Source organism: Dyadobacter psychrotolerans, assembly GCF_004349265.1.
In the GTDB taxonomy this organism is placed as follows: Bacteria; Bacteroidota; Bacteroidia; order Cytophagales; family Spirosomataceae; genus Dyadobacter; species Dyadobacter psychrotolerans.
Map to the genome: position 1 here is coordinate 1 of NZ_SMFL01000010.1, position 57671 is coordinate 57671.

Annotated in this window: 59 protein-coding genes and 1 pseudogene (1 of these 60 running past the window's edge); 25 read left to right on the forward strand and 35 right to left on the reverse strand. The window is 41.3% G+C overall.

Features of this window, described 5'->3' with window-relative positions:
- Both E0F88_RS33770 and mazG read right to left on the reverse strand, forming a co-directional pair.
- Nucleotides 1-515 (reverse strand): hypothetical protein (locus tag E0F88_RS33770; protein ID WP_374756323.1); only part of this gene is annotated, 515 nt, incomplete at its 3' end.
- A 131-nt stretch (nt 516-646) separates the two neighbouring features.
- Nucleotides 647-1480, reverse strand: coding sequence for a nucleoside triphosphate pyrophosphohydrolase (gene mazG, locus E0F88_RS22940; protein WP_131960627.1), 834 nt, complete (start codon nt 1478-1480; stop codon nt 647-649).
- A 142-nt stretch (nt 1481-1622) separates the two neighbouring features.
- Here mazG and E0F88_RS22945 point away from each other — a divergent pair, with 142 nt between their 5' ends.
- A complete protein-coding gene (locus tag E0F88_RS22945) occupies nt 1623-3470 on the forward strand; it encodes an ABC transporter ATP-binding protein (protein ID WP_131960628.1) in 1848 nt (615 codons plus the stop codon).
- On the opposite strand, the gene E0F88_RS22950 is transcribed toward E0F88_RS22945, so the two are convergent.
- Nucleotides 3471-3941: a PaaI family thioesterase gene (locus E0F88_RS22950; protein WP_229213880.1), complete on the reverse strand. Its 471-nt coding sequence runs from the start codon at nt 3939-3941 to the stop codon at nt 3471-3473.
- Nucleotides 3942-4113: 172 nt separating this feature from the next.
- Between E0F88_RS22950 and E0F88_RS22955 the strand changes: the two genes are divergently transcribed.
- Both E0F88_RS22955 and E0F88_RS22960 read left to right on the forward strand, forming a co-directional pair.
- Nucleotides 4114-4911 (forward strand): phosphosulfolactate synthase, encoded by a 798-nt coding sequence (locus tag E0F88_RS22955; RefSeq protein WP_131960629.1) that lies wholly within the window; start codon nt 4114-4116, stop codon nt 4909-4911.
- A gap of 40 nt (nt 4912-4951) precedes the next feature.
- Entirely contained in the window at nt 4952-5608 is a 657-nt protein-coding gene (locus tag E0F88_RS22960) for a DedA family protein (RefSeq protein ID WP_131960630.1), read from the forward strand.
- A 163-nt stretch (nt 5609-5771) separates the two neighbouring features.
- On the opposite strand, the gene guaB is transcribed toward E0F88_RS22960, so the two are convergent.
- From guaB to mutY, 5 genes are all read right to left on the reverse strand, one after another.
- Entirely contained in the window at nt 5772-7247 is a 1476-nt protein-coding gene (gene guaB, locus E0F88_RS22965) for an IMP dehydrogenase (RefSeq protein ID WP_131960631.1), read from the reverse strand.
- Nucleotides 7248-7380: 133 nt separating this feature from the next.
- Complete coding sequence (locus E0F88_RS22970) at nt 7381-8766, reverse strand: transporter associated domain-containing protein (RefSeq protein WP_131960632.1); 1386 nt, start codon at nt 8764-8766, stop codon at nt 7381-7383.
- Nucleotides 8767-8936: 170 nt separating this feature from the next.
- Nucleotides 8937-9341: a hypothetical protein gene (locus tag E0F88_RS22975; RefSeq protein WP_131960633.1), complete on the reverse strand. Its 405-nt coding sequence runs from the start codon at nt 9339-9341 to the stop codon at nt 8937-8939.
- A 317-nt stretch (nt 9342-9658) separates the two neighbouring features.
- Nucleotides 9659-10141, reverse strand: coding sequence for a single-stranded DNA-binding protein (locus E0F88_RS22980; protein ID WP_131960634.1), 483 nt, complete (start codon nt 10139-10141; stop codon nt 9659-9661).
- A gap of 157 nt (nt 10142-10298) precedes the next feature.
- Nucleotides 10299-11378 carry an A/G-specific adenine glycosylase gene (mutY, locus tag E0F88_RS22985; RefSeq protein ID WP_131960635.1) on the reverse strand — a complete coding sequence of 360 codons (1080 nt, stop codon included), beginning with the start codon at nt 11376-11378 and terminating at the stop codon, nt 10299-10301.
- Between the two features lie 159 nt (nt 11379-11537).
- On the opposite strand from mutY, the gene E0F88_RS22990 reads away from it, so the two are divergent.
- The 3 genes from E0F88_RS22990 to E0F88_RS23000 all read left to right on the forward strand — a co-directional run bounded on the left by E0F88_RS22990 (nt 11538) and on the right by E0F88_RS23000 (nt 14541).
- The gene (locus E0F88_RS22990) at nt 11538-11843 is read left to right on the forward strand and encodes an HU family DNA-binding protein (protein WP_131960636.1); all 306 of its coding nucleotides are present in this window, start codon (nt 11538-11540) and stop codon (nt 11841-11843) included.
- A gap of 29 nt (nt 11844-11872) precedes the next feature.
- Nucleotides 11873-12712, forward strand: a complete 840-nt coding sequence (locus tag E0F88_RS22995; protein WP_131960637.1) for a tetratricopeptide repeat protein — start codon at nt 11873-11875, stop codon at nt 12710-12712.
- Between the two features lie 266 nt (nt 12713-12978).
- Nucleotides 12979-14541: an Rne/Rng family ribonuclease gene (locus E0F88_RS23000; RefSeq protein WP_181956107.1), complete on the forward strand. Its 1563-nt coding sequence runs from the start codon at nt 12979-12981 to the stop codon at nt 14539-14541.
- A gap of 33 nt (nt 14542-14574) precedes the next feature.
- Here E0F88_RS23000 and E0F88_RS23005 read toward each other — a convergent pair whose 3' ends face one another.
- The 5 genes from E0F88_RS23005 to aat all read right to left on the reverse strand — a co-directional run bounded on the left by E0F88_RS23005 (nt 14575) and on the right by aat (nt 19661).
- On the reverse strand, nt 14575-15402 hold the full coding sequence (locus tag E0F88_RS23005) for an enoyl-CoA hydratase-related protein (RefSeq protein WP_131960638.1): 828 nt from the start codon (nt 15400-15402) through the stop codon (nt 14575-14577).
- Nucleotides 15403-15454: 52 nt separating this feature from the next.
- Entirely contained in the window at nt 15455-16543 is a 1089-nt protein-coding gene (locus tag E0F88_RS23010; protein ID WP_131960639.1) for a M20 family metallo-hydrolase, read from the reverse strand.
- Between the two features lie 103 nt (nt 16544-16646).
- The gene (locus tag E0F88_RS23015) at nt 16647-17897 is read right to left on the reverse strand and encodes a glutamate-5-semialdehyde dehydrogenase (protein ID WP_131960640.1); all 1251 of its coding nucleotides are present in this window, start codon (nt 17895-17897) and stop codon (nt 16647-16649) included.
- Nucleotides 17897-18928, reverse strand: a complete 1032-nt coding sequence (gene proB / locus E0F88_RS23020) for a glutamate 5-kinase (protein ID WP_131960641.1) — start codon at nt 18926-18928, stop codon at nt 17897-17899. Before proB ends, E0F88_RS23015 begins: the two co-directional genes overlap by 1 nt.
- Nucleotides 18929-19049: 121 nt before the next feature.
- Nucleotides 19050-19661, reverse strand: a complete 612-nt coding sequence (gene aat / locus E0F88_RS23025) for a leucyl/phenylalanyl-tRNA--protein transferase (protein ID WP_131960642.1) — start codon at nt 19659-19661, stop codon at nt 19050-19052.
- A 414-nt stretch (nt 19662-20075) separates the two neighbouring features.
- On the opposite strand from aat, the gene E0F88_RS23030 reads away from it, so the two are divergent.
- The 11 genes and pseudogenes from E0F88_RS23030 (at nt 20076) to hemH (ending at nt 28340) form a co-directional block, all read left to right on the forward strand.
- Nucleotides 20076-20789 (forward strand): GNAT family N-acetyltransferase, encoded by a 714-nt coding sequence (locus tag E0F88_RS23030; RefSeq protein WP_131960643.1) that lies wholly within the window; start codon nt 20076-20078, stop codon nt 20787-20789.
- Between the two features lie 132 nt (nt 20790-20921).
- Nucleotides 20922-22121: an argininosuccinate synthase gene (gene argG, locus E0F88_RS23035; RefSeq protein ID WP_131960644.1), complete on the forward strand. Its 1200-nt coding sequence runs from the start codon at nt 20922-20924 to the stop codon at nt 22119-22121.
- Nucleotides 22122-22234: 113 nt separating this feature from the next.
- Nucleotides 22235-22462 carry a DUF2281 domain-containing protein gene (locus E0F88_RS23040; protein ID WP_131960645.1) on the forward strand — a complete coding sequence of 76 codons (228 nt, stop codon included), beginning with the start codon at nt 22235-22237 and terminating at the stop codon, nt 22460-22462.
- Complete coding sequence (locus E0F88_RS23045) at nt 22455-22865, forward strand: type II toxin-antitoxin system VapC family toxin (protein ID WP_131960646.1); 411 nt, start codon at nt 22455-22457, stop codon at nt 22863-22865. Before E0F88_RS23040 ends, E0F88_RS23045 begins: the two co-directional genes overlap by 8 nt.
- Nucleotides 22866-22872: 7 nt before the next feature.
- The gene (argC, locus tag E0F88_RS23050) at nt 22873-23859 is read left to right on the forward strand and encodes an N-acetyl-gamma-glutamyl-phosphate reductase (protein ID WP_131960647.1); all 987 of its coding nucleotides are present in this window, start codon (nt 22873-22875) and stop codon (nt 23857-23859) included.
- Nucleotides 23860-23906: 47 nt separating this feature from the next.
- The gene (locus tag E0F88_RS23055) at nt 23907-24134 is read left to right on the forward strand and encodes a hypothetical protein (protein WP_131960648.1); all 228 of its coding nucleotides are present in this window, start codon (nt 23907-23909) and stop codon (nt 24132-24134) included.
- Nucleotides 24113-24499, forward strand: a complete 387-nt coding sequence (locus E0F88_RS23060) for a type II toxin-antitoxin system VapC family toxin (protein WP_131960649.1) — start codon at nt 24113-24115, stop codon at nt 24497-24499. Before E0F88_RS23055 ends, E0F88_RS23060 begins: the two co-directional genes overlap by 22 nt.
- Before the next feature lie 15 nt (nt 24500-24514).
- Complete coding sequence (locus E0F88_RS23065; RefSeq protein ID WP_131960650.1) at nt 24515-25648, forward strand: aspartate aminotransferase family protein; 1134 nt, start codon at nt 24515-24517, stop codon at nt 25646-25648.
- Between the two features lie 108 nt (nt 25649-25756).
- A pseudogene (locus E0F88_RS34820) lies at nt 25757-26019 on the forward strand (GxxExxY protein).
- 230 nt (nt 26020-26249) lie between these two features.
- Nucleotides 26250-27197, forward strand: coding sequence for an N-acetylornithine carbamoyltransferase (locus tag E0F88_RS23075; RefSeq protein WP_131960651.1), 948 nt, complete (start codon nt 26250-26252; stop codon nt 27195-27197).
- An 81-nt stretch (nt 27198-27278) separates the two neighbouring features.
- Nucleotides 27279-28340, forward strand: coding sequence for a ferrochelatase (hemH, locus tag E0F88_RS23080; RefSeq protein WP_131960652.1), 1062 nt, complete (start codon nt 27279-27281; stop codon nt 28338-28340).
- A 77-nt stretch (nt 28341-28417) separates the two neighbouring features.
- Here the strand turns inward: hemH and E0F88_RS23085 are convergent, their stop codons facing one another.
- The 4 genes from E0F88_RS23085 to E0F88_RS23100 form a co-directional block, all read right to left on the reverse strand.
- Nucleotides 28418-29566 (reverse strand): cysteine desulfurase family protein, encoded by a 1149-nt coding sequence (locus E0F88_RS23085; RefSeq protein WP_131960653.1) that lies wholly within the window; start codon nt 29564-29566, stop codon nt 28418-28420.
- A gap of 3 nt (nt 29567-29569) precedes the next feature.
- The gene (gene glmM, locus E0F88_RS23090; protein WP_131960855.1) at nt 29570-30973 is read right to left on the reverse strand and encodes a phosphoglucosamine mutase; all 1404 of its coding nucleotides are present in this window, start codon (nt 30971-30973) and stop codon (nt 29570-29572) included.
- Between the two features lie 107 nt (nt 30974-31080).
- Complete coding sequence (locus E0F88_RS23095; RefSeq protein WP_131960654.1) at nt 31081-31923, reverse strand: transglutaminase family protein; 843 nt, start codon at nt 31921-31923, stop codon at nt 31081-31083.
- 130 nt (nt 31924-32053) lie between these two features.
- Nucleotides 32054-33073: an alpha-E domain-containing protein gene (locus E0F88_RS23100; RefSeq protein ID WP_131960655.1), complete on the reverse strand. Its 1020-nt coding sequence runs from the start codon at nt 33071-33073 to the stop codon at nt 32054-32056.
- A 225-nt stretch (nt 33074-33298) separates the two neighbouring features.
- Here E0F88_RS23100 and E0F88_RS23105 point away from each other — a divergent pair, with 225 nt between their 5' ends.
- Nucleotides 33299-34855, forward strand: a complete 1557-nt coding sequence (locus tag E0F88_RS23105) for a helicase HerA-like domain-containing protein (protein ID WP_131960656.1) — start codon at nt 33299-33301, stop codon at nt 34853-34855.
- Nucleotides 34856-34952: 97 nt separating this feature from the next.
- On the opposite strand, the gene E0F88_RS23110 is transcribed toward E0F88_RS23105, so the two are convergent.
- The 10 genes from E0F88_RS23110 to E0F88_RS23155 all read right to left on the reverse strand — a co-directional run bounded on the left by E0F88_RS23110 (nt 34953) and on the right by E0F88_RS23155 (nt 44996).
- Nucleotides 34953-35372 carry a DUF2141 domain-containing protein gene (locus E0F88_RS23110; RefSeq protein WP_131960657.1) on the reverse strand — a complete coding sequence of 140 codons (420 nt, stop codon included), beginning with the start codon at nt 35370-35372 and terminating at the stop codon, nt 34953-34955.
- A gap of 13 nt (nt 35373-35385) precedes the next feature.
- The gene (locus E0F88_RS23115; protein WP_131960658.1) at nt 35386-35943 is read right to left on the reverse strand and encodes an acyl-CoA thioesterase; all 558 of its coding nucleotides are present in this window, start codon (nt 35941-35943) and stop codon (nt 35386-35388) included.
- A 35-nt stretch (nt 35944-35978) separates the two neighbouring features.
- On the reverse strand, nt 35979-37061 hold the full coding sequence (locus E0F88_RS23120) for a Gfo/Idh/MocA family protein (protein ID WP_131960659.1): 1083 nt from the start codon (nt 37059-37061) through the stop codon (nt 35979-35981).
- 137 nt (nt 37062-37198) lie between these two features.
- Nucleotides 37199-38545 carry a neutral/alkaline non-lysosomal ceramidase N-terminal domain-containing protein gene (locus tag E0F88_RS23125; RefSeq protein ID WP_131960660.1) on the reverse strand — a complete coding sequence of 449 codons (1347 nt, stop codon included), beginning with the start codon at nt 38543-38545 and terminating at the stop codon, nt 37199-37201.
- Nucleotides 38546-38629: 84 nt separating this feature from the next.
- A complete protein-coding gene (locus E0F88_RS23130) occupies nt 38630-39970 on the reverse strand; it encodes a DUF58 domain-containing protein (RefSeq protein WP_131960661.1) in 1341 nt (446 codons plus the stop codon).
- Nucleotides 39971-40010: 40 nt separating this feature from the next.
- Entirely contained in the window at nt 40011-40982 is a 972-nt protein-coding gene (locus E0F88_RS23135; RefSeq protein ID WP_131960662.1) for an AAA family ATPase, read from the reverse strand.
- A 144-nt stretch (nt 40983-41126) separates the two neighbouring features.
- Nucleotides 41127-42317: a DUF4350 domain-containing protein gene (locus E0F88_RS23140; protein WP_131960663.1), complete on the reverse strand. Its 1191-nt coding sequence runs from the start codon at nt 42315-42317 to the stop codon at nt 41127-41129.
- A 28-nt stretch (nt 42318-42345) separates the two neighbouring features.
- Complete coding sequence (locus tag E0F88_RS23145) at nt 42346-43032, reverse strand: DUF4129 domain-containing protein (protein ID WP_131960664.1); 687 nt, start codon at nt 43030-43032, stop codon at nt 42346-42348.
- An 86-nt stretch (nt 43033-43118) separates the two neighbouring features.
- Nucleotides 43119-44000 carry a DUF7847 domain-containing protein gene (locus E0F88_RS23150; protein WP_131960665.1) on the reverse strand — a complete coding sequence of 294 codons (882 nt, stop codon included), beginning with the start codon at nt 43998-44000 and terminating at the stop codon, nt 43119-43121.
- A 21-nt stretch (nt 44001-44021) separates the two neighbouring features.
- Nucleotides 44022-44996, reverse strand: a complete 975-nt coding sequence (locus E0F88_RS23155) for a stage II sporulation protein M (RefSeq protein WP_131960666.1) — start codon at nt 44994-44996, stop codon at nt 44022-44024.
- A gap of 93 nt (nt 44997-45089) precedes the next feature.
- Here E0F88_RS23155 and E0F88_RS23160 point away from each other — a divergent pair, with 93 nt between their 5' ends.
- Nucleotides 45090-45803: an RDD family protein gene (locus tag E0F88_RS23160; RefSeq protein WP_131960667.1), complete on the forward strand. Its 714-nt coding sequence runs from the start codon at nt 45090-45092 to the stop codon at nt 45801-45803.
- A gap of 76 nt (nt 45804-45879) precedes the next feature.
- Here the strand turns inward: E0F88_RS23160 and E0F88_RS23165 are convergent, their stop codons facing one another.
- From E0F88_RS23165 to E0F88_RS23175, 3 genes are all read right to left on the reverse strand, one after another.
- The gene (locus E0F88_RS23165; protein ID WP_131960668.1) at nt 45880-46305 is read right to left on the reverse strand and encodes an HNH endonuclease; all 426 of its coding nucleotides are present in this window, start codon (nt 46303-46305) and stop codon (nt 45880-45882) included.
- Nucleotides 46292-46522, reverse strand: a complete 231-nt coding sequence (locus E0F88_RS23170) for a hypothetical protein (RefSeq protein ID WP_165940133.1) — start codon at nt 46520-46522, stop codon at nt 46292-46294. Before E0F88_RS23170 ends, E0F88_RS23165 begins: the two co-directional genes overlap by 14 nt.
- 102 nt (nt 46523-46624) lie before the next feature.
- On the reverse strand, nt 46625-49693 hold the full coding sequence (locus E0F88_RS23175; protein ID WP_131960670.1) for an efflux RND transporter permease subunit: 3069 nt from the start codon (nt 49691-49693) through the stop codon (nt 46625-46627).
- A 35-nt stretch (nt 49694-49728) separates the two neighbouring features.
- Between E0F88_RS23175 and E0F88_RS23180 the strand changes: the two genes are divergently transcribed.
- Nucleotides 49729-49920, forward strand: coding sequence for a hypothetical protein (locus E0F88_RS23180; RefSeq protein WP_131960671.1), 192 nt, complete (start codon nt 49729-49731; stop codon nt 49918-49920).
- 4 nt (nt 49921-49924) lie between these two features.
- Nucleotides 49925-50263 carry a type II toxin-antitoxin system PemK/MazF family toxin gene (locus E0F88_RS23185; protein ID WP_131960672.1) on the forward strand — a complete coding sequence of 113 codons (339 nt, stop codon included), beginning with the start codon at nt 49925-49927 and terminating at the stop codon, nt 50261-50263.
- 1 nt (nt 50264) lies between these two features.
- Here the strand turns inward: E0F88_RS23185 and E0F88_RS23190 are convergent, their stop codons facing one another.
- The 4 genes from E0F88_RS23190 to E0F88_RS23205 all read right to left on the reverse strand — a co-directional run bounded on the left by E0F88_RS23190 (nt 50265) and on the right by E0F88_RS23205 (nt 53847).
- Nucleotides 50265-51317: an efflux RND transporter periplasmic adaptor subunit gene (locus E0F88_RS23190; protein WP_131960673.1), complete on the reverse strand. Its 1053-nt coding sequence runs from the start codon at nt 51315-51317 to the stop codon at nt 50265-50267.
- A gap of 135 nt (nt 51318-51452) precedes the next feature.
- Nucleotides 51453-52820 (reverse strand): TolC family protein, encoded by a 1368-nt coding sequence (locus tag E0F88_RS23195; RefSeq protein WP_131960674.1) that lies wholly within the window; start codon nt 52818-52820, stop codon nt 51453-51455.
- 42 nt (nt 52821-52862) lie between these two features.
- The gene (locus tag E0F88_RS23200; protein WP_131960675.1) at nt 52863-53213 is read right to left on the reverse strand and encodes a DUF4260 domain-containing protein; all 351 of its coding nucleotides are present in this window, start codon (nt 53211-53213) and stop codon (nt 52863-52865) included.
- Between the two features lie 10 nt (nt 53214-53223).
- Nucleotides 53224-53847: a TetR/AcrR family transcriptional regulator gene (locus tag E0F88_RS23205; protein ID WP_131960676.1), complete on the reverse strand. Its 624-nt coding sequence runs from the start codon at nt 53845-53847 to the stop codon at nt 53224-53226.
- A 174-nt stretch (nt 53848-54021) separates the two neighbouring features.
- On the opposite strand from E0F88_RS23205, the gene E0F88_RS23210 reads away from it, so the two are divergent.
- The 3 genes from E0F88_RS23210 to E0F88_RS23220 are packed head-to-tail and all read left to right on the forward strand — an operon-like array spanning nt 54022 to nt 55985.
- Nucleotides 54022-54945 (forward strand): alpha/beta hydrolase, encoded by a 924-nt coding sequence (locus tag E0F88_RS23210; RefSeq protein WP_131960677.1) that lies wholly within the window; start codon nt 54022-54024, stop codon nt 54943-54945.
- Nucleotides 54935-55408: an RNA polymerase sigma factor gene (locus tag E0F88_RS23215; protein WP_131960678.1), complete on the forward strand. Its 474-nt coding sequence runs from the start codon at nt 54935-54937 to the stop codon at nt 55406-55408. Before E0F88_RS23210 ends, E0F88_RS23215 begins: the two co-directional genes overlap by 11 nt.
- A complete protein-coding gene (locus E0F88_RS23220; RefSeq protein WP_131960679.1) occupies nt 55395-55985 on the forward strand; it encodes a hypothetical protein in 591 nt (196 codons plus the stop codon). The genes E0F88_RS23215 and E0F88_RS23220 overlap by 14 nt, the downstream gene beginning before the upstream one ends.
- A 72-nt stretch (nt 55986-56057) precedes the next feature.
- Here the strand turns inward: E0F88_RS23220 and E0F88_RS23225 are convergent, their stop codons facing one another.
- The gene (locus tag E0F88_RS23225) at nt 56058-56591 is read right to left on the reverse strand and encodes a YceI family protein (RefSeq protein ID WP_131960680.1); all 534 of its coding nucleotides are present in this window, start codon (nt 56589-56591) and stop codon (nt 56058-56060) included.
- A 274-nt stretch (nt 56592-56865) separates the two neighbouring features.
- On the opposite strand from E0F88_RS23225, the gene E0F88_RS23230 reads away from it, so the two are divergent.
- Nucleotides 56866-57671, forward strand: partial view of a transglutaminase domain-containing protein gene (locus tag E0F88_RS23230; RefSeq protein WP_131960681.1) — the 5' portion only. 1 nt of this gene lie beyond the right edge of the window; only the first 806 of its 807 coding nucleotides appear in the window; it begins with the start codon at nt 56866-56868; only part of the stop codon is in view: it crosses the right edge, with 2 bases visible at nt 57670-57671.

The following is a 57671-nucleotide window of genomic DNA, read 5'->3' on the forward strand; positions in this document are numbered from 1 at the left end:
ACTTCCGCAACCTCCTGTCTTACTTCCGCAACCTCCTGTCTTACTTCCGCAACCTCCTGTTTTACTTCTGCAACCTCCTGTCTTACTTCTGCAACTTCCTGTTTTACTTCTGCAACCTCCTGTCTTACTTCTGCAACCTCCTGTCTTACTTCCGCAACCTCCTGTCTTACTTCCGCAACCTCCTGTCTTACTTCTGCAACTTCCTGTCTTACTTCTGCAACTTCCTGTCTTACTTCTGAAACCTCCTGTCTTACTTCTGAAACCTCCTGTCTTACTTCTGAAACCTCCTGTCTTACTTCTGAAACCTCCTGTCTTACTTCTGAAATTTCCTGCTTAAACTCCTGCCTTAGCTCAGTAATCTCTTCCTTCACTTTAACAATTTCCTGTCTTACTTCAATAAAACCTTTTCTCGTCTCCACGGTCAGCTTCGCTATTCCATTTGCCACAATCTCAACTTGTTTGCTGTTATCCACGGCTAAGTTCTCTAATTGATCAACGCGGTTTGTCAAATTCATGTGTGTTTGTGTAGAAATTAATGTCAATGAATTTATTGAATCATGAATATCGGAAAGAAAAAAATTGCCTGCAAGTTCTAATCGGGAAACTCTTAAACAAGTGAAATATAACTTCGAACAATTTTGTAAAGCTATATCTTCAGCTCCTTTGCCTTATTCCAATAAACATCCATTTCATTCAATGTCATCTCACCAAGTGCTTTACCATCCGCTTTTGACGCTTCTTCGAGATATTGAAATCTTTTTATAAACTTCTTATTTGTGCGTTCCAAGGCAGTTTCCGGATTTATATCTACAAATCTTGAATAATTTACCAGCGAAAACAACAGGTCTCCGAATTCTCCTTCTGCTTCTTTCTGATCAATTACCTGTTCCGTCTCAATATTGAAATTGTCTTTAAATTCCTGCAATTCCTCCTCCACTTTCTCCCATACCTGCTGTTTTTCATCCCAGTCAAATCCGGCACCGCGCGCTTTTTCCTGAATACGCATTGCTTTTACCAACGCCGGTAAGGAAGCAGGAACACCCGATAAAACCGATTTATTGCCTTCTTTAAGTTTAAGTTTCTCCCAGTTCTGCTTCACTGCTTCCGCTGTATCTGCCACTGCATCGCCGTAAATGTGCGGATGACGGGAAATGAGCTTATCACAGATTCCGTTCAAAACATCTCTTATATCAAATTGGAAAGTACCTTCCGTTTTCGCTTCTGAAGCTATTTTGGCATAAAAAACAATATGCAAAAGTACGTCACCAAGCTCCTTTTTTATTTCAGGCAAATCATTTTCCAGAATAGCATCCGACAACTCGTAGGTTTCCTCGATTGTAAGATGCCGAAGACTTTCCAGGGTTTGCTTGCGATCCCATGGACACTGTTCACGAAGTTCATCCATGATTGTCAACAAACGATCAAAAGCCATTAACTGCTGCTTCCGGCTTTCCGGCAGCGAATCAAAATTCTTTTCCATAAAACAAAGATAGAGAAGTCACAACACGATATAAACAATCAGGTCGCGAAAGTCGGTTATACCTGCTGGTTAGAGATGAAACAGTCAAACGAACTTTTTCTTTACAAAATCGATTTATCCAAAGTCACTAACTAATTATTCATTGCGGAAACCTCCTGTTAAAGAATCTCTTAAACCCAACTCTTCCGGCTCTCAGTCACTAAAAAAGCGCTTTTCTGCTTTACAAAATCTTCCCCGTTTCTTTCGTCTGGTTTGGAAAACCAACAAAACACTTACCATTGGCAACATCTTGTTCCGTTTAATCAAATCGGGCCTGCCGCTGCTTATGCTTTATGTTGGTAAAGAACTAATCGATGAAGTGATCCGGTTAATGGATCACCGAACTGATTCACATCAATATCTCTGGACTTTAGTCGGAACTGAACTGGGCCTGACAATTCTTTCCGACTTACTTAATCGCTGCATAAACCTGTTTGATAGTTTGCTGGGGGATCTGGTTGCTAACAAAACGTCTGTTGATCTCGTGCATCATGCAGCAAAACTGGACCTTTATCAGTTTGAAAACCCCATTTTTTACGATAAACTGGAACGCGCCAGAAGACAAACTTCCGGACGAACCGTGCTGCTGTCGCAAACCCTTGCCCAGATGCAGGACATTGTCACACTGCTTTCGTTGGGAGCCGGTTTAGTCATTTTTAACCCATGGCTGATTTTGATTCTCATTATTGCCGTCATACCCTCCTTTTTGGGAGAAACACATTTTAATGAACGAACTTACTCCCTAACCAGAAGCTGGACACCGGAGCGCAGGGAACTCGATTATCTTCGTTATCTCGGTTCCAGTTCTGAAACAGCAAAAGAGGTAAAGGTTTTTGGCTTGGAAAATTATCTTGCCGACAGGTTCAAATCGCTTTCGGATGAATATTACCTTGCCAACCGCCGGATTTCGATCAGCCGTGCTTCGTGGGGTTATTTCCTCTCCGCTATTGGTACTATTGCTTATTATGGTGCATATGTATTCGTACTCGTACAAACTTTAAGCGGGCTGATTACTGTCGGAACAATGACTTTTCTTTCCGGCTCCTTCCAAAGAATGCATGGTATGCTTCAGGGAATTATGAGCCGGTTTTCCGGAATTGCTGAAAACGCTTTGTATCTGCAGGACCTTTTTGACTTTTTTGAAATCCGGCCAACCATTCTTGCCAATGAAAACGGGAAACTGATTCCAAATCCGGTTAGGAAAGGAATCACTTTTGAAAATGTTGGTTTCAAATATCCTGATACAGAATTCTGGGCTCTGCGAAATCTATCGTTTTCGATTAAGCCGGGTGAAAAATTGGCCCTTGTTGGAGAAAATGGCGCAGGAAAAACAACCTTGGTGAAATTGTTGGCCTGCCTCTACAAACCGACCGAAGGACGTATTCTTATAGATGGTGTTGACTTACTGGATTATCAGCTGGCAGACCTTCGCGCCAATATCGGCATTATTTTTCAGGACTATATCCGCTACGAAATGACGGTGTCAGACAACATTGCAGTAGGAGATATCGAACAGCAAAATGATAGCAAAGCAATTGAAAACGCAGCCAACATGAGCATGGCTTTTGAAGTTGTAGACCATCTTCCTAATAAATTTCAGCAGGTTTTGGGTAAAAGATTTAAAGACGGCACAGAACTTTCGGGAGGACAGTGGCAAAAAATTGCTCTGGCCAGAGCTTACATGCGGGACGCACAGCTTATCGTTTTGGATGAACCTACATCGGCATTGGATGCAAGAGCAGAACATGAGGTTTTTAAACGTTTCACCAGTTTAATTGAAGGGAAAATGGCGGTACTTATTTCTCACCGTTTTTCTACCGTCAGAATGGCTGACAGAATCCTTTTCCTTGAAAATGGCCGGTTAATAGAATATGGTTCGCACGAACAGCTATTAATTCAGGACGGAAAATATGCTGAATTATTTCAACTCCAGGCGCAAGGCTATCTGTGATCAGGATGGAATTTTGAAACTTGTTTGTATCAGGTTACTTGCGCATTTGGCAATAATTTTTCCTTCTTCATTAAATATTACGCCTTCCACATGAATTATATTTCTCCCGGCCCTGATTACCCTGGCGCTCGCTATAATTACCTCACCTAACCGGGCAGCATGTAGAAAATCGCAATTCAGGTTAACTGATGTATAGGCAAATTCCCGTCCCAAAGCGTAAACCATTGTACCGACAACATCATCAAGAATGGTGGAAGCAATTCCGCCGTGCAGAACGCCCAGAGGATTGGTCATGTCTTCTCGCACCGCAAATTCGGTTTCCATACTGCCTTCCTGAATGTCTATCAGCTTCCCATTCAGCCACCTTCCTACGGGTGAGATACTCTCGGTCATATGTTCTCCAATGTACTTTTGCAAAAAAGCAAGTCGTTTATTTTCTATAACCGGTAAAGAATCAGGTTGGTCAATCATCTGAAATGGGAATGTTGCGTTATCTATATTAAAGATCAATATATTTGAAAAATAGTAATTATCATAGATATATCTATGGTTTGGTGTCAATTGTATGGATTTAATTGCTACGTATTAAAGGTTATTGCTACCTTTGCCGGAGTTTTTGCCTGAGTTAACCGTTTACCTTTATATGAATTTTACGCTATCACAAGTTCCTGCCCGCACAGAAAAACCCCGTGAAAAGGGCATTACAATGGTAATGGATAAGGGACTAAGTATCAGGGAGACCGAAGATATGATTTCCACTGCCTCTCCTTTCATTGATATCGTAAAGCTTGGATGGGCGACATCTTTTGTGAGTCAGAATCTTGACGACAAACTTGCTGTTTACAAAAACGCAAATATTCCGGTTTACTTTGGAGGTACTTTGTTTGAAGCCTTTGTAGTAAGAAACCAGTTCGATGACTACCGTAAATTGCTGGATAAGTATGATCTGAAATATGCCGAGGTATCGGACGGTTCCATTGAAATGGCTCAGGATGTTAAATGTGAATACATTCGTACGCTTGCACAACAGGTAACCGTACTTTCGGAAGTAGGATCGAAAGATGAAAATAAAATTATACCTCCTTATAAATGGATTCAGCTGATCAAATCTGAACTTGAAGCCGGGGCGTGGAAAGTGATTGGTGAAGCCCGTGAATCCGGTAATGTTGGACTTTTCAGGGCAAGTGGAGAAGTGCGTCAGGGTTTGGTAGAAGAAATATTGACCGAAATAGCATTTGAAGACATGCTGTGGGAGGCCCCTCAAAAATCACAGCAGGTTTGGTTTGTAAAACTTTTAGGTGCTAACGTTAACCTTGGGAACATCGCTCCTGCTGAACTTATACCACTGGAAACGATTCGACTGGGACTTAGAGGGGATACATTCAATCACTTTCTGAATGCAAAAACAAAGTCGAAATGGAAAATTGATTCGAAATCCTAAACACCCACATTAAACATACAACTATCATCTAATTATAGCAATGGAATTTATTAAGCAGTTTATAGACATCTTCCTTCACCTGGACAAGCACTTGTTCGATATCGTGCAGGAATACGGTACACTTACTTACCTGATCCTTTTTCTGATTGTATTTACAGAAACCGGTTTGGTTATTATGCCTTTGCTGCCAGGAGATTCACTTCTTTTTGCCGCGGGTGCGCTTGCTGCGAATCCGGATACCGGCCTGAATGTCTGGCTGATTATTATCATTTTGATCATCGCTGCACTTTTGGGAGACAATGTCAACTATTTTATGGGTAAAAAGTTTGGCGGAGAAATTAAGAAACGGGAAAGGATTCTTTTTCTAAAAAGAGAATATCTTGAAAAAACGGAGGCTTTCTATGCAAAACATGGTGGCAGCACGGTAATTATGGCTCGTTTTATCCCTATTGTACGTACCGTTGCGCCTTTCGTTGCCGGTGCCGGAAGCATGACTTATTCAAAATACATAACTTTCTGTATTATCGGAGCATTTCTTTGGGTGCCAACGTTAACACTTCTGGGTTACTTCTTCGGAGGTTTTGATATCGTTAAAAATAATTTTGAACTGGTTGTTTTTGCAATCATCGGTTTCTCTATTCTGCCAATGATATTTCAGTTTCTAAAAAGTAAATTCTCGAAACCGACAGTAGCGTAATTAGCTTTTAGCTTACAAATACTTTGGAATCTCCTTATACAAAAAATGCCTCGCGTAACTGCAAGGCATTTTTTGTATAAGGAGATTCTGATACATATATTATCCGTAATCCTAACATCCAGTTCAACAAGCTAAATGCCAATACCTAACAGCTACAACCCAATCAAGCTTTCGAAGAATAATTGGGAGCTTCCTTTTGAATCATGATGTCATGCGGATGACTTTCACGTACACCGGCTGAAGTTATTTTTACAAACTGCGCTTTTTGTAGAGCACCTATATCACCTGCACCGCAGTATCCCATTCCTGCTTTCAACCCGCCTACCATCTGATAGACAATTTCTGAAACTTTTCCTTTGAACGGAACACGGCCGACGATTCCCTCAGGTACCAGCTTTTTCACATCTTCCTCCGCATCCTGAAAATACCGGTCTTTTGAACCTTCTTCCATTGCTTCTACCGACCCCATCCCACGGTAGGACTTAAATTTCCGGCCTTCATAAATAACAATTTCACCAGGAGCTTCATCACTTCCCGCGAGCATAGAGCCAATCATGATCGTGCTTGCACCACCTGCCAGGGCTTTTGTCATATCTCCTGAAAACCTGATTCCGCCATCGGCGATTACGGGAACTCCACTTCCTTCCAAAGCTTTTGCTGCCCACATTACGGCAGTCAGCTGAGGAACACCAATACCAGCGATAATTCGCGTGGTACAAATACTTCCCGGCCCAACCCCTACCTTTACCGCATCAGCCCCGGCTTCTGCTAATGCCAGTGCAGCTTGACCGGTTGCTATATTTCCTGCGATTACATCCAGTTTGGGGAATTTTTGTTTAACCGATTTCAGGGCATCAATTACTCCCTTTGAATGTCCATGGGCTGTATCCAGGCTAATAACATCCACGCCGGCTTTCACAAGCGCTTCAACTCTTTGCAGTAAATCGGCGGTTACGCCAACAGCTGCCCCTACCCGTAACCGGCCATATTCGTCTTTACAGGCATTTGGATGAGATTTCCTCTTTAAAATATCCTTGTATGTGATCAGTCCTGCGAGCCGGTATTGTGCATCTACGATCGGAAGTTTTTCGATTTTATACTCCTGGAGAATTTGTTCCGCGTCATCCAGAGACAAACCATCAGATGCGGTTATCAGGTTATGTTTTGTCATGATCTCTGTTACAGGCTTTGCCATTTCTTTTTCAAAGCGAAGATCTCTGTTGGTCAAAATCCCGATTAATTTATGATCCTTGTCGACTACCGGTATTCCGCCGATTTTAAATTCACGCATGATCTGGTGCGCATCTCCAAGAGTTGCCGTATCCGACAGTGTAATCGGGTCCAGAATCATACCACTTTCCGAACGCTTTACTTTCCGAACCTGCTCAGCCTGGGCCTCCAGACTCATGTTTTTATGAATAATGCCAATTCCGCCTTCCTGCGCCATCGCAATAGCCAAATCAAACTCAGTTACCGTATCCATGGCAGCGGAAACAAGTGGGATGTTGAGTTCAATATTACGGGTAAGCTTTGTTTTTGTAGAAGTGTTGCGAGGCAGAATTTCCGAATACCCGGGGATGAGAAGAACGTCGTCGTAGGTAAGTGCCTCAGAGAGGACCTGGGATGGAGATGTGATCATAGCAAATAATTTATAGTTATTTGCCAGGTAAAATTAAGAAGAAGTTTTGGAGAAATAAAAATGTCCGTAAATCTTTCACGGCGATATGTCATCAAAAAAAAGTTAGAAACTAAATTTAAAAAGTCGAAAAATCTTACGAAACCAGCACTCTCACCTTCTTAATACGCTTTTTATCAGCCGATTGCACTTTAAAAGTAATTTCTTTGTGTGTAGTTATTTCACCGGTTCGCGGTAATCTTGAAAATAATTCCAAAAGCAGCCCGGCAAGCGATTCGCTATTCCCGCGAACTTCGTCAAAATAATCTGTTTCCAGATTTAATAGCCTGCACAAATCATTGATTAGTACCTTTCCCTCAAAGACATAGGTATTTTCATCAACCTGTGTATAGTTTACTTCTTCGTCTTCATCATATTCGTCATTGATATCCCCGAAAATTTCTTCGATAATATCTTCCAGAGTGATCAGCCCGCTTGTTCCTCCATATTCGTCCACAACAATAGCCATGTGCACACGACGGCTCTGGAAATCTTTCATCAGGTCATCCAGCCGTTTGCTTTCGGGGATAAAATAAACCGGACGAATTAATTTCTGCCAGTTGAAATGTTCGTTCAAATGCAAATGCGGAAGCAAATCCTTAACATTTAAAATTCCCTCAATATGGTCCAGATCTTCACGAAAAACAGGAACCCGCGAATATCCCGACTTATTGATTTTATCCATCAGTTCATGGAAATTGGCTTCAATGTCGAATGCTGTAATGTGTAAACGGGCCTGCATCGCTTTCCTCGCATTTGTCTGCCGGAAATTGGCAAGTCCGCGCAAAAGATCCGTTTCCTCTTCACTTTCAGCCTTTGCTTCTAATCTTTCGGTGGATATTTCAGACCCTTCGGGTGTGAGTATGCCAAAAGCAAATCCCATTTTCATGACGGGCTGCGTGAGCGGCTTGCAAACTTTTACCAAAACCCTGGTAACTCCGGCTATTCTCGGGATAAATTCCAGTGCTTTACGTGCACTGTTGTAACGTACAATTGCATCCAGCCAAATCCATAGTACCAGACAACACAGAGCTGTCCACCGGACAATGTTATGCGGATCGTTTTGAAGATAAATCCAGGCGAGTCTTGCGGCCAGAAGCACTGCAAGTAAGGTGACCGCCCTTTGCATGAGTGACAACGTCAACTGCTGGATCCGGTTTGGAAGAAGACTTTCCGTATCGCTTTTTCTTTCCCAGGGATTTTCCATCGCACCCGCAGCAGAATATGCAGCCCGTATGCCAGAGAAAAAAAGAGATAAAATAAAGAGGAAGACTACAAAACTAAGGTCGTAAACCAGGAATTTATTTATTGGGATTTCAAAACCTGCAATAAGCGGAATTCCTTTTACCCAAAAATTATCAGACTTGCAGAAATATTGATTTTCAGACAGATCGTTGCCTGTTAAGAAATTTATCTTTTGGGGATACAGCATCCCCATACGCTTTCGGGGAAGAGGATCTTCATTATCGGTTTTTTCTTTCACAGAAAGTTGGAAAACGTTTGTAATAAGCCATGACAATATAAATGTAACGATTCTGAGCAAAAATTTTATGATATTTTCAGCTGTGTAAAAAAATACAATTTTTCATATCAATATCTTGTTCATAATATTATTGTTCACCCATCTTAAACAGTCCCAAGAAACTTCTTAGCTTAGATATCCTTCTTCTTTCTTTTAGGTTTGCAATCTTTGCAAAAATCTCTAAGATCATCAATTTCTGATAATATCATTACATGTTGCTCCTGTAATCTTACTTCGGCCATTCCCATATTGGTACTTTGCCCTAGTTCGGAAGATTTTACAGCATATTCAGATTGCATATTGTCGTACAACTTCTGATAAAAGGATGGATCCGAAAAAGCCTTTTTGTTTTCATACATTGATTTCCTGAATTTACGGGCAAATAATTCAGCTAAATCAAATTCCGCCTGCGCAAAGTTCAGAAGTTTTTTACTGACAATACTATCAGGAGCTATAATATAGGAAGCATTTCGGTTAAAGGTTGTAGTAACTTTTGAATTAAAATTTTTCGAAAACATAAATTCATAGTTACTCATTTGAAAAGCAAGATTGATCGTACAAGCAGCATAAATAGTATAAATATCTCCGCCAGTTCCTGATCGGGAGGCAGCAAAGTCTGATTCACTAAGTTTATAACTGCCATTCCAATCAAATACAGATTGTCCTGAAACGTTCGAAATAATAAACAGACAGCTTAAAATGCTAATGATATTTCGTTGATAAGCGAAAACTATTCTTTTTTTAAAATTCAGTTTGAAGTTCAAAGTATTAAGAAGTTCTAAATAAGTTACTTAAGTACAAAAATTACCCGTAACATTGTACGGGTAATTAACAGAAAAAAAAATATTTTTTTTTAAAACGGAAGATCGTCATCATCACTTCCAGATGCCATGGAAGGTGGAACCGGATCAGCAGGACGAGGTGTTTGAGCGGGCCTCGGTGCAGATGGCTGAGCGTAACCTTGGGCCTGCCCGCTATTCTCACCACCAGAACCGGATCCCGATGGTCCGCCGAGCAGCGTCATACTATTGGCGCGGATTGTAACGCCCGTTCTTTGCTGCCCTTCCTTATCCGTCCAGCTGTCTGTGCGGATACGCCCTTCAATATAAACCTGATTCCCTTTTTTTAGATATTTTTCGGCCACTTTTGCAAGTCCCTCCCACAATTCGATACGGTGCCATTCGGTGTTATCAACACGTTCACCGCTTTTATTGGTATAACTTTCGGTTGTTGCAATATTAAATTTGGCGACTGCCGAGCCGCTTTCAAGATAACGTACTTCGGGATCAGCCCCCAAATTTCCTATCAGAATAACCTTATTAACACTTCCTGCCATGATTCTTGCTTGTATTAAACTTTGTTGTAGGTTTAAATATAACAGATGTTCCTGTAAAATAGAAGTCAAATATTATTAACAGACGATAATCTTCTTTTTAGGTAACATCATACTTTGGAAATACATCGGTTGATACCTATCCATGAAAGTATCTGCCTCATAAATAATCCTCTTCCCTCAGCACCGTATCCACCAGAATTGGTTTTGGAAGCGAATGGATTTCCTCCGGTGAATAAAAATAAAGTCCTTCCGGCAGATTAATATCAGAATTCATTGGAATATCAACCCACCAAAATCTCACATTAAGCCTTTGATGTGTGAGCAGGTGCTGATAAACTTTCGGGATCTCTCTGATGCGCCCTTTTGAAAGAATATTATACATCACGATGTCATCAAAAAAGACATCGGGTGAATCAACCAGTTCTGTCGATTCAGTCATCAGAAAATCATATAAACCTTTCCAGATGTCCTTTCCTTTACGCTCCTGCATAGCGAGCTGATCACCTTTTTGAAGAATAAAATAATTAAAAAACCTGTTTCGTACGGCCGCTTTTTTTGTTTTGACAGGAAGCTTTGCCTGCATGTCAAACTTAAAAGCATAACAAATATCGTTAAAGGGACAAACCTTACAATCCGGAGCAACGGGAACACACTGAAGCGCTCCAAATTCAATCATCGCCTGGTTGTATGTAGCTGGATCTTCGTGTGAGACAAGCTGAACTGCAACTGCAGCAAATTCCTTTTTCCCTTCATTACTAAGTGTGTCCGTAAATATGCCAAACAACCTCGCCATTACACGATACACATTTCCGTCAATGGCAGGAATGGCCTCACCAAAAGCAAAAGATGCAATTGCGGCGGCCGTGTAATTTCCAAGACCTTTCAGTTTCGCCAGCTGCACAGCCGTTTGCGGAAATTTCCCCTCAAATTCAGCAACGATCTGCCTGGCCGTGAAATGCATATTACGTGCTCTGGAATAATATCCCAGCCCCTGCCAAAGCCGGAGCACATCCCGTTCGTCCGCAGCGGCCAGGTCAAAAACGGTGGGATAGTCCGATATAAATTTTTCATAGTATGGTGTACCCTGCGCAACGCGTGTCTGCTGCAGAATAATTTCCGATAACCAGATTTTATACGGGTCAGATGTTTGCCTCCAAAGCAGTGGCCGGTGATTTTGAAGATACCATGATTTCAGTTTTTTATTAAAATCAAATACCTGTAAATGATCAGATAGCATAACGTTTTTACTTATGTACACTGTTTTTTAACCGATTATAAAAAAAATGAAAATGCCATCCTTTTAAATTAAGGTAAAAATAGCGTACCTTTGTGTTCCCAAAATTTAGAGGAGCAAGTAAATAAATGAAATAATATCCACTTAAAGTAAACAATCAAAGTGACTAAGGCAGACGTAATCGCACAAATTTCTGAGAAAACAGGCGTAGACAAGGGCGATGTTCAACAAACGCTAGAATCGTTTTTCACCGTGGTAAAGGACTCGCTGTCGGATGGTGAGAACCTTTATGTAAGAGGTTTTGGTAGCTTCATTAATAAAAAACGTGCACGTAAAGTTGCCCGTAATATCTCGAAAGGAACTTCAATGATCATTGACGAGCATTTTGTACCAAGCTTCAAACCTGCCAAAGTTTTTGTTGAACAGGTAAAGGAAAGTGACAAATTGAAACTTGTCGCAGAAAAGTAATTGCCTATTACAGGTTTGGTTATAACAGTATGAAAAAATCCATCATTCTTTCTTGTGTATTAGCAGTGGCTTTGGTTGGCACCTTATTCAGTCTTCCAAAGGTTGTTGTTAATAATAAAGGAAAAGAAATGGAAACTGAGAAGGCCCAGACGGAAGAGGCTTCAAAGGCACCGTCTGAGACCCCTGCAAATTCGCACGATGGAGCCACTTTTACTCCTGAACAGCAAAAGATCGTTGATCAGCTTAGAAGTGGCTTCGTTCTTGCAAAAGAAAGTGAAAAAGCGGCTGCCGGTTTGAAACTATCAGATAAGTTTGCTCAGCTTCAAAAATTTGACAGTGCAGCTTTTTATGCTGAAAAAGTAGCTCTTTTGTCTCCAACCGTTGAAAATCTGGTTCGGACAGGAGATCGTTATTATGAGGCATACGGTTTTGCGGTAGATGATCAAAAGGCAAAAAACCTTGGCATCAAAACCCGAGAATATTACCAGAAAGCAATTGATAAAAATCCGGGTTTGCTCGCTGCAAAAGCCAACATGGCTATGACTTATGTAAACACAGAAAACCCGATGCAGGGAATTCTGATGCTTCGTGAAGTGATAGATACGGATCCTACCAATGAACTGGCTTTGTTCAATTTGGGTATTTTGTCCATGCGTTCAAACCAATACAGTAAAGCAGCCGACAGGTTTAGACAAATCCTGACTAACAATCCTGCTAATACCAAAGCGAAATTCTATTTAGGATTAACATTGGTTGAACTGGGTAATAAAGAGGAAGCACGTAAAGTACTTTCAGAGGTTAAAAAGGAAGAGAAAGATCCTGTAATCCAGCAAGCAATTGGCGAACTGGAAGGTCGGCTGAACAATTGACGAACAAAATTTAAGAATACAATTATTTATTTATAAACGATATATTTATGCCTTGCGGAAAAAAAAGAAAGAGACATAAGATCTCCACTCATAAGAGAAAGAAACGCCTTAGAAAAAACAGACATAAGAAGAAATAATTGGTAAATGACCGGATTTATGCTAAATTGATCCGGTCATACCATCTTCACCCTGTTGTGTTGCCCGGATTTCTTGTATAACCGGGAGGTCAAGTATTAACTTTATATAGCCATTCAGTTGGTTGAACATTGAGTAACGAATTACTAATCAATTCTACTCAAAAGGGAGAACGTATAGCCCTTTTGCAGGATAAACGTCTTTTAGAATATCACGTTGAAACACCGGATCAAAGCTTTACCGTAGGTGACATCTACCTTGGTACAGTGAGGAAACTTGTGGCAGGGCTAAATGCAGCCTTTGTAGACGTGGGATTTGAGAAAGATGCTTTTTTGCATTACCTCGATTTAGGGCCGAACATCAATTCTCTTAACAAAATAACCAAAGACGTTATATCCAAACGCGTTAATTCAGGCAAATTGAGTAACTTCAAGATGGAGCCTGAAATTGAAAAGTTAGGAAAAATTGACAAAGTTCTTTCGAAGAATCAGCCAATCCTGGTTCAGATTGTGAAGGAACCTATCTCTACAAAGGGTCCCCGCCTGTCCTGTGACATTTCCATTGCAGGACGTTATATCGTGCTTGTTCCCTTTTCCAACTCTGTTAACCTTTCAAAAAAGATTACAGATAAACAGGAAAGAAACCGCCTTCAGCGGCTGATGTCTTCCATTAAACCTGCAAACTTCGGTGTGATTATCCGTACCGTAGCAACAGGAAAAGATGTTGACGAGCTGAATAAGGATCTTCAGGACTGTCTGGATAAATGGGAAAACGGGATTAAAACGCTTCGCGATGCCAAACCACGGGACCGCGTGATAGGTGAAATGAACCGTGCCTCTTCAATCATTCGCGACATGTTAAACGAATCGTTTGACAGTATTACGGTTGATTCAAAAGAAGTTTACGACGACATTAAGGCGTACATTCACAATATTGCTCCGGATAAAGAGAATATTCTTAAACTGCATAATGGCAAGAATAAGATATTTGAACAATTCGGTCTTGAAAAACAGATCAAAGGTCTTTTTGGACGTTCGGTCAGTCTGCCTAACGGTGGTTACCTGATCATTGAACATACCGAAGCTCTGCACGTTATCGACGTAAACAGCGGTAACAAATCAAATTCTGAGGAAGACCAGGAAGCTACCGCTTTGAGTGTCAACCTGGAAGCAGCCAAAGAAGTAGCACGCCAGTTGCGTTTACGTGATATGGGTGGTATCATTGTCGTGGATTTTATCGATATGAAGAAAGCGGAAAATAAACGCGTTCTTTTCGATACTATGCGTGATGAGATGAAGGGAGACAGATCTAAATACACGGTTCTGCCACTTTCTAAATTCGGTTTGCTGCAAATTACACGTCAGCGTGTAAGACCGGAAATGAACATTGTTACCCGTGAAACCTGCCCTACCTGCGGCGGTACCGGTACGATTCAGGCAAGTATTCTTGTTTCCGATGTAATCGCTAACAATCTGGATTACATTTTAACCAAACAAAACGAAAGAGGAATCACCATTTCTCTTCATCCGTTCCTGCATTCTTTCTTTACCAAAGGACTTATATCTGAACAGGTAAAATGGCTTTTTCAATATAAAACCTGGGTAAAGCTAATTAAAGATACTTCGCTGGGAGTGGTTGACTTCAAATTCCATAACCGCTACGGAGAGGAAATCGAAATTGTTCCGGGAAATTGATTAGCTGTTAACTAAAAAAAAGCCTTCTTGTGCTTATCTACCTTTCCAAACCGGATTTCTTTTCTGTTTAAAAGCCAGAGCACCTTCTTGTGCGTCTTCAGATTCAAGAAGTTTATCCAGTTGACTTTTCAGGTAACTGTGATGTTCGATTTTTGGAATATTGCTTAGATTTTGACAGGCTTCCATTCCTGATTGAATGGCGTAGGGAGCATTGTTACATATGGTTTTAGCAAGAACCTTTGCTTCCCAGGAAATTTTCTCAAGATCAATTATACTGGTAATCAAACCCATTCCCAGGGCTTCATTTGCATTATAACTTCTTCCGGTTATAGCCATTTCCAGAATTTTTCGACTGGGAATAATTGGCATTAATGACGCCATTACCTGCATTGGCCAAATCCCCCTTTTTACTTCGGGCAAGCTGAAGGTCGCTTCCGGAACACTTAAAACAAAATTACATCCGCAGATCAGCAAAAATCCTCCTGCAAGAACAGGGCCTTCGACTACCGCAATGCTGGGTTTTAAAAGCTGAGCAAAAGCATCACCCAATCTAATCTCCTGATTTGGCACAGGCAAATTATGATTTACAGTATCCGCAATTGCATCATGAAAGGCATTTAAATCAGCACCTGCACAAAAAACAGGTCCTTTTGCATCAAGTATTACACAACGCACGTGTGGATGATGGTGTGCATAAGCAAGAGAAAAAGTGATTTCCGCAGCCATGGTCGGTGTAAACGCATTACGTTTTTCCGGTCTGTTTAGTGTGATCCTAAAGATATGGTCTTCCAGTGATGTTTGGATAAACAGCAACGGTATATCGTCGAACTTTTCAACATCCTGTTTTGTATAAAACTGCATATCTGTAAGATTTCTACTGCTGACTTAATATCCTTCCTTCACTAATTCGTCCCTATAATTTTAACACCTCTTCCAACATGGCAATATACTGCACAATTCCCTCTTCAATTTCCCACAAATAAATAAACTCATCCGCACTATGGGAGCGCCCGGAATGACCTGGCCCCATCTTTAATGACGGACAGTCGAGCAGTGCCTGATCAGATGTTGTTGGCGAACCATAAGCGCTTCGTCCCATCCGCAAGCCTGCCTGCACAATGGGATGTTCCATAGGAATACTCGAAGGTCTTAAACGAATCGAACGTGCATTTACTTCCGATTCCACATGTTCCTGAATGACATCTATGATTTCTTCAAGTGTATATTGATCAGTCGCCCGAACATCAATCGTAAACGTGCAAACATCCGGCACTACATTATGCTGTGTCCCGGCATTGATGATCGTAACGGACATTTTTACCGGCCCTAAGGTCGGAGAAACCTTTGGAAACTGATAGCGGGTAATCCAGCTGATATCCTTTAACGCTTTATAAATTGCATTGTCTCCTTCTTCCCTCGCTGCATGTCCGGATTTTCCCTTTGCTGTACAATCCAGCACCAGCAATCCTTTTTCCGCAACTGCAAGCTGCATATCGGTAGGCTCTCCCACTATTGCAAAGGAAATCTCAGGTAATTCAGGTACCACAATTTCCAGACCTTCTTTACCTGAAACTTCTTCCTCTGCTGTTGCTGCTATCACAATATTGTATGCAAGATCTGCACGATCATAAAAATAACAAAACGTAGCTATCAGCGAGACCAGGCAACCTCCTGCATCATTGCTACCCAACCCAAACATTTTTTGGTCCTGAACCAGTGCTTCGAAAGGATCCAGCGTCCAGGATTTATTTGGTTTTACCGTGTCATGATGAGAATTCAAAAGCAAAGTTGGCCTGCTCGCATCAAAATGAAGATTATAAGCCCAGATGTTATTTTTCTTTCGCTGGAAAGGAATATTTTTTCTTTTAAAAAAAGCTTCAATTAAAAGCGCTGTATCATCTTCTTCTCTACTGAATGACTGTGTTTCGATCAGCTGTTTTAGAAGAACAATTGCCTCACTGGTCAATATTTTTATATTTTTAATGGCTGCCAATGTGTCCATAACGGGTGGGTTATTCTCAGATTATTTTGCGCAAAGGTATGAAAAAAGGGAGTCGTACCGATCAGCACAACTCCCTTAGAATTCAATTAGAAATTTCAGTCAGTTACCATCTTACCTGACCATCACCCCTGACAACCCATTTTTCGGTAACCAGTTTTTCCAACGCAAACGGGCCGCGTGCATGTAGTTTTTGTGTGGAGATACCAATTTCCGCTCCCAGGGCAAATACACCGCCATCGGTAAAGCGTGTTGAGGCATTTGCATAAACAGCAGCCGCATCAACTTCATTAAGGAAGGTTTCAATCGCCTCAGCATCACGGGAAATAATTGCTTCCGAATGACGGGAGGAATGATTTCTGATATGCTCCAATGCTTCATCAAGTCCGTTTAAAACCCTTACAGAACATTTATAGTCAAGAAACTCCCTTCCGAAATCTTCCGGCTGCGCCTTTTTCAGGAAAGGATATTCTGCTTTTTGAAAGATACTGAAAGACGTTTCATCGGCAAAAACCTCCACGTTCCATTTTACAAATTCTTCTTTTAGCTTTGGTAAAAATGCTTCCGCAACAGCAGCATCAACCAAAATCGTGTCAAGCGAATTACACACCGAAGGACGGGAAACCTTAGCATTTACTACAATATTCGCAGCCTTATCCAGATCTGCGGTTTTTTCTACATAGGTATGGCAAACGCCTGCACCCGTTTCAATTGTAGGAACCCGTGAATTCTCCCGGACATATTTAATCAGGCTTTCGGAACCTCTCGGAATAATAATATCAACATACTTGGTTGCAGTTAGCAATTCACTCACAAATCCCCTTCCTGTTGGCAATAAATTTACCGCTGCACGATCAACATCAGCTTCTTCCAGACTTTCATGAATGAGGCTTACGAGATAGCTGTTGGAAAAATGAGCTTCCTTTCCTCCTTTTAAAACACAGGCATTGGCTGAGCGAAGGCAAAGTGCGGCAACGTCCAATGTTACATTTGGCCGGGATTCATAAATAACACCCACGACGCCTAGCGGGACCGCAATTTTCCGAAGAGAAAGTCCCTGCTCGATCGTCTTTTCGAGCAGCACTTCTCCGGTTGGATCGGGTAAAGAAGCAATATCCTTCAAACTTTGGACCAGACCTTTTATCCTGCCTTCATTTAATAGGAGACGATCCTTTTTGGGATCTGCATCATCCATCAATTCGAGATCCTTTTGATTTTCTTCAATGATCCGATTCGTATTTGACAAAACTTTTTCAGAAAGTGAAATCAGCAAATCAGCACGTTGCTGGCCTGATAATTTCCTGACTGTACTTGCCGCTTCCTGCGTAGCTTTTAAAAGTGGTATGATGGATTCCATTATAATAGTACTATATCGTTGGCATGTGCCACTTCAAAATTCAGTGTCTTCAAATTCTCTTTAATTGCAACCGAGGTTTCTCTGGCGCGGGCAACGGCAATCATTTCCTGGTCGGGAGAATATATTTCGATGATCTCGCCGGCTTCAAACTCGCCTTCCACTTCCGTAACACCAACGGCCAAAAGACTTTTCCTTTTTAGCAAAGCTGTTGATGCCCCTTCATCGATCTGCAGTCTGCCTGAAACAAGTCCGCCGCTTCCCAGCCACCTGTTTCTTGCCGAAAGGGTGCTTTTTCCTGCGCCAATTACGGTTCCGGCATTTCCTTCCAAAGCAAGCAAAAGTTCATCCTGCTGATTCATTCCAAAAATGACAACCCTGATTGCCATACGCGCAGCCAGTTTCGCAAAGGTCAGCTTGGACGCCATACCGCCAAGACCAAGAAAGGATTTGTCAGTACGTACAAACTTAAAAACCTCATTGACATTGGATACGTTCCTCAGGATTTTTCCGTGCTCATCAAGCAAGCCACCGACAGAGGTACAAAACATCAAAGATTCCGCCCCAAATCCGACTGCCAGTAAAGTTGCCAGTTCGTCATTGTCCGAAAACTTCAGTTCCCGGTCACTGACAACGTCGTTTTCATTCACAATCGGAATAATGTTGTTTGCCCAGAGTTCTTCAAATGTTTCTTTTAATTGTAAAAACTTTGGACGGTTCGCAAAGTGCTGACGCTCGCAGAGGCTTTGGGCAATGTAAATATTATTTGGGGCAAAATAGTTTGCATACAACCCTACCAGTAACGGATTACCTACCGAAGCCGCAGCCTTACGCTGAGTCATCGTTCCTTTATAATCCTGTATGTAAGCTTTACCAGCTCCAACTGCACCGGATGAAACAATGATGATTCTATAATCGGCATGAATCGCTGAAACCTGTCTTGCGATTTCAGCAATGATCCTGACGTCGGGCTCACCGGAAGGAAGCGTAATAGACGCGGTCCCGAATTTTATAACAAGTATTGGCTTTGACACTTTGGGTATTCAGTAAACGAAATGCATTCGGTGACGCACCTCTTAAATCAATTTTGTGCCAAAATTAATTTATTTCAGACACAAAGGGCAGATAAGTTTGTACTATTGACAGGAAGAAGGTTTAAAAATGATCCCCGAGAAAGGTAGGATCAAATTTCACCTTTTGGGTTAAAGCCTCCTGAAGACGGGTGATGTATTCCGTCTGAGGAATTTCAATGGCTCCGTACCGAAGCACATTGTCATTAATAAACTGCGTATCAAGAAGTGAAAATTTATTAAAACGCAAGATCTCGATCAGATAGTAAAAAGCGGTTTTGGAAGCGTTGCTTTCTCTCGAAAACATCGATTCACCAAAGAATACGCCGTTTATTGAAACACCGTATAGGCCACCAGCCAGCTTACCGTCACGCCAGGCTTCCACACTGTGGGCGTATCCAAGTTGGTGCAGAGCAGTATAAGCAGAAATAATTTCTTCCGAAATCCAGGTACCTTCCTCAGCGGATCTTGGCGCGGAACAACCACGCATCACTTCCTCAAAATTAAAGTTTACCCGTATCTCAAATACTTTTTTATTTAAAACAGGCCTCAGCGATTTAGAAGGCTTATAAGTTTTGATAGGAATAATCGCTCTGGGATCCGGAGAATACCAGTAAATGGTACCATCCGCTTCTGCCATAGGGAAGATTCCGTTCATATAGCCATAAAGAAGGTCGTCTGTGCTTAATTCTGACATTGGACTATGATTGATCTGCTTTTTCAAACTTTTAAACAGATAAACCAAATATAGTTAATCAGAAACTTTTGCCCAATCGCTGCGTCTAAAACCCACGTTATTACACTTCTGATCTCAAATTATTTTCATCAAAGCTGAACTATAAAAATATATGCACTGTTTCTTTGTCATAATAATATTTTTTGCAAAATTTGCATCCTCTTAGACGACCAACAAAGTAAATGAATAGCAACGGCATACATACTGTTCTTCATACTACACCTTTCAGGTTTAGGTCCCCCAGGACCGTCTAACTCTATTTTGCCTACGTGGTAAAACTTTCCCCGCCTTTTTTATTAAATTTTTGAAACGTCCCATCGTAATTTTCTGGGGATTTAATTTTTGTTTCGAACAATTTTTGCAGTCTAGCCATCAATGAAAAATACCGAAGTAGTAGTGGGCAGTAAGTTTATTATACAAACTGCCAATGAAAATCATCTCCATTTTGCAGAAACAATTTGTGCAGAAATGGAAGAGAGTGCCAAAAAACGTGGCACTGGTATAGCCAAACGTTCTCCTGTTTATATCATGGAAAAAATGGTGGAGGGAAAAGCAATTATTGCAACCACCGATACCGACGAATGGGTAGGCTTTTGTTACATAGAGACATGGGAACATGGAAAATTTGTAGCTAATTCCGGCCTGATCGTTCACCCTGATTTCAGAAACAGCGGAATGGCAAAGGCAATTAAACAAAAGGCCTTTGAACTTTCACGTAAGAAATATCCGGATGCCAAGATAATAGGCATCACGACCAGCCTCCCGGTGATGAAAATCAATTCGGATCTTGGTTATGAACCGGTTACTTTTAGCGAATTACCTGCGGACGATGCGTTCTGGAAGGGATGTGGCAGCTGTGTGAATTACGACGTACTAACCCGTACTGGCAGAAAACACTGTCTTTGCACCGGTATGATGTACAACCCGGAAGAACATAAAAAAACAGAAGCTCAGCCTGAAAAGGATACCTGGGACTTTTTGAAGGAATCCAGCCTGTATGAGCGTTGGATGCGTATCAAACAACGCATTTTATTGCGAAGGGAAGAACGCGCCAAAAAGAAAAACGCCGAGGCTGTGCTTGTACACTAGTACCTGCATTCATTTACAGATTACTTATATCTTTTAAATACCTCGCCCGGCAGCCCGAAAAGCCCGATGCGAGGTATTTTTTTGTTTCTTTGTAGTTCCAATTTAAAAGTCAATAAGAACATATATTCCATAATGTCACAGCCAAAAGTAGTATTAGCGTTTAGCGGAGGATTGGATACCTCGTTTTGTGTAAAATATTTAGCCGAAGACAAAGGCTATGAAGTTTATTCTGTCCTGGTGGATACAGGCGGTTTTTCAGATGAGGATCTGAAAACAATTGAAGCTAATGCTTATTCCCTTGGTGTGAAAAAGCATGCTACAATTTCTAAAACAGCGGATTATTACAACGACTGTATCAAATATCTGATTTTTGGAAACGTACTTAAAAACAATACTTACCCCCTGTCTGTAAGTGCTGAACGTGTTTTTCAGGCAGTCGCTGTTGCTGAATATGCAAAAGAAATTGGTGCTACCGCTATTGCGCATGGAAGTACCGGTGCCGGAAATGATCAGGTTCGTTTTGATATGGCTTTTCGTATCATCATTCCGGAGGCAGAAATCATTACGCCGATCCGTGATCTAAAACTTTCGCGTGAGGCAGAAATTGAATACCTGACAAAAAAAGGCGTTGGCCGCGAATGGGCTAAGGCTGCATATAGTATCAATAAAGGACTTTGGGGAACTTCGGTTGGAGGAAAAGAAACTTTAACTTCTGAAAAGTATCTTCCGGAAGAAGCTTGGCCAACACAGGTTTCTAAAACTGAACCTGAAACCATCACCCTGGAATTTGTTGAAGGTGAATTAAAAAGTGTTGCCGGTGAAACTTTTGACGATCCGGTTCATGCAATTCAAAAACTGGCAGCGATAGCACAGCCATTCGGAATTGGCCGTGATATCCACGTAGGTGATACGATCATTGGTATCAAAGGTCGCGTCGGTTTCGAAGCTGCGGCTCCTTTGATCATCATCAAAGCGCATCATACACTTGAAAAACACGTTTTGAGCGAGCAACAGCTTTACTGGAAAGAACAACTTTCTAATACTTATGGGACTCTTCTCCACAAAGGCCAGTTCGTTGAGCCGGTTATGCGTAATATTGAAGCGTTCTTATCTGATACACAGTCTCATGTAACCGGAAAAGTACATGTTCATCTTGCTCCATACCGCTTCTACGTAGAAGGAATTGAATCTCCATTTGATTTGATGTCTTCGAAATTTGGAAGTTATGGTGAAATGAACAACGCCTGGACAGGAGACGACGTAAGAGGATTCTCAAAAGTTGCTTCGAACCAGGTGATGATCTATCAGAAGGTAAGCGAGAGTAATGATTAAGGGTTAGAGGTTAGTGGCAATGATTGGAAAGTGAAAAAATCAAGTATTGCTAGAAAGTAATTTCCATAATGGATTAAAACGTATTTCAGCAATATTTTCTAAATACTTTTAAGATGAGCAAGAGCGAACTTCAAAATGAGATTGTAAAAGCAACTGAAGAATTACCGGAATCGCTGGTAAAGGAAATTCTTGATTTTGCAGAATTCTTGATAAACAAGCAAGCAAAATTGTCTAATGAACAAATAAGATTGGAACTAGACGGCTTGTCTCAATCTGAAATCTCTCACTTAGAAGAAGAATTCACCGGATATAAATTAGCTTATCCCAAAATAAATGACTGACATTCCTCGGGAATATGTAGCCGATACTATGGCGGTAGTAATTTGGTTAGAGCAAAGAAAATTACCGCTTACAGTTACCGAAATATTTGAAATGTCAAATCATATTGATAGTAAAATATCAATTTGGATTCCTGCTATTGTCTTGGCAGAAATTGGATATTTGTTTGAAAAGGGAAGAATTGAAACTTCGCTTACAGATGTCCAGGCGCTAATAGCATTTAATAAGAGATTTAAAATAGCTGATCTGACAAATGACATTATTCTCAAATCTCTTGAAATAAAAGATATTCCGGAGTTGCACGATCGGCTGATTGCCGGAACGGCATATACATTTAATTGCCTGGTGTTAACAAATGATCCTAAAATTGAAAAATCGTCATTTGTAAAAACAATCTTGAAATGAACAAATTATGGACAATAAAATAAATATAGGCATCATTGGTGCTGCAGGATATACAGGAGGAGAACTACTAAGAATTGTCATTAACCATCCGAACGTAAATATTGCCTTTGCACATAGTAAAAGCCAGATCGAGAAACCGGTTTATGCTACGCATACAGATTTATTGGGTGATACGGAACTGACTTTTTCGGGAGAAGATATTCAAACGCTTTTGAATCAGCAGGATTTACAGGCGATTTTCCTTTGTTCCGGACATGGAGAATCGAAGAAGTTTTTGACTGAATATCAAGTTCCTGAAACATTAAAAATCATAGACTTGAGTACCGATTTCCGGGATGAGTCGAATGGTTTTACTTATGGCTTGCCTGAACTTCAGAAAGAAACCATCAGAGGTGCGACTAAAATTGCTAATCCTGGCTGCTTCGCGACGAGTATTGAGCTGGCGATTTTACCGTTGGCGAATGCTGGTTTGTTGAAGGACGATGTTCATGTAAGCGCCGTGACAGGAAGTACCGGAGCAGGTCAGTCGCTGAGTGCAACAACACATTTTTCATGGAGAAATAATAACCTGTCGATCTACAAGGCATTCAGTCACCAACATTTGACTGAAATAAAAATGAGCCTGAAGAAATTACAAGCTGGTTTTGACAATTCGGTGAATTTCGTTCCGTATCGTGGTGATTTTACCCGTGGAATTATGGCTAATGTTTACACGCCTTATTCAGGAACAATTGAAGAAGCGAAAGAATTATATAAAAACTATTACGCTGAACATCCTTTTACGCATGTAAGCGATTCGCCTATTGATGTGAAACAAGTCGTTAATACCAATAAATGTTTTATTCATTTGGAGGTACATGAAGGTCAATTGTTGATCAGCAGTATCATTGATAATTTAACAAAAGGTGCATCTGGACAAGCCGTTCAAAACCTGAACCTGATCTTCGGATTACCGGAAGATGCTGGATTAAGGTTAAAGGCTCCTTCTTTTTAAGAAATTTTTACTTTTGCAAGAAGTTGAAATGATTAATTTTCATTATTATGAACGATTTACTTCTGGCCTATAACCAGCTCGATGAGATTCAGCGGAGGCAATTAATTGCTTATGCAGATACCTTGTTGGCACAACAGAAAGCTAAGCAGTCAGAGGGAAACCTCGCAGTATGGAAAGACAAAATTAAGTCTGTTTCAATTTGGAGCGATAATGAAATTAAGATTATTGAAGAAAGTAGCAAAAAATTGAATCAATGGGAAATTCCGGAATGGTAATCGATACCGGTATATTCATTGAATATCTCAGGAAACAAGATAAGTCAAAAACTATTTTAGCGTCATTACCAAACAACACGGTGCTTTTTGTATCAGCAGTAACTGTTTATGAACTAATGATGGGAGCAACCGATTTGCAAAAGAAAAGTGACGTTGAAATATTACTGGATGGTGTATCCGTGTTGCCATTTACAGCCGAAGTTTCATTAAAAGCTGCTGAAATTTATCATAGCCTGCGAAGGCAAAATTTGTTGATTGAGTTTCGGGATATTTTCATCGCAGCAACCGCGTTAACTTTTCAATTACCTGTAAAGACCTTAAATCAAAAACATTTTCAGAGAATCGATTTTTTGGAATTGATCTGATAAACAAATATTACTATGTCACATTTATTTGATGTTTATCCACTTTACGATATAGAACCTGTAAAAGCTGAGGGCAGCTATTTATGGGATACGAATGGCACTAAATACCTGGATCTTTATGGCGGTCACGCTGTGATTTCCGTTGGACATTGTCATCCGTATTATGTAGATATGCTGAGCAAGCAGCTTCATGCGATTAACTTTTACTCCAATTCAGTAAAAATATCGTTACAGGAAGAACTGGCTGAGAAGCTGGGAGATTTGTCAGGTTATCCCGACTACAAACTTTTCCTGGTCAATTCTGGTGCAGAGGCGAATGAAAATGCATTAAAACTGGCTTCATTTCATACAGGTCGTTCAAAAGTTGTCGCTTTTACAAAAGCATTCCATGGACGTACTGCCGGAGCTGTTGCAGCGACGGACAATCCATCCATCGTTGCTCCTGTGAATTATAATAAACACGTTACATTTCTTCCATTTAATGACGTTGACGCACTTCAGGAAGGTATTACGGATGAAGTTTGTGCGGTAATCGTTGAAGGAATCCAGGGCGTTGGCGGAATTCAGGTGAGCAGTGATACGTTTCTTCAGGCTTTACGTAAGCGTTGTGATGAAACCGGAGCTGTTTTAATTCTGGATAGCGTGCAATGTGGTTATGGTCGTACCGGAAAATTCTTCTCGCACCAATTTAGTGGAATCCATCCGGATCTAATGACTATGGCGAAAGGAATGGGCAACGGATTTCCAATTGGAGGTGTTTTGATATCTCCAAAGTTCAAAGCCAGCTATGGTTTGCTCGGCACCACTTTTGGAGGAAATCACATGGCATGTGCTGCGGGAATCGCTGTGCTTGATATCATGAAAAACGAAAACCTGCTGGATAATGCAGCTGAAATCGGCAACTACCTAATGAAAGGCATTGAAGAAATCGGTGGATACAAAGAACTCCGGGGACGTGGGTTAATGATTGGTATTGAGTACGATTTCCCGGTGAAGGATCTTCGGAACAAGTTGCTGTTTGAACATAAAATGTTTACCGGTGTGGCCGGAGCAAATACGATCAGATTATTACCCTCACTGGCTTTGGGGAAAGAGGAGGCGGATATGTTTCTGGAGGCATTGCGTTTGGAAGTTGTCAGTTTGACTTAATGATTTAACCGCAATGGGCGCTATAGATTTCGCTATGGACGCAATAGAACTTCCTGAAAATAAAATTGCCCGCGAAATTTATTTTGTGCCTTAAAGGTTCATAAAGCTTTGGGCTCAGGTTTACTTGAATCAGCATATGAGGAATGCTTGTATTACGAACTACGAAAGAAGGATTTTTTGTAGAAAAGCAAAAGGCATTACTATTAGTGTATGAAGAAATAATTCTGGAAGTTGGATATAGAATCGATCTACTAGTGGAGAACTGCGTCATAGTTGAGGTAAAAGCTGTTGATGCTCTTAATGACGTGCACACCGCTCAAATATTAACTTATTTTAAAATTGACGAAGTGCAAATTGGGGCTCTTAATTAATTTTAACGTTTCACTCTTAAAGAAGGGAGTAAAAAGATTAGCCAACGGATTATAGTGCCTTTGCGTCAATTGCGGAAACCATAGCGTCCATCGCGGTTAATTAACTAATAAACATCTGTATTGTGCCCTCATTAAAGAACGGAGTAAAAAGATTAGCGAACAGATTGTAATATCTTTGCGTCAATTGCGAAAACCATAGCGCCCATTGCGGTTAACAACACCATAAATAAATGAAACATTTCCTATCCATAAACGACGTTACAGATCTTAATCAACTTATAACCAGCGGTATTATTTCAAAACGAAACCCCTTTGGAGATAATGACCTGGGAAAAAACAAAACCATTGGTTTGCTGTTTTTTAATTCCAGTCTTCGTACGCGTATCAGCACACAAAAAGCTGCACAAAATCTTGGGCTGAATGTGATCATGATGAACGTTGGACAGGATGGCTGGGGACTGGAAATGGAAGAAGGCGTGATCATGAACGGCGATAAAGCGGAACATGTAAAAGAAGCTGCCGCTGTAATTGGTCGGTATTGCGACATTATCGGTATTCGTTCTTTTGCCGGTTTGCAGGATCGCGAAAAAGATTATCAGGAAATTGTGTTTCAGCAATTTAAAAAATACGCAGAGGTTCCTATTGTTAACCTGGAATCTGCAACCCGCCACCCGTTACAATCCCTTGCAGACTGTATTACTATTGAAGAGTTCCGCCTTAAAGAGCGCCCAAAAGTGGTATTGACCTGGCTGCCCCATTTTAAAGCTTTACCACAAGCGGTTGCAAATTCTTTTTGCGAATGGATGAACCCGATGAATGTGGAACTGGTTATTACACATCCCGAAGGTTACGATCTGGCGCCTGAGTTTGTAGGCAAAGGACAGGTTATTTACGATCAAAATAAAGCACTGGAAGGTGCAGACTTTGTTTATGGCAAGAACTGGTCATCTTATGAGCATTATGGACAGGTGCTTAACAGCGATCCGTCCTGGATGATGACCGAAGCAAAAATGGGACTGACCGACAATGGTAAGTTTATGCACTGTCTGCCGCTGAGAAGAAACATGAAGGTAGCCGACGAAGTACTGGACGGACCGCGCTCCCTGGTCATCGAACAAGCTGCAAACAGGGAATGGTCTGCACAGGCGGTTTTACGCGAAATTCTTATTGGTATGTAACTGTACCCTAACCGAACTTTTATTAGTTTGACTATGGTTATCGATGCACAATACTTCACCTTGAATTAAAAAATACTGGTAATGCATACCGAAACGTTAACATATTCTTCAACCTCAACTGAAAAACCTTTTAAAAAAACCGGCGTACTGATTGTCAATCTGGGTACTCCGGATAGTCCTTCGGTTCCGGATGTCAGGAAATACCTGAGAGAATTTTTAATGGATGAGCGGGTTATTGATATACCCTACTTAAACCGCTGGCTATTAATTAATTTGATTATTGCACCATTCCGCGCTCCTAAATCGGCGAAGATTTATCGGGAGTTGTGGACTCCTGAGGGATCTCCCTTAAAGATTTACGGTTATTCGGTTGAAGAAAAACTACAGAAGGTACTTGGTGAAAACTACGTGGTGAAACTAGCCATGCGTTACCAAAGCCCGAGTATCGAAAGCGGTCTTACGGAATTAAGAAAGAAATGCCTTTCCGAAATCATAGTGGTTCCCTTTTTTCCTCAATATGCTTCTGCTTCTACCGGATCTGTTTACAAAAAGGTGATGGAAGTGGTAAAGGACTGGGAAGTACTTCCTGAAATTAAGTTTATTAACCGGTTTCTCGACCACCCGAAGTTCGTAGAGGGTTTTGTGAATCTTGGCAAAAAATACATGGCGCAAAGGGAGTATGATCACTTTGTGTTTAGTTATCACGGAATTCCTGAAAGACAAATTACCAAAGGAGATGTAGCGAATTACTGTCAGTTCGGCACCTGCTGCGATACTTTAAATGCGAAAAATCAGCATTGCTACCGTGCACAATGTTATGAAACAACCCGTTTGTTTGTAAAAGGCATGGGAATTCCCGAAGGAAAATATACCGTAGCTTTCCAGTCACGACTTGGAAAAACACCCTGGATAAAACCTTACACCGACGAATTGATTCCGGAGCTGGCAAAAAAAGGTGTGAAATCTGTTCTTGCCTTCTCACCTGCTTTTGTAGCTGATTGCCTTGAAACAACGATCGAAGTAGGTGAAGAATACAAAGAGATTTTCGAAAAAGAAGGCGGAGAACACTGGCAGCTTGTCGAAAGCCTGAACGACAGTGATATCTGGATCGAGGCTTTGGAAGATATGGTTAAAAATGCCTGATGAAGTTATAAGAATAAAAAAGAGAAGTTAAAGCTGAAATGTAAATCTCACTTTAACTTCTCTTTTTTGTAAATCAATCATAATATAACTGCCTCTTTCCGATATAACTCTGAAAGCGTATTGACGGCAAAGTCCACCTCTTCTTCCGTATTATATTTTCCAAAAGAAAATCTGACGTTGGCTCTTTCAGGATCGATTTGAAGTTCATTCAACACATGTGATCCGATTTCAGTACCACTTGAACAGGCACTGCCACCTGAGACTGAAATTCCTGCAATATCCAGATTAAACAACAGCATATCACTGATTTCAGAAGCTGGTAGACTAACATTTAATACAGTATAAAGACTTTTACCCATTTCCGCTGATTGTCCGTTAAACCGGACACCGTGAATGCTTTCACCAAGCCTATGGATCATCCTGTTTTTAAGGCCTTCAATATGTGAGCGATGTTCATCCATATCACGGTAAGCGATCTCCAACGCCTTTGCCAAGCCGACAATCCCATAAACATTTTCAGTTCCGCCGCGCATGTTGCGTTCCTGTGCTCCTCCATGAAGAAAAGGATAAATCTTTATTCCAGGCCTAACATAAAGAAAACCTATACCTTTTGGTCCATGAAACTTATGTGCAGCACCAACAACAAAATTGGCTTTCATCTGCTGAAGGTCATGACGATAGTGCCCCATAGTTTGAACCGTATCCGTATGAAAAACAGCGTTATATTTTTGACAAATATCCCCGGCAAAATCAAGATCCAATAAATTTCCAATCTCATTGTTCCCATGCATCAGAGAGACCAGGCTTTTTGGTTTGGTCTGCAGGAGCGTTTCTAAATGCTGAAGATTTACAACACCACGCTCGTCCAGATCAACATAACTTAGTTCGATCTGACCGGTTTTTTGAAGATGTTCCAGTGTATGAAGCACAGCATGGTGCTCGATACGGGATGTGATGGCATGTTTTAAACCCAGTGTTTCAATGCTGGAACGAATTGCCGTATTGTCCGCCTCAGTTCCGCCTGATGTAAAAAATATTTCAGCAGGCGCAGCATTCAATATTCCGGCAATGGATTTCCTTGCCCGCTCAATCAACGAACGTGCAGCACGGCCATTTGCATGAATCGACGATGGATTACCATACTGTTCCGCCATAACAGGAATCATGGCCTCCAATACCTCAGGATCCAAGCGGGTTGTAGCAGCATTATCCAGATACACCTTCATTGCTTATTTCTTAGGTTCTGAAATGATCTCTTTTATATCAGAGATAATTTTATTAGCGAGATTGATTGCGGTAGTTTGCGTCTCTGATTCCGAATAAATCCGGATAATCGGTTCAGTATTGGATTTACGCAAATGAACCCATTCGCGGTCAAATTCAATGCGTACACCGTCAATTGTACTCAGCGGCTGTTTAGAATATTTTGTCTGAATCCGGCTTAAAATATTATCAACATTGATGTCCGGAGTCAGTTCTATTTTATTTTTTGAAATATAATAGCTTGGATAAGACTTCCGCATGACCGAAACCGTCTTACCAAATTTCGCGAGATGTGTCAGAAAAAGAGCGATTCCAACCAAAGCATCGCGACCATAGTGACTTTCGGGATAAATAACCCCTCCATTTCCCTCTCCGCCAATAATGGCATTTTGCTCTTTCATTTTCGTCACCACATTCACCTCACCCACAGCAGAAGCAAAATAATTACCGCCAGCTTTCACTGTTACATCACGTAAAGCAGCTGTCGACGACAGATTGGATACGGTATTTCCGGGTGTATTTTTCAATACAAAATCTGCGACGGCAACGAGTGTATATTCTTCTCCAAACGGACTTCCATCTTCACACATCAACGCCAGTCTGTCCACATCCGGGTCTACAACAATGCCCAGATTGAACGAACCATCATTAAGCGCTTTGCTTATTTCCCGCAAATGCTCAGGAAGCGGCTCAGGATTGTGTGCAAAATTCCCGGTCGGATCGCAGTTCAGTTTTTTAATATTCTTGGTTTGAACCCCTAAGGCTTCCAGCAAGGCAGGGACAAATATTCCGCCGGTCGAATTAACCGCATCAACCACAATCCGGAAATTAGCAGCAGTAATTGCGGCAACATCTACCAAAGGCAAGGCCAGAATATGATCAATGTGTTTTTGGAGATAAGTGTCGTCGGTAGTGTAACTTCCAAGTTTTTTGACGTCAACGAAAATAAAATCTTCTGCATCAGCTATCCTCAAAACCTCTTCCCCCTCAGCCTCATTAATAAACTGACCTTCGTGATTAAGCAGTTTAAGCGCATTCCATTGTATCGGATTATGGCTCGCGGTAAGAATGATACCTCCGCCTGCATTTTCCATGGTAACGGCAATTTCTACGGTTGGGGTTGTAGAAAGTCCTAAGTCGATGACACTTAGGCCAACACCCTGCAAAGTAGCAGCAACAAGACGACTTACCATTTCACCGGAAAGACGTGCATCTCTGCCAATTACAACCTTTAAATTCTGCGGATTAGTACGTCGCAGCCAGGTGCCGTAGGCAGCTGCAAACTTTACAACATCAATCGGAGTCAGCGCCTCGCCGGATTTTCCACCCACAATTCCTCTGATCCCTGATATAGATTTTATTAACGTCACGATCTTAAAGTCCTCTGTTTGTTTGGGTACAAAAATACGAAATTTCCCACGCCTTAGGAGGTTTTTTCTCAAACAAAAGTTCGTATTGATTAAATGGACATCCGGAATTATACCATCTCAATATCCACGCGCGTTACCAGTGACGCATTAGCAAATCCACGAAAGGAGCCCATAACAGGAGCCAGCTGGTCAAAATCAGCGGAAGCACCCAGACTGATGTGGTTGTTAATGATTGCTTTACCTTCTGTGGGATCAAAACCGCGCCAGCCTGCACCGGGGAGATACACTTCCACCCAGGCATGCAGTTCATGTGCCTGCAAAGGATTTCCGTACAAATAACCACTTACAAATCGCGCTGCAATTCCCAGACTGCGGCAGGCACTGATAAAAAGACGGGAATAGTCCCTGCAGGATCCCATGCGGTCCCGTAGGGTATCATCGGGTGGATAAGCCATTCCGAACTCACGGTTCCGGTAGATAAAATTCTCGCTGATATACTGACTTAACTGAACCAAAAACGGCACGGTTTCCCAATTTACACCGGCAGCAATTTTCCTTGCAAACTGCTCGACATTATTGGTGACGTCGTTTCTGCTCAGATAAGGTATCAGATATTTATAAATCCTGTCTTCATATAAAAACGGAAAGTTTTTGGTAGAAAAAGGGAAAAGAACAAAGTCAAAAACGTTAAACGGTTCCGAAGTAACCGTCATGACAACATCAACTGTAAGCCCGGTAACTGGCCCGTTAAAAAAAAAGGCAACCTGCTGCGAATTGCCTTCTGTATCTACATTCCGGACAATATTCGAGGGACGCGGATCGATAAAAAGTGAATAGTCAATAACACGCTGGTTGGGGTACGGGCGCGGGTAGATGTATAAAGTATGCTGATCCAGAACGACCGGATTGTCATATGTATAATGCAGCGAATGATGAACTTTCAGGTTCATAAAAGTTCTTTTTTGAGAAATACTATGTGTCTGGACATGTCTGATATAGAAATAGTGGCCGGCCTGATCACCGCCACTATTTCTATCCGGGCAATAATTATGCCTGAAACCTTAGCCGTAATTTATTTTATCAGTTCATCCATTGGCTTGAAGAAGACTTGCCCATGCTTTGTCCCATCGACTGGCTTTGCGATTTTTCAGTTTCAAGACCAAAATACATGTCAAAAATGGCGCTGTCTACCTCGTTGTTTTTTGTCTGAAATTTATCCAGATATTCATGAAGACCCATTTTAAAAACATCTTCCACATCTGTAAATTCCAGCTCGCTGCGCATTTTGCTTAATGCTCTTTCGGCAGGATCTGTATGCCCTCTTTCAGGTATGGAACCACGGATCGCATATAATGAAAGTTCCGCCTGACGAACACTGTATGCAATCGAACGGGGAAATAATTTATCAAGAATCAAAAACGCAACAATGTTCATGGGTGTCAGCGCGCGGTGGGTCTGGCGATACATATTGTACGCACTCACCGATTTTAACACTGCAGTCCACATCATCAAATCAAGTGTGGAACCGGAAGTACTGGTATCCTGCATCAATGTAAAATACTTCACATCCAGGAATCTCGAACATTTATCAGCCCGTTCAATATGACGCCCTAAACGACCAAAATGCCAGGCTTCGTTACGGGTAATTGAAGAATCAACAACACCATGAAACAATTGACAGCTTTTACGTATGTCGGTAAAATATGACTGCATGTGATCCATATTACGGAAGTGATCAGCAGAAGTTCCTTTGATGGTCAGGTAAAACGTATTGATACTCTCCCACATTTCTTTCGAAATCGTTTCGCGTATCGTCCGTGCGTTTTCTCTTGCCTCATAGAGACAACTGATAATCGAATTCGGATTACGTTTATCAAAAGTCATGAAATGGATTACATCCTCTTTCGTAGGCTTTTCATAATATTTATAAAAGGTAAAATGGTCTGCCGTGGCAATAAGGAGGGGTTCCCACTGTTCGTCGACATCAGGAGGAAGATCTAGCGCAAGGTTAAAATTTACTCCGACAAAACGGGAATAGTTTTCAACCCGTTCCATATAACGATTCATCCAGTAAATTGAATTGGCAACTCTACTAAGCATATACGGGCAAATATTGTGGTTCCAGAAATTAAAATCAGAATAATTACATAGTGAATTCGCTAAAATACCTAATAAAATTTCGCAAATACAAGTCACTACGAAAAATAATATATCTTCTTAAAAGATTATTATAATCCTGTAAATATTCATATTACTGCAAGGTTTCTTTTCAAAAGATATAAATTTGGTAAATTAACGCGTCATTAACAATAACAACTTACGCCTGTGTCTAAAAGAGATCTTTTTGTAGCAGCTATCCAGAAATCGTACCAAACCACCCAGCCTGCGATTCATTTGGGTTCGGCAATTCTGGATGGAGAAATCATTACAGAAGCCAAAGTAAACCTTCCCCTTCGGATGATGAACCGGCACGGACTCGTTGCCGGTGCAACCGGTTCCGGAAAAACCCGTACGCTTCAGGTCCTTGCCGAGCAGTTATCAGCAGCCGGAGTTCCTGTTTTTATGTCTGACATCAAAGGTGACTTATCCGGAATTGCACAGCCGGGTAAAACCAACGCCGCCATAGAAGAACGCTCTCAGGTACTCGGAAATGTGTTCGAAGCAAAAGGTTATCCGATAGAACTCTATTCGCTAAGTGGCAAAAAGGGCGCTCAAATGCGGGCAACCATCCTGGAATTTGGCCCGATTTTACTGTCCAAAATATTTGAATTAAACGATACGCAATCGGGTGTATTGGCTATTCTTTTCAAATATGCCGATGATAAAGACCTGCCAATGGTAGATCTTAACGACTTAAAAAAAGTACTCGCCTACCTTTCCGAAGGTCCCGGTGCAGCGGAGATCAAATCAGATTACGGGTCCATATCTTCTTCTACCGCCGGCACCATATTGCGTAAAATCGTAGCACTTGAGCAACAGGGAGTAGGAAGTATTTTCGGGGAAAAATCTTTTGATATCACCGATCTGATCAACCGCGTAGACGGCCAGGGTGTCATCAGTCTTTTAAATATTTCTGACGTACAGGATAAACCGGCATTGTTTTCAACCTTTATGCTCAGCCTGCTGGCAGAATTATACCAAAAACTGCCCGAAGCCGGAGATCTCGATAAACCCAAGCTGGTTTTCTTTCTGGATGAAGCTCATCTGTTGTTTAAAGACGCACCGAAAGCATTTTTAGACCAGATTGAACAGGTTATTCGTCTGATCAGGTCAAAGGGCGTCGGTATTTTCTTCTGTACGCAAATGGCGCAGGATGTACCGGTTTCCGTACTCGGACAATTGGGAAACCGCGTCCAGCACGTGTTACGCGCTTTTACACCTCAGGATGCCGATGCTTTAAAGCAAACGGTTAAAACTTATCCGCGTTCTCAGTTTTATGAGATCGATCAAATCTTAACAACGTTAGGTATCGGTCAGGCACTGATTACGGTTTTGAATGAAAAAGGTATCCCGACAGAAGTAGCTGCAACACATTTACTCCCACCCGCCTCAATTATGGGCCCGATGATGCAGGCTGATTACGAAAATCACGTGCAGCAATCGGATGTGTATGCCAAATATAAAGATCCGATCGACCCGGATAGCGCCTACGAGATGCTTACCCGCAGAATGGAGGAACATGCTCAGGCGCAGGTACAGGCAAAGGAAGAGGTAATACAGGCAAAAAATCAGAAAGAAGAAAAAGGAATGATTTCTGAGGCTCTGAATTCCCCTTTGGCAAAACAAATCGGAAGGGAAGTTGTGAGAGGGGTTTTTGGTATGTTATTTGGTAAAAAGACAACTTCCACCCGAAAGAAAAGCGGCGGACTTTTCGGGTTCTGATATTTAACTTAGATACTTTGGCTAAAGCCGCTAATCGTCTTGGACGCTGTAATCCAGCGATATCCGGAACTAAGGCGGCTTTAGCCAAAGAGCATTCTTAGTCCGTCAATTTCACCGAGATGGATTTACCGGATGCCGGTAAATCAAACGCACAATCTTCAAACGAAGGTGCGGACAATTTTGGCCGGAAATCCTTACTGAATCCATAAGGCTCTTTTGGAATGCCTACAAAATTTTTGTCCATGACTCCATTCCCGTTCAAATCATGATACAGCGCGATAGCATATCGACCTGGTTCGAGAGCAAAAGTTGCTAACTGATTACTTTTGGAATTCACCTCAATGATTTTGGATTCAACAGGTTTCCCGTCCGTAAACTTACCTCCGGGTTTATAAATTCCTATCAGCAGCTTTCCTTTACTGCTTTTCAAATTGCCAATTTCTACCTTTAAAGTAACAGCTGGTTCCGAAAACACAGAACCAAAAAATGTCAAAAAACTAAAAAGAAAAGCAGTCATATCATTTTACGTTTTATTGTTCCCAGGCAAGTACGCAGCGTTGCTGAGCAAGTTTCTCAATATTTCCCCCTAAATCAAGCCGGGTCTTTGCATTATCAAAGGCATTTCGGTAAGTTTCTTTCAGTTCTTTCCTTTTCATAGCTTCTAAAAAACGTCTTGCATCTCCCTCATTTTCCAACAACAAAGGAGGAACCAGCGCCGGCTTATCATCTTCGCCTTTTGCAACCATTGTTACATAAGAAGTATTGGTATGCCGCTGTGTTCCGTTTCTCACATTTTCAGCTATGACTTTAATTCCAATAACCAGCGAAGTACGGCCAACATAATTTACCGAAGCCATCAGCGATACCAGGTCCCCCACTTCTACCGGCTCCAGAAAATCGACTGCATCTACCGAAACCGTTACACAATAGTTTGCTGCGTGACGTGAAGCGCAGGCATAGGCCACTTTATCAATCAGTGAAAGTAATATCCCTCCATGTATTTTTCCGCCAAAATTAGCGTAAGACGGGATCATCAGTTCAGTCAGGGTTGTTTGTGAAAAACGAACAGAACGGGCAGTCAATTCCATATAAATCAATCATTTGACAAAGAATTCTTTGCCGTTTATTTTAAGATAATCGTTTTCCCCGTTTTTGCGGACTGCTTTGCAGCTTCCAGAATCTCAACTACCGTTACATTCACCGGCAATCCATACATATCATGCTCTCCTAATCTCAGTCTTCCGCTGACCACATCTGCAAGTACTGAAAAAGGATCTGTAAAAGGTGCAGGGCGAGGATCGATTTTTACGGTTTCTTCAGGAGATTTCTCCTGAAGACGCTGGCGAATTGTTGTAGGATTCACAGCAACCGCATATCCTTTTGTACCAAAAACTTCCATATCCTTACGGGCAAAAGTCCAGTTCCAGGATGCCTGGATGACACATTGGGCTTTGGGATATTGTAAAATAATTGTGGCATCGTCATCCACTTTCTGATAAATATCAGGTTTGTTTTGATGAGCTACCGCGGTTACTGAAAGAGGTTTTTGTCCTTTTAAAAGCCAGGTCATCAAATTGGCACCGTAACATCCGAAGTCATTCAGGGCACCAGCTCCGTTTTTCCCGGGGTCGGTTAAAAAAGCAAAAAACTCTTTGCTCACACCAATTTCCTTAGGTCCCTGATGACCATCATTCACCATTACTTTTCGAATTTCCCCGAGTTTTCCCTGTTCAACCAGATCGTTTACATATTGATTACTCGCATACCAGGAAGTTTCGAAATTAGTAAGTACCTGTATTGAATTTTTATCGGCCAGTTTTTCAATCTCTCTTGCATCTGCGAGCGTCGTAGCCAAAGGTTTTTCAACCATGACATGTATTTTCCTTGGCGCACAGGCTTTGACCACCATAATATGTTCATTGATAGGGCCAAAAGCAGAAACGGCCTCCGGTTTAACCTGATCAAGCATTTTGCTCAAGTCACTAAAAAACAAGCTTTTATCAAGCTTATATTTTTCAGAAAAACGGTCCACAAGCTCCGGATTCGTTTCATAAATCCCGACCAGCTCAATATCTTTTTTATCCTTCCTGTTAAAGACCCAGCCGACGTGTCCGTGACTTAATCCGGCAATAGCCAGTCGTAGCGGTTTTTGGGCAAAGGTTTGCGTTGAAACTAAAATACATAGAAGAATAACTAATGTTTTCATGTAGGCTCAGGATAATTTTGATGTTGTAAGGAGGCTCCGATGGAGCTAATTAAATCTTGTCCCTCCCAAATCTCTATAAACAGGAGGCCACTTTGTGGCCACAAGGCTACTACTTACTTTAAGTTCTTAACTTAAAACTACGACATTTTATCAATTATATCCCGAATTACTTCCTGCAGATAAGCACCGTTATAGGGACCGTACCAGCTCATCGTTTTTGTTTCGTACTTGTCTCTATCGAAATATTTGTCGTGGGTAATGTAACCGATATATCCTCCGTTAAAACTGGTTACCATCAGATTTAATCCTTTTGTTTTAGCATAGGCATCCAAACCCGCTACAAGTTCACCCGAAAAATCACAGGGCATGCCTACCATCAATACATTACCAATACGCAATGCTTTTACAAATACCGGATACTCGCCAAAAGCCTTTTTAAATGCCCATGGACGAAGGACAATATCCATCGTCAGCCGGGGAGATGGCTCCCTCAAAGGTAAAGGAATTGTAACCGATTGTAAAAAGGCTTGTTTTGAAAGAGACACTGTATCAGATGCAAGAAGCGCTTTTTGAACACCAAAAGCCTGATTTTTCATTTCGTCAAAATCATCTGTGCCTTTTTCGATGGGAGCCATACTTCCAACTGCGCCGGCCATGTACATTGCAAAATTGTAATGTCCGTTTTCCAAAGAATCCACAAGTACGCCTGGGTAATCGCGGGAAAGAACCATGTTTTTAGACTGAATTACTGTCGAATGCGCCCCGTAAGAAGTTAATATTGCTTTTTTGCCACTATCCGTAACAAAACCTATTGACCGTATTTCAGGATCTACACTCCCTTCTTCCCCTACCAACCGGTTTTGAATATCAGCTTTATCAACCGATTCCATGTAAGTCAGCCTGGCAGGTTCCAGCTTTGCTTTGGCCTGTACGATCGCCTGAAAAATGGCATCGGCGATTTTATCAACACTCTTTTGATCATATTTTCCGGAAAAAAATAAACCCGAAATACCGGTTCCCCAGCCGCCGACGCTATTGTGACTATGCGTTGCACCAAAAAATACTTTATCAAAAGAAATTTCATTCTCCGTTAATTTTGCCTGTAATATTTTAGTTACTGTTGGCGGAATAATGAGCAGATCTGCTGCGATGATGGCTGCCTGGGTAATGCCATTATCAATCACCATGGCCCTTACATAAACCGAATCATGCACCGAAACATAAGGTCTGCCGCGACGATTACCATAACCTGCCATTGGTGTTGGTGAGGAAGGAGTTATGTTAATTTTTGACCAGCCAACTTTAAAAGATTCGGTGCGTAGCGTATCTGCCTTTACCTTACCAATTAAGCTTTTCCACTGTTTATAATATGGCATTTGCTGATAAGGCGTCTGATCCATTGTCGTGATCATCGTAGCAATGGCGAGCAATAAAATCAGAAAGAAAGAACCAATTATTTTCAGGAGGATTTTGACAAATTTCATCGAAGGCGCATTTTGGATAAATCAGTTTGTAAAGATATGGAAGGAAGGGAAGATATTTAAAAAACCTGATTTTACGGAAAACTACTATAAAGCCCCGCGGTCTTTCAGTTCCAGATATTTATTAATTGTATTTACAGACAGCTGCTGTGGAGAAGTTAATATTGACTGAATGCCAAAACGGCTTAACTCAGCTGTAATTTTTTTCTTTTGATAATAAAACCGCTGTGCGATGGTTTTCAAATAAACCTGCTCAACGTCATGAGCAGGCGTATTTATGAGTTGCTTTGTTTCTGTATTTTCAAATAAAATGACGACCAAAAGGTGATCCTTTGCCAGCCGGCGTAAATAAGGAAGCTGCCGCTGTAATGCTGCAAGTGTTTCGAAATTGGTAAATAACAGAAGTAAACTTCGCTGCTTTACATGATGACGAACGGTGATAGCAAGCCGCTCAAAATCTGTTTCTAAAAACCTGGTTTTCTGTCTGTAAAGCACTTCCAGTATTTTTTGCAGATGCCCCGAACGGCGGTCAGCTGCCACAAGCTGCCCGTTTGTATCCGAAAAAGTGATGAGCCCTGCTTTGTCTTCTTTCATCAAAGCGATGTTGCTCATAACGAGCGTTGCATTAATTGCATAGTCCAGCAAAGTCAGTCCCTCAAAAGGCGACTGCATCACACGACCTTTGTCGATCAGACAATATACTGTTTGTTGTTTTTCGTCCTGATAAGCATTCACCATCATCTCACCTCGTCTGGCGCTGGCTTTCCAGTTTACCGAACGCCGGTCATCTCCTGGCACATAACTCCGCACCTGGTCAAATTCCATCGAATGTCCCACTTTCCGGATTCGTTTTACGCCTGCTTCACTCAGTCTGTTTGCCACAGCGAGCAAAGCGTATTGCCGCATCTGGAGATAAGACGGATAGACGGCAGTAACTTTTGGATCTTCAAACTGAAATCTTCTTTTTACCAGCCGTAACGGTGTAAGTGTAAAAACATTAATATGCCCGAATTCATATTCTCCCCGCTTTACAGGGCGTAAATCATAATGAATCTGTTTTTCGGAAAAAGCCGGTAAATCTGCATTGAACAACACATCACGGCGCTGAAACTGATGTGGAATTTCATCAACCACTTCAACCTGTACCTGAAAAGGATATCTGCTTTCCAGATAAATCGTTACCGGATTTTCATCTCCGTTAGAAAGCCGGTCGGGAACACTTCTTCTCGCAAAAACTCCTGCTTTGATTCTGTATAATGCAAAAGTATCTCCGATAAAGAGCAGCACGAAAACAATCAGGAGTATGTTAAAAATGGCCAGTACCGAAGGAAAAACATATCCTACGACAAAGCCTGTAACCAGGAAAATCCAGATTATCCAGAAGACCTTGGTAAAATACAATGTCCTTAAAAAGCGGAGTAAAATCATTTTAAACTACTGTTCGCTACTAATGTATAATCTGCGAAATCTATCTTGGAACCTCTGTCTTTTCCAGGATCAGCCGAATGACCTCGTCCGGTGTGGAGCCTTCCATTTCTCTTTCAGGAGTTAAAATAATGCGGTGCCTCAAAACAGGATAAGCCAGTTCCTGCACATCATCAGGTATTATAAAATCCCTCCCTCTTAATGCTGCCAGTGCTTTGCAGCTATTTAGCAGTGCCACAGATGCACGCGGAGAAGCACCCAGAAACAAAGCCGGATGCGAACGAGTGGCGCCGACAATTTTCACAATATATTCCAGCAGATTTTCTTCCACATGAACATGAAGAATGATATCCCGTAAAGCAGAAAGCTGAGAAGCCGTAATTACAGATTTCACCTCATTAACAGCCTCGCTCAATCTGCGCCGTTCGTTATGGCCTTTCAGAATTTGTGCTTCTTCCGCAACCGACGGATAACCAATGTTGAGCTTAAACAGAAACCTGTCAAGCTGTGCTTCCGGCAGGCGGTAAGTTCCTTCGTGCTCCACAGGATTTTGTGTAGCTAGAATCAGAAATGGCTCAGACATGGGATAAGTCGTTCCGTCGACCGTTACCTGTCTTTCTTCCATCACTTCAAAAAGCGCTGACTGCGTTTTTGCCGGTGCGCGGTTTACTTCATCTACCAAAACTATGTTGGCAAATACGGGCCCCTGACGAAATTCAAATTCAGTACTTTTGGTATTGTATAAAGAAGTACCCAGCACATCCGTTGGCATCAGATCCGGGGTGAACTGTATCCTGCCAAAATCAACGTCAATTGTTTTGGCTATTACTTTGGCAATTAGTGTTTTTGCTACGCCGGGAACTCCTTCAAGCAGGATGTGCCCGTCGGCCAACAATGCTGTGAGGATATATTCAATCGTTGACTGCTGCCCGATTACGATCTGTGCGATTTCGGCTTTGATCTTTTCGGCTGCTTCTTTTAGGCTGGTTAACTCGATTCTGTTTGTGAATTCCATTTTTTTCCTGGTTCATCGGGCGGTGCCCGACCTGTTGTTCGTTATGATCATCGGGCGGTGCCCAATGATCAGATATGTATGCCTTTCAGGCAAATGTTGATCGTACGTATTCCCCACGCCCTCATCTCCATGTCCCCTGCTACCTCACCTCGTCCTTTCGTAAAATTCTTCCAGTTTATGATTTAATTCTATTAAGCGCTCGCCGGTCCATTTTCCATGTTCATCCGAAATTTCGCGAAGTAAATCTTCGGTTTCCAGGTTGGACAATCCCCCCTTTTGTGAAATTAATGCTGATAATTCTTCATCCGAGTGCGTCGCTGTATTTACCCCAAATCTCTCTCTCAGATACATCCTGAAATGCTGAACCAGTTTTCCGGCCATGTTTGCATGATTACCCTTTCGATAATACATGTTGCCGATTGTCTTCACAAATTCAAGAGAAACATTTTTCGGAGAATTCATTATTGGAATAACCCTCTGTCTTCTTTTGCCCGAAAAAATCACGTATAAAAGCAAACCGCTCAGAGCGAGGTAATAAGCGGTTTTTAACCCTGGCGAAGTTACAATGTATCTGAAAACAGAATGCTGATTTTCGCCAAAACGTCCTTTCTTTTGATATTCATCCCAATAAACCGGCTGTTTTGGTAAATACGAAATTGCTTTAAATGCGTGCTGGCTGGTTAAAGAATCGAGCACATAATAGTTTGTAAAAGCCAGAGCTAAGTTGTGTATGTAAATCTGCCCTTTTCCATAAGTAACTTTTACAAAAACCGGTTCATTATCCTCATTCACTGCCAATACAACTGCATCAGTTCCTTTTTTTATCTGTAGATAATTGGTGCCGTCATCCTTGCTAAATTTAAATCCTTTTTTATCTCTCAGCAAAGGGTTAACAAAGTTGAACACTTTCGCTGAGTCTCTAAGTGACGGTCCATGCTGTGGCGCTTTTACACCAATATCTTTTAAAAAATCCCCTGAAAACCGGTAAGCCGAAATAAAAACGACATTGCCCTTTTTTACATAATCCAGCAAGGCTTTTCTATCATTGGCATCAATCTGAAAAAGCGATTTTATAAAGATATAACTGCTTTTAGCTTTGTCAGCTGAATCTTCCGCCAGCCAGTTATAAGGTGGAATCCTCACACTTTCTACATTATGACCGCCCACTAGTTCCGGCATCAGATCAAAAAGCACCTCTGTTCCAAAAGGAATTTTATCCTCATTTGAATACGATTCTTTCCAATCTACCGGTTTGGGGCGATAATATTCAAACAGCCCGTATCCAAGGACTATCAGAAATAAAAAAAGCCAGTACCGGTTGAGGTTAAAAAACATGTTTGTACACTGAAAAACCGATGATCATTTAAGTGTTGATCTTTTTTACAAAAGAATCGGAAAACGCTTTCATTTCTTCAAAACCTGATTCATTAACCTGGAAATCACCGTACCAGGCAAATTCAAAATAACGGGTGATCTGCACAAAATCGGGATGGTAAGGATATTTTTCTAGCTCCTGCACGTAAACCTGGTTCGTTAAATTTGGCTTCCAGTGAATCAGCTCTTTTGTGGTGAGCAATTTCAGTATCCGGAGATATTGCAAACGTATCGCCAAACGAAAATCCTTTTGATTTAAAGCGCCGCCAATGGCATCTTCAAAATTGATTTCGTGAATATTTTCCTGTCCCACAACATAGTCTGCCGAAGCACGAACGCCTTTCGAAGGAAATACGTAATCAAGCACTTTTGCCTTATACAACAGATACAACACCAGTCCCGCAGTGACTGCCATAATCACGTACTGCCAAAAGTTGTCGTAAGATTTGGATCCAAAAAATGACCTGATCTTTCTGTTTAACCAATCGATCCAGCGCCCGAGTGGATTATCCGCTGGCATCGGACGCTCATTGTAATTATAATCGTGATCATTTTTGTATTTTTCAAGATGCCCGGGATCAGGATATCTCGGCGTAATCAGACTGTTGTCATTTTTAATTGTTTTGAGAGAATCCTTTTGAGCGGAAACAGTTGATAACGAAATTATAACAAGCATAAAAATTCCCAACAGGCCACAAATGTGGCACACGAGTATTTTTTTCAACTTTCCCAAAACTGAATTCACCGCAAATTCTTTATATTCTAAAAATAACCTTCGTCCGCTGGTCGTTCCGTTTCCCCGCTTCCCATAGATTCAATATCCGCCAAAAGTCCTGAACCGTCCAGCCGCTCAACCAGATTATAATACTGAAACGCAATTGCAATCCAGATTAGTCCCTGAACGATCGTAGAACCAACCATGGAGATAATAGTTAGGATAACGGTTAAAATTTTTGAGTCAGTGAGCCCGTTTCCGAAACCCATTGTTGTCATGATCATGGAAACAAAAAGAGGGAACTGAAAAACGATCGCTATAATGGATGCAATGATCGACATGATTAAAATAAGCCCGAACGTGGACCACCACTTGCCGATGGTTAGTTTATAACTTCTTTTGAGCGTATCTGTTACAGACAATTTTTCACGGATCGATATAATCACTACAAATTGAAAACAAATGGCAAGATAAATACCCGGGATAAGGAAAAATAAGGTTGCGATCAGGATCAACAGAAAAGATAATAATTGTGCACCAATATTTGTCGGAATGTTTTCAAGAATCTTCTGCCAAACCTCTGCGGTTTTCGGTTTTTCTGATGGCCCTTTCTGTTCATATAAAACCATATAGGCACTTACACTTGCATATGCCAGAAAGTATGTGATCACTCCGAAAACACCGACGAAGAAATATTCGATTGTGAGGTATTGATACAATGTGCCCATTGGATTGGCCTGTGTACCCACTCTGACCAAATTTGACTGAAAAAGGCCCTGGGCAACGCCGGCAAGTAATGCCGAAGGTCCTGCGATAGAAAAAATCACTTTAAGCAGCGGACCGAAATTTTTGATCGCAAAGTCAAAGGAAGCATTTATTTTCTGACCAAAATCCCGCTGCTGGAGTAATACTATTGGCGTTTCTTTCATGTGGATGGGTGTTAGATGAGTTTAATTTAGTCGTGTGTGATTTTGAATATCGATTCTATTTTTTGAGCCGTACAAGCGCTGCGGATAAATCACAAAATACCAGATAATAAAAGCCGCCGAAACGCCGATAATGGATACACTTCCCCATGTGGGCAAAGTAAGCCTTGTTACAAAACTTTCCAGAAAACCAGCGGCAATAAAAACCGGAACCAATCCAATAGCTAATTTTAAGCCTTTCTTCGCACCGCCTTTAAATGATTCCAGTCTTGAATAGGTTCCCGGAAAAAGCAGGCTGTTTCCGATAAGCAGTCCCGCTGCTCCAGCAATGATGATTGCCGATATTTCCAGCGTACCATGAATCCAGATTTTCAGAACAGATTGAAGCAATAAGCCTCTTTCATAAAAGAAATACTGAAACGCTCCCAACATAATCCCGTTTTGAGTAATGACATAAAGCGTCCCGGCTGAAAAAAGAAGTCCGGCTGAAAATGCCATAAATGATACACGAATGTTGTTAACCGTTATGGACAGAAACATATCCGCTGAACCTTCGGACTTGTAAATAGCAAGCGGATCTCCATTTTTGATATTTTCAAGCGTTTGGTTTACATAGCCATCCCCAAGGATTAACCGGACGAAGGTTTCATCATTGGCGGCCGAAATACTTCCGATAAAAAACGCGGCTGTGAAGAATAAAAAAGCATAAAGCAGATTGTACCTGGCCTGAAAAGAAATGAGCGGTAATTCATACATCCAGAAAGTTTTGATCCGGCCATGATCTTCACGACGGTTGCTGTATAATTTCCGGTGAAGATGAGAAGTAAGCCCGTTCAGATATTTTAATACCGGCGAGCCGGGGTAAAATGTTCTCGCATACGAAAGATCATCAGTTAAAGCGATAAAACGGGATGTAAGCTCGTCCGGATCTTCGGCCTGACTTTCTTCGTAGGAGCGCCAGCGTTCGGAATTTCGTTTTACAAAAACTGCTTCTTTCATAGGCTGCTGTCCGGGAATTGGAAAGTAGGTAGGATTACACTATTTTTCTTGCAATATATAGGAATTTTTGTCCTGATAAACTTTTGATGCTTAATGAGCTTACAAATTGAAACCGCCCAAAATGTTGGTGTAGACTATGAAATCGCCAGTATAGGAGAACGTATCCTGGCACAGATTGTGGATTACGCCGTGTACTTTGGCTGGATACTAACCGTTTTTGGAATAAAAATCCTTTTTGACCCAAACAACAGACTGTTTTCTGAAACTTGGATGCTTACTGCCGGCATCTTTCTGCCTATAGTCCTTTGCCCGCTCCTGTGTGAATATTATCTGGATGGCCAGACTGTCGGCAAAATGGCGCTTAAAATAAAAGTGATTCAGCTCGACGGAAATAAAGCAACGCTGAGCTCCTACTTACTGCGCTGGCTTCTGGCGGCAGTTGATATAAGTACTTTTTCAGGAATGATCGCAATCCTGACCATCGCAATTAACGGTAAAGGCCAGCGGTTAGGTGACATTGCTGCCGGTACTGCCGTGATCAAAACACAGCCAACCGTTAAACTTGAACATATTCTGACTCCGGATTTTGATACAACTTATCAGCCGAAATATCGTGGTGCGGCTCAGCTTTCGGACAAAGATATCCGGACGATCAAAAAAGTACTGGCAAGCGGCAATGATGAACTAATAGAAAAAACCATGCATAAAGTGGAAGTGCTGCTTGGCGTTAATAGTCTCGATACAGGGAATGTATTTTTACGGACTGTTGTGAATGATTATAATTTTTATGCAAACGCTGATTTGTGAACAACTTTATTAACCCCTTTGATTTATTGGTTCACCTGAGTTGTAAGTTTTCCTGAGTTGTAAAACATTTGTATTATTAATTACGCTTTGGATACAAGCCAATTTCCTGTAGAGCGTCTCTTTCCATTCTTCTTTCTATTTCGTTAAACCGAAATATTCTGGCAGTCACTTTTCCAATTTCGTTTACAGGGATAATGGCATTGCCTTGAATCAAAAAATGTTCATTCCAATTGTCAATTCGGGGATTATAAAAGCGGATTAGTTTACCAGTTTCTGTTATACTTCCTAAATCACTCCCTTTATAAAGGTTGCAGATCATACAGGAGTAGGCAAGATTTTGTAAGACTGAACTACCACCATGTTTTATACTTACTACATGGTCAATTTCACAGCCAAAATAGGCATCCTTTTCGTGAATCAGGCAATATTCACACTGAAAACCAGCGGCTTCGGCAACCTGCTTACGCATGAATTCGGTAACATAATCGCTAGCTCTGGACATAATTATGTGCACGGGCTTTTGTCAATCGCATTAGATGTTCCAACTGAAAATAACTGTCCAACTCTGATCGTTCTTCTTCATTAAGTTCTCCACTTTTCTCTTTACCTATCAGTTCACGAACGCGGAGCGAGGATTCTGTGGACGGCTTAAACAATAATACCCTTTCAGGAGTAGTTCCCGAAGCTAAAAAATCAATGAGTTCATCGTAAGCTTTCATAATATCTGATATTTAGATAAAACAAATATACACTTTTAACAGAACTGTAAAACAGTAATTTAGTCAACAGCTATCTGCATTTCAAAAGGTTAAATTGCTCTTTTACAAAACAGAATTTACCACATCTATTTTCGGAGGTAAAAGTTTATACAAAACCGGTGTAACGATCCGTGAAAGTAAGGTTGAACTTACCAATCCGCCGATTAAAACCCAGGCAAGCGGAGAATACAGCGGGTTGCCTTCGACTGCCAGTGGAATAAGCCCGCCGATCGCTGTAAAGGAAGTGAGCACAATGGGTACAAAACGAATCTCTCCGGCTTCCTGAATTGCATCAATCAGCGACATGCCTTCTGAACGTAACTGATTTGTAAAGTCAACGAGTAATATCGAGTTTTTTACTTCAATTCCGATTAAAGCGATCAACCCGATGATGGCAACAAATGACAACGGATAACCGACCAAAAACAGGGCCGTCAATGCACCAATGATACCCAGCGGAATAACAGAAAGTACAATCAGCGAACTTTTGAATGTGCCAAATTCTAAAACCAGTACACCTAAAAAGCCGAATGCCGTAATCAGAATGATGGTGCCCAAACCGCCAAATGATTTTTCTCTGGCTTCCAGTTCACCGGCAGCTTTATAGGTAAAACCTTTGGGAAACTGATATTTGTCGAGCTTGGCAATGATCTGATTATAAACCGCATCGACAAGAAAACCTTTTTTGACATAAGCCGTAATGGTTACGTACCGGTCCTGATCATAATGACGAATCTGATTTACGGAACTTTCGAATTGCAGGTCAGCAATTTGTTTTAAAGGTACGGACGTACCGGTCATCGTATTGACATATAAATTATTAAGTACACTTTGGTCGGCAACTTTACCTTTCGGCATCGTCAGATTAATCGCATAATCATCTCCGTTTTCGTCTTTGAACATTCCGATATTTAAACCGGCAACAGCAAGCCTGATCGTCCGGTTTACCTCAGCAACCGAAATTCCCAGCATACTTGCTTTTTCCTTGTTGATTTTCACGCGAATATCTGTCTTTCTTGTTGCGATCGGGTTGTTTACATAAATTGTCCCGGCTGTACTTTTCAGTGTTTTCTCCACAGCAGCAGCGGCAGACCTAAGCTCATCCAGATCTTCGCCAAAAATCCGGATTGCAATCGGCGCCTCTGTATTTGGTCCTTGCTCAAAATCTTTCACTTCTACTTTCGCGTTTATAACATTGGCAAAACGGTTTCTTAGTTTTTCAATAATCAACTCCTTTTCCGAAGGTTTCATATCGGTAAGCTGAACAAAAAACTCAGCATAATTAGTCGCATCTGAACGCTGAATGACATTGTAATAAATTCTTGGATTTCCTTTGCCAACGTTGGTTGTGATGTAACGGATTTCAGGAATTGCTTTCACCTCACGTTCTACAAATCGTGCTACTCGATCGGTTTCCGTCAACGCTGTGCCGTCAGGCGTTTCGACAGTGATTAAAAACATAGGTTTCTCTGATTTTGGAAAAAGGGCGAAACCAATCACTTTGGTTAATCCCAGAGAAGCCACAAACAAGACCAAAGCAAAACCAAGTGTCGGGAACGGATTACGTAAAGCCCAATGTAAAAGCTTGCTGTAAGATCCGCTGATCACTTTTTTTAATGAACGCATAAATATATTTCCTTCCGGATTATGTGATTCTTTTAAAAGCCTGCTGCTTAAAAAAGGCACGATGGTCAGCGACACAATCATGGATGCGACGATCGTCATGCTTACTGCCATTGGTAAGCTGCGAATGAAATCACCAGAAGCTTCGGGTAGAAAGTTGAGCGGAAGAAATGCGAGAACCAGCGTAATTGTACAGCCAATTACTGCCAAAGTGATTTGTTTGGTTGCTTTGACGGCTGCTTCCCGTTTCGGATAACCGTCGCGCATCCAGCGTTCTATATTCTCAACCACCACAATGGAATCATCAACCAAAATACCAAGAGAAACAATTAACCCGACAATGCTTAGTTGATTGATACTAAAACCCAGATAATCTATTGCTGCCAGACCCATTGCCAGTGAAAGCGGGATAGAAATCATGACAACCAATGCTGCACGGAATCCTAAAGGAAGTAATGTGAGTGAAACCAGAAAAATAGCAATGGCAAAGTCTTTGGCAAAACGGCCGAGTCTCTTGCTGACACTTTCTGCCTGATCAAAACTCTTGATGAGTTTGATGTTGGATGGAAGCGTTTTTTCGAATTTCTCAACAACGGGATTTAAAACTTTACCTACCTGCTCTATATTCTGCCCTTCTTTTTGTGCAGCGGTAACCAACACACAGCGATGCCCGTTGAGCCTGGTAATGTGAGATTCTTCTGCTTCATCATAGTCAACATTAGCAATATCGGCCAGATAAATGACTTTTTGAGATGTTGTCCCAAACCCTGTGCTTGCTACAACGGTGTTTCTTATTTCCTGAAGTGAAGTATAATCTCCGGATGTTTTGACATTAAATTTTCTTGTATTTGCCTGAATGCTCCCTCCCGGAATATTGTAGTTCTCAGCCTGTAAGGCCTGTATCACCTGATTAACCGGAACGCCTTCCAGTGCCAGTTTTTCTAAATTTAAAGAAATGCGGACCGTTCTGGCAGGATAACCCCAGTTCTCAACACTTTTCAAACTTTTGATTTTTGAAAGTTCATCTTTCAGATCATCGGCTCTGTCGCCCAGTTCTTTGTTGGAAGCCGTTTCCGATACAAGCGCAACCTGTACGATATTTACATCAGTTGGAGAAAAGCGGCGGATTTCGGTTCTGAAAATATCCTTCGGTAATTCGGCCGCCATTGCACCCACTTCGCGAACAAGCTCCTGATATTTTTCGTCCGGATCTTCGCTGTAATCGTATTCAATCACAACAACTGCCAGACCATCATCGACATTGGTTTTGATGTTGTTCACATTTTCCAATGCGGTGAGTCTCTTTTCGACTTTGTCCACCACCAGTTCCTCCATATCCAGCGCATCCGTTCCCGGATAAACATAGACAATTGCGAAAGAAGGAGCGAAAAATTCAGGATCTTCACCTCTTGGCATGTTGAAAAGGGAGTTCAGTCCCAAAGCGACAACGCCTATAAACATGACCAGCATAAACTGCCAGTTCTTTACGGAAAACTCAGATAAATTCATGTCTATTTAGTATTTTTGTTCAAATGCCAATGAATATGGAAACCTTGTTAGTTACTGTTCGCGAGAACGTTGATTTAAAAACAATAGAAAAAGCACTTCAGGAAATTGAAGGCGTTTCTCTTGTAAAACGAATTATTCAAACAGACGAAACCAGTCTACTTTCTGAAACTTCACTGTCTGACGAATGGGAAAGTGAAGAAGACCAGCGTTGGGATAAACTGATTTAACGAAATGGCACTTTATAAACGTGGTGACATTGTTGCCGTCCAATTCCCATTCACCGATATTTCCCAAACCAAGAAAAGACCCGCACTTGTTATCTCCAATGAAATCGTAAATGATACTGGTGACTATCTTTTGGTTCAAATCACCAGTCAGGTAAAAAAGGACAGTTTGTCAATTCCAATTAACGAATCTGACTTTGAAGGGAACTCCTTGCCACTTCATAGTTTTTTGCGTATTCATAAGGTTTTCCTCTTAAATGAATCACTCATTATCAGTAAAATCACATCTGCAAAGCCCTCATTTTTGAGTTTAATTATTACTGATTTCTCAAAATTGATAAGCTAAATCAATTCTTGATTAGCAGAGCAGAAGAATCTGTCAAAAATGCCGAACCGGAAGTAATCACTTCTTTAATACCTTCCAATCCACTGGTAACTAAAACCCTGTCACCGTCCAGGTACCCTATCATAATCGGTATCCGTTTTGCTTTTCCATTTTGATTGACAAATACAAAACCTTTGTTGCCGTTGCCTTCAATGACTGCTTCAACCGGAATTACGGCGTAATTTCTGCTTTGAGATGCCGTCAGTTCAACTTTGCCATAAAGGCCGCTTGCAAACTTTTTCCCGGCTGGATCAATCCTGACTTCGACCTGGTAAAGCTTGCTCGCGGGATCCGCAGACTGAGCCAGGTTTGTGATCGTCCCTTTGAAAGACTCTTCCGGATAAGCATCCAATTGCACATTGGCCTGATCGCCCAACTGTAATCTTGCCCAATCCTTATCGGACACGCCCACACGGACAACCCAGTCGTTTCTCCGGTTTGAGGCAATGATCAGTCCGGGTGTTCCGGCACCCGCAAATTCTCCTTCATTAATTTGTTTACGTGTAACTGTTCCGTCGATAGGCGAAACAATTTTGGCATAAGACTGATTGAATTTTGCAATTTTCAGGTTCTGCTGCGATACATCATAACCGGTTGTTGCATTCTGCAGCTGTTCCAGCGTTGCAGCTGTATCTTTCAGCATATTTTTAACCCGCTGCATATCCCGTTCCGATTTTTCTGCTGAATAGGTTGCCTGACTCACCTGGGCATCAATTTCGGTCATATCCAAAACTGCCAGAAGTTGCCCCTTTCTAACAGTCTGGCCTTCTTTTACATACACTTTCGATACGATACCTCCCACCTTGAAAGACAATCTGGCTTCTTCTGACGAAGCAACTGTGCCGGCAACGCGTATCGGCTCCGATCTTACAGCTGATTCCACATTCGCTGTTTTCACAGAAATAACCGTTTCATCTACGATTCCGTTATCCTGTTTTTTCTCTTCCTTTCCACAGCCCCAAAGTGTCCAAAGAACAGCGATGGACATTAAAGTTTTTATCTGATACTTTTTCATATAAATTTCATTTAAACTGTGTTCCATAGTTTTTTACTTTTTTAAGGTCCGGTAACGCTCCCTTCTTATACGCATCTGCCAGGGCGGTACCTTAGCTGGTAAAATCAGGAGCCCGGTTGATGATCAAAATCTTTTTCATGGCTCTGAGATAATTTTGTTTAGAATTGATTTTTTGATCAATACATCATATTTATTGATCGATTGCTGCAAACGGGCAGTTTGAATGTCGTTTTGTGCTTTGATGAATTCAATCAGCAGCACGTTCCCGTTTCGATATCTGCTGTCGATGATTTTGAAATACTGTGATGCATTCATCAATCCGTCCTGTGCCGCTTTCTGCGCTTCGGTGGCAGAGAGAAGATCATAGTAAGCCTGGGTTGTTTGCAGCCCGATTTGCTTTTCTACCTCAGTTTTCTTCGTCAGCAGCAAATCAGTCTGGATTTTGGCTTGTTGAATTTTTGACTTTTTCTCAAAACCTTTAAAAATATCCAATTGCAAACCTACCTGACCAACCATGTATGCCTGATCCTTAAAAGTGTATCCATATCCCTGAAACCCAACATTTCCGCCAACAAACAGTGAAGGCCGTGATGCTGCTTTCTGCTGAAGCTCAACCGCTTGTCTGGATGCCTCAATAGACAAGTCGAGTTGCTTTAATTCCTGCCTGCCCGCCACCGCCTGATCGGTCAGGCCCGGAAGTGCGTTTAATGAAAAATCGATATTTCCGGAATTAATCAGCATAGTATCTACCAGGATGTCACTGGTCAACTCCCTATTGATCAAAAAATTAAAATAAGCTCTCGCTACTTTATTCGTGTTTTCCGCTTCAACCTTTTGCTGTAAAAGCTTGCTTACTTCATATTCAGAAGAGAACACCACGTCTTTTGTCAGCGTATTATTGGCAACCAGTTTTTTATTTAGCCGTACCAGTTCATTTAAAGATAAACCACTGTTTTCAAAGATTTTAACCGCTTCCAGCGATTGCAGATACTGGTAATACGCCGTTTCAATATTGTAACGCAGCTCATTTTCAACCACCTTTTTTTTCGCCTCCTGTGCTGATAGTAAAGTTTTCTGGATCAGGTAATTGTATTTTATTTCAGGATTATAAACAGAATATTGCACGGCTACTTTTGTGTCATGAAAATTGGTTGGTGCAAGCAGCTCATTGACGTTCTCAATATTGGTTGGAAACTGGTTTTTTCCTGTAAGTTCATTCAGCGATTTATAGGCAGGATTTAGAAGGTCACCCACAGGAAAGTTTAGCCGGCGCCCTCCTGCCGCGTAAGAATAAGTCGGCGCAAAAGTAAGCCGTGGATAAAAAAGTGCTTTTGCCTGCCGGATCATTTCCATTGCCTTTTTAATTTCCAAAGATTCCTGCTGCAGTGACAGGTTATTCGTCAACCCTTCCTCAACATAATCATCCAGAATCGCAGATTTCTGTGCAGCTACAAGCATGGGCGCTGCTGAAAAAAGGACCAGAAAAATCGTTTTATTAATCATGACATATTTAATTAACAGTGTTTAGTAACAGGGCAAATTTTTTTACTTTCCTATTTTTCCTAAATGCGTACTTGAAAAATCATCATCATACTTTAAACCATAACCAAAAAGCCTGTCCATTGCCGAATGCCCAAAAAGAATGGCACCCGATAGAATCAAAACTTCCTGTCCCAACACAAATCCACCAATACCGATTAGTATTCCTAAACCTTTATGGTGGACAAAATTATAGAGCGAAGCACCCACTTTTGGGTTCACCACGTAGCCTATCATACTCAGATCCGGCAGCAAAATTAAAGCAGGATACCACCACCAGCCAAAGTCAAGATGTGAAAAAACAAAAATCGAAAGAACCAATTCTGCAAGATCTTCCAGTTTTAGCAGCGTTTTCATAACCAAGATGTTATTTAAAAGACACTTTTAGCATTTCTATAAAGAGCTGAAAAGACTCCTGCATCCGGTCCATCTGACGATCGTCTTCAAACATATCCATCCTGTTTTTAAGGTAGATGGTGATAAGCCCGTGCATATAGCTCCATATGGTTAAACAAACCGTATCCACATCCAGGTTTTCTCTGAAATGACCTTTATTTTTACACTCAGTTACTATAATTCTCAGAAAATCAAACGATTTCATCCCGTCTTCCCAAACTTCATCTTTACAGGCAAGGGCTTCAATGGGAGCCTGCATGATAAACATCAAATCATAAAGTCCGGGATTTTCTATTGCGAACTTAATGTATTGTTTTCCCAGCGATACCAGCCTTTCAAAAGAATTTTCAACAACTGCCACCTCTGAAAATTCCTGCATCATTTTCTGAAATGCTACCACGTGCAAAGCCAGCAAAAGCTCGTTTTTATCCTTGTAATAAAGATAAATTGTAGCCGGACTGTATTCTATCACATCTGCTATTCCCCGGATGCTCGTTTTTTCGTAACCGTTTTCCAAAAACAACTTTTGCGCCGCATTTAAAATCAAATGACGCATCTCTTCCCTTTCCCGCTCTTTTCTTTCTGTAATTCCCATTCCTTGTTTTTACTTACAGCGCAAATATACTAAACAGTGTTTATTAAAAACAAATCGTTCAGTAGATTTTTTATGAATGCTGTTTTTTTTATGATAAGCGGAAAAATAAAAAATTGAATAAAGGCCGTAACATTCCGGATGGAGCCGGTATCTAATCTAAAAAAAACAACAATCATGAAAGAAATCATCTTCATCCTGTTCTATTTTGCGGTGATCACAACAACAACCGCACAAGATTTATACGTAAAAACTTTTGGCAACAAAAGCGACGAACCTGTCCTGTTTCTGCATGGCGGGCCGGGTTACAATTCAGCCGTTTTTGAAGCAACCACAGCCAAAACGCTTTCAGAAAAAGGTTACTATGTGATTGTATATGACCGACGCGGGGAAGGACGGTCAGCAAACGTTTCGCCTGCCGAGTTTACTTTTAGCCAAACCTTTGATGATATTAATAAAATTCTCAAAGGGCAGAATATAAAAAAGGTAACGCTGATTGGCCATAGTTTTGGAGGAATTGTGGCAACGCTTTTTGCAGAAAAGCATCCGGGTGTCGTAGAAAAATTATTCCTTATTTCAACGCCGGTTGTAATGCAGGAAACTTTCAGGACGATTTTAGATTCATCCCAAAAACTGTATGAAAGCAAAAAAGACACGACCAATCTTTATTACCTTGGACTGATCCGTAAAATGGATACAACTTCCATCGCTTACAGTTCTTATACCTTTATGCACGCTATGCAAAACGGTTTTTACGCAACAAAAACGCCTGATGAGACCGCGAAAAAGCTTTACACTGAATTTGGAAAAGACAGTCTTGCAAAATATGCCAGCCAGATGACACAGCAGGCACCACTGGGTTTCCTGAAAAACGAACATTATACTACTTTAAACCTGACCGCCGCTATTCAAAATGTGAAGCGTAAAGGGATAAAAATATATGCTATGTATGGAAAAGATGATGGATTGTATTCTCCTGAGCAGGTTGCAGCAGCCGGAAATTTAATCGGTAAAGAGAATGTGTTGTATCTCGGCAATTGCTCTCATAATCTTTTCATGGACAGGCAGGAACAGTTTATTTCTACGATTTATGGTTTTTGAAGAAATATATAAACACTACTGGAAAAAGGTCTTCCGGATTTGCATGGGTTATGTAAACGACCGCGATTGGGCGCAGGATATTGCTCAGGAAACATTCATCACCGTCTGGCAGCAGCTGCCAAATTTCCGGAACGAATCAGCCATCGGTACCTGGCTTTTCAGAATTGCTGCCAACCATTGTCTGAGACAGCTTGAAAAATCAAAAAAACATCCAAAGGAAGAGTTTCCTCCTCAAATTGCGGAGCAGGAGGAACCTTCAACTGACGAAAATGTGCGTTTGCTTTATCAGTATATCTCGGAATTAGAGGAAGTTGACCGGTTAATCATCTCCATGGAACTGGAAGAAATCCCACAGGCGGAAATCTCAAAAGTTTTAGGGATGACCGAATCTAATATCAGGGTAAGAATTCATCGGATTAAAGAAAAACTATCTCAAAAATTCAATTCAAATGGACACGAATAATTTGAAAGACCTTTGGAATAAGCAGGATGCCATTCCGCAACCAGATTTAAATGAATTACTCAAATCAGCATTAAAGCTTAAAAACAAAAATCGCAACCAGATGCTGCTTGTAATGGCCATGGGTGTTGCAACCATGCTATTTATCCTGACTATCGGTTACTTTATTGAACCGGAGCTGATAACGACGCGAATTGGTGTAGCACTGATCATACTTGCAATCATATTTTTCCTCGTTTCTTCGGGCGGACTGCTTCGTTTACTGATGAAAGACGCAGACCAGTCACTTAACGCTGCTGACTATTTACAATTGCTGATCACAATAAAGGAAAAACAGCTTGTATTGGGAACACGAATTATGAACCTTTATTTTGCGGCACTCGGTATGGGACTTTTACTTTATATGATTGAGTATACTTTAAAAATGCCCCTGATAGGAGGATTAATCGCTTACGGGATCACGGCTGCCTGGATTTTGTTCAACTGGGTTTACCTCAGACCAAGAATTTTAAGTAAGCAGCAGGCGAAAATCAGTGAGGTTATTAAAAACCTGGAAAAGGTGAACAACCAGCTATCCTAAAAAAGCAACCCTTCACACCGAAAGGCAGGAAGGGATGCTTTATTTATTCATCCTTATATCAATCAATCATTACTACTCGTGCCGCATCAGCTGAATGTTTGCGATCAGCCTCACATCCTCGCCAATAAGCATACCGCCGGAATCTGTTAGCTGCATATAATTCAGTCCGAATTCCTGTCTGCTCAGCAAACCTGTTACTTCAAAACCGATTCTGATATTTCCCTGTGCATCTCTTTCAGTTCCACCATATTCTGCGTCCAGCTCTATTGGTTTGGTGATGCCTTTCAAAGTAAGCAAACCTGATAATTTGTAGTTATCACCTTTTACTTTATGAAAATAATTTGATTGAAAGGTGATGTGAGGAAATTGTTCAGCGTCAAAAAAATCGGCCGATTTGAGGTGATTATCACGCATTTCCACATTTGTATCAATACTGTTTACATCCAATGAGAAGTGAATTTCAGCACTTTCGAAGTCGTTTTGGTCCGAAGTTGCACCGCCTTCAAAATTATTAAAAGAACCTGTTATAGTGGAGATTACCAGATGTTTAATCTTAAACTGAACTTCGGAGTGTGCAGGATCTACGACCCATTTTGTTGTTGCCATGACTATCTATTTTTAAAACGAAAACTATGATTTAAAGACATTAAGTTAAAAATTCGTTCTTACCAAACATTGGAAAGATCCCTTTTTAATGAAAATCTAACGTCATCACACCTATAAGATGCTATGTATATCATGATTTATATAAAAAATAATCCTAAAACAAGAAAACGGAAAAATGTCTGCAAAACGCAGAAAAATCGCTGAATTAATTAATGGCACCAGAATTTAAGACCCGTAAGCATTCTATATTTACTAAACTTTAATCAGCGAATTCATGAAAATGCAGGGAAGAAGCGTATTCACCTACGACGTATATGCCCCCACTACAATTACAACAATGCTCCGCCCGCGCCGTCAGGAAGGTCAGGCTATTCTGGAAGAAGGCTTTAACATTGAACCATCCGTACCATTTTCTGAGTACACTGATTTATACGGCAATCCATGCCAACGCACTATTTTGCCGGTTGGCCAGGTTACGATAACTACCGAAGTACAGGCACAGGTAAATAAAACAAAAGAGATTCCAAGCCCTGCGCCGGGTTATGTACTTGTAGGCGATCTGCCCGACGATATTATGCATTATATTTTACCAAGCAGGTATTGTGAGTCGGACCTGCACGAAATAAATATGCTGGCTCTGGAGATTGCCGGAAATTTAACGCCGGGGTACGATCAGGTTGAAGCGATCAGGAGCTGGATTCATCAAAATGTGAAGTATCAATATGGAATGACAGATTCCAGCACCACCGCACTGGACCTTGCCCGTAACCGTATAGGCGTTTGCCGCGATTTTACACATCTGGCCATTGCCTTATGCAGAAACTTGTGTATCCCAACCCGTATGACGGTAGGTTATCTGGATAAACTTAAAGACATGGATCTGCATGCCTGGTTTGATGTTTATATCGGGGGAGATTGGTACACTTTCGACGCCGTTCAGGAAAAGACAGAAGGTTACAGAATTGAAATAGCCCACGGACGTGACGCAGCCGACGTAGCCATGGTTACGCAATATGGTAACGCTACTTTACAATCCTTGCACGTTGAAGTGCATTTGCTTGAAGAAGAAGAAGAAGTGTA

Coding starts and splice junctions, on each gene's coding strand:
- E0F88_RS23015 (WP_131960640.1), bottom strand. CDS start 17,897: ATGGAATCCATCATACCACTTTTAAAAGCTACGCAGGAAGCGGCAAGT.
- mutY (WP_131960635.1), bottom strand. CDS start 11,378: ATGCTATCTGATCATTTACAGGTATTTGATTTTAATAAAAAACTGAAA.
- E0F88_RS23110 (WP_131960657.1), bottom strand. CDS start 35,372: ATGACTGCTTTTCTTTTTAGTTTTTTGACATTTTTTGGTTCTGTGTTT.
- E0F88_RS23190 (WP_131960673.1), bottom strand. CDS start 51,317: ATGAAAAAGTATCAGATAAAAACTTTAATGTCCATCGCTGTTCTTTGG.
- E0F88_RS22995 (WP_131960637.1), top strand. CDS start 11,873: ATGAAAAAATCCATCATTCTTTCTTGTGTATTAGCAGTGGCTTTGGTT.
- aat (WP_131960642.1), bottom strand. CDS start 19,661: ATGTCAGAATTAAGCACAGACGACCTTCTTTATGGCTATATGAACGGA.
- E0F88_RS23185 (WP_131960672.1), top strand. CDS start 49,925: ATGGCACTTTATAAACGTGGTGACATTGTTGCCGTCCAATTCCCATTC.
- E0F88_RS23075 (WP_131960651.1), top strand. CDS start 26,250: ATGAAACATTTCCTATCCATAAACGACGTTACAGATCTTAATCAACTT.
- E0F88_RS22955 (WP_131960629.1), top strand. CDS start 4,114: ATGAATTTTACGCTATCACAAGTTCCTGCCCGCACAGAAAAACCCCGT.
- E0F88_RS23200 (WP_131960675.1), bottom strand. CDS start 53,213: ATGAAAACGCTGCTAAAACTGGAAGATCTTGCAGAATTGGTTCTTTCG.
- E0F88_RS22960 (WP_131960630.1), top strand. CDS start 4,952: ATGGAATTTATTAAGCAGTTTATAGACATCTTCCTTCACCTGGACAAG.
- E0F88_RS23180 (WP_131960671.1), top strand. CDS start 49,729: ATGGAAACCTTGTTAGTTACTGTTCGCGAGAACGTTGATTTAAAAACA.
- E0F88_RS23135 (WP_131960662.1), bottom strand. CDS start 40,982: ATGGAATTCACAAACAGAATCGAGTTAACCAGCCTAAAAGAAGCAGCC.
- E0F88_RS23225 (WP_131960680.1), bottom strand. CDS start 56,591: ATGGCAACAACAAAATGGGTCGTAGATCCTGCACACTCCGAAGTTCAG.
- hemH (WP_131960652.1), top strand. CDS start 27,279: ATGCATACCGAAACGTTAACATATTCTTCAACCTCAACTGAAAAACCT.
- E0F88_RS23115 (WP_131960658.1), bottom strand. CDS start 35,943: ATGGAATTGACTGCCCGTTCTGTTCGTTTTTCACAAACAACCCTGACT.
- E0F88_RS23005 (WP_131960638.1), bottom strand. CDS start 15,402: ATGCAGTTTTATACAAAACAGGATGTTGAAAAGTTCGACGATATACCG.
- mazG (WP_131960627.1), bottom strand. CDS start 1,480: ATGGAAAAGAATTTTGATTCGCTGCCGGAAAGCCGGAAGCAGCAGTTA.
- E0F88_RS23055 (WP_131960648.1), top strand. CDS start 23,907: ATGAACGATTTACTTCTGGCCTATAACCAGCTCGATGAGATTCAGCGG.
- E0F88_RS23100 (WP_131960655.1), bottom strand. CDS start 33,073: ATGCTTAGTAGAGTTGCCAATTCAATTTACTGGATGAATCGTTATATG.
- guaB (WP_131960631.1), bottom strand. CDS start 7,247: ATGATCACATCTCCATCCCAGGTCCTCTCTGAGGCACTTACCTACGAC.
- E0F88_RS23195 (WP_131960674.1), bottom strand. CDS start 52,820: ATGATTAATAAAACGATTTTTCTGGTCCTTTTTTCAGCAGCGCCCATG.
- E0F88_RS23220 (WP_131960679.1), top strand. CDS start 55,395: ATGGACACGAATAATTTGAAAGACCTTTGGAATAAGCAGGATGCCATT.
- E0F88_RS23155 (WP_131960666.1), bottom strand. CDS start 44,996: ATGAAAGAAGCAGTTTTTGTAAAACGAAATTCCGAACGCTGGCGCTCC.
- E0F88_RS22975 (WP_131960633.1), bottom strand. CDS start 9,341: ATGAGTAACTATGAATTTATGTTTTCGAAAAATTTTAATTCAAAAGTT.
- argC (WP_131960647.1), top strand. CDS start 22,873: ATGGACAATAAAATAAATATAGGCATCATTGGTGCTGCAGGATATACA.
- E0F88_RS23065 (WP_131960650.1), top strand. CDS start 24,515: ATGTCACATTTATTTGATGTTTATCCACTTTACGATATAGAACCTGTA.
- E0F88_RS23060 (WP_131960649.1), top strand. CDS start 24,113: ATGGGAAATTCCGGAATGGTAATCGATACCGGTATATTCATTGAATAT.
- E0F88_RS23040 (WP_131960645.1), top strand. CDS start 22,235: ATGAGCAAGAGCGAACTTCAAAATGAGATTGTAAAAGCAACTGAAGAA.
- E0F88_RS23170 (WP_165940133.1), bottom strand. CDS start 46,522: ATGAAAGCTTACGATGAACTCATTGATTTTTTAGCTTCGGGAACTACT.
- E0F88_RS23150 (WP_131960665.1), bottom strand. CDS start 44,000: ATGAAAGAAACGCCAATAGTATTACTCCAGCAGCGGGATTTTGGTCAG.
- E0F88_RS23145 (WP_131960664.1), bottom strand. CDS start 43,032: ATGCTTGTTATAATTTCGTTATCAACTGTTTCCGCTCAAAAGGATTCT.
- E0F88_RS23120 (WP_131960659.1), bottom strand. CDS start 37,061: ATGAAAACATTAGTTATTCTTCTATGTATTTTAGTTTCAACGCAAACC.
- E0F88_RS23125 (WP_131960660.1), bottom strand. CDS start 38,545: ATGAAATTTGTCAAAATCCTCCTGAAAATAATTGGTTCTTTCTTTCTG.
- E0F88_RS23030 (WP_131960643.1), top strand. CDS start 20,076: ATGAAAAATACCGAAGTAGTAGTGGGCAGTAAGTTTATTATACAAACT.
- E0F88_RS23045 (WP_131960646.1), top strand. CDS start 22,455: ATGACTGACATTCCTCGGGAATATGTAGCCGATACTATGGCGGTAGTA.
- E0F88_RS22980 (WP_131960634.1), bottom strand. CDS start 10,141: ATGGCAGGAAGTGTTAATAAGGTTATTCTGATAGGAAATTTGGGGGCT.
- E0F88_RS23210 (WP_131960677.1), top strand. CDS start 54,022: ATGAAAGAAATCATCTTCATCCTGTTCTATTTTGCGGTGATCACAACA.
- E0F88_RS23140 (WP_131960663.1), bottom strand. CDS start 42,317: ATGTTTTTTAACCTCAACCGGTACTGGCTTTTTTTATTTCTGATAGTC.
- E0F88_RS23160 (WP_131960667.1), top strand. CDS start 45,090: ATGAGCTTACAAATTGAAACCGCCCAAAATGTTGGTGTAGACTATGAA.
- E0F88_RS23175 (WP_131960670.1), bottom strand. CDS start 49,693: ATGAATTTATCTGAGTTTTCCGTAAAGAACTGGCAGTTTATGCTGGTC.
- E0F88_RS23165 (WP_131960668.1), bottom strand. CDS start 46,305: ATGTCCAGAGCTAGCGATTATGTTACCGAATTCATGCGTAAGCAGGTT.
- E0F88_RS23205 (WP_131960676.1), bottom strand. CDS start 53,847: ATGGGAATTACAGAAAGAAAAGAGCGGGAAAGGGAAGAGATGCGTCAT.
- E0F88_RS23130 (WP_131960661.1), bottom strand. CDS start 39,970: ATGATTTTACTCCGCTTTTTAAGGACATTGTATTTTACCAAGGTCTTC.
- E0F88_RS23215 (WP_131960678.1), top strand. CDS start 54,935: ATGGTTTTTGAAGAAATATATAAACACTACTGGAAAAAGGTCTTCCGG.
- E0F88_RS23095 (WP_131960654.1), bottom strand. CDS start 31,923: ATGAACCTGAAAGTTCATCATTCGCTGCATTATACATATGACAATCCG.
- argG (WP_131960644.1), top strand. CDS start 20,922: ATGTCACAGCCAAAAGTAGTATTAGCGTTTAGCGGAGGATTGGATACC.
- E0F88_RS23085 (WP_131960653.1), bottom strand. CDS start 29,566: ATGAAGGTGTATCTGGATAATGCTGCTACAACCCGCTTGGATCCTGAG.
- E0F88_RS22950 (WP_229213880.1), bottom strand. CDS start 3,941: ATGATTGACCAACCTGATTCTTTACCGGTTATAGAAAATAAACGACTT.
- E0F88_RS23010 (WP_131960639.1), bottom strand. CDS start 16,543: ATGGACACATTGGCAGCCATTAAAAATATAAAAATATTGACCAGTGAG.